The 57671-nt window shown below is 58.2% G+C and carries 53 protein-coding genes, 1 other RNA gene and 1 riboswitch (1 of these 55 running past the window's edge); of the genes, 34 read left to right on the top strand and 20 right to left on the bottom strand.

Annotated elements, in window-relative coordinates; all coding sequences use genetic code 11:
* Positions 1–264 carry the 5' portion of a hypothetical protein gene (locus tag AC2FNR_RS13170; RefSeq protein WP_480866414.1) on the bottom strand. Its footprint begins 129 nt before the window's first position, so 264 of the gene's 393 nt are visible here — the first part of the coding sequence; the start codon lies at positions 262–264; its stop codon lies off the left edge, out of view.
* A 53-nt stretch (positions 265–317) separates the two neighbouring features.
* Complete coding sequence (locus AC2FNR_RS13165; RefSeq protein WP_170724540.1) at positions 318–1079, bottom strand: DUF1013 domain-containing protein; 762 nt, start codon at positions 1077–1079, stop codon at positions 318–320.
* Between the two features lie 130 nt (positions 1080–1209).
* On the opposite strand from AC2FNR_RS13165, the gene AC2FNR_RS13160 reads away from it, so the two are divergent.
* A complete protein-coding gene (locus tag AC2FNR_RS13160) occupies positions 1210–1851 on the top strand; it encodes a ribonuclease T2 family protein (protein WP_170754489.1) in 642 nt (213 codons plus the stop codon).
* Here the strand turns inward: AC2FNR_RS13160 and AC2FNR_RS13155 are convergent.
* On the bottom strand, positions 1848–2336 hold the full coding sequence (locus tag AC2FNR_RS13155) for a hypothetical protein (RefSeq protein ID WP_480866412.1): 489 nt from the start codon (positions 2334–2336) through the stop codon (positions 1848–1850). The two genes, AC2FNR_RS13160 and AC2FNR_RS13155, sit on opposite strands and share 4 nt — an antisense overlap.
* A gap of 212 nt (positions 2337–2548) precedes the next feature.
* Between AC2FNR_RS13155 and AC2FNR_RS13150 the strand changes: the two genes are divergently transcribed.
* Positions 2549–3394: an FkbM family methyltransferase gene (locus tag AC2FNR_RS13150; RefSeq protein ID WP_496849407.1), complete on the top strand. Its 846-nt coding sequence runs from the start codon at positions 2549–2551 to the stop codon at positions 3392–3394.
* 35 nt (positions 3395–3429) lie between these two features.
* Here the strand turns inward: AC2FNR_RS13150 and recR are convergent, their stop codons facing one another.
* The 3 genes from recR to AC2FNR_RS13135 form a co-directional block, all read right to left on the bottom strand.
* Entirely contained in the window at positions 3430–4023 is a 594-nt protein-coding gene (gene recR, locus AC2FNR_RS13145) for a recombination mediator RecR (RefSeq protein WP_496849405.1), read from the bottom strand.
* 64 nt (positions 4024–4087) lie between these two features.
* Entirely contained in the window at positions 4088–4432 is a 345-nt protein-coding gene (locus AC2FNR_RS13140) for a YbaB/EbfC family nucleoid-associated protein (RefSeq protein ID WP_496849403.1), read from the bottom strand.
* Between the two features lie 215 nt (positions 4433–4647).
* On the bottom strand, positions 4648–6399 hold the full coding sequence (locus AC2FNR_RS13135; RefSeq protein ID WP_496849401.1) for a DNA polymerase III subunit gamma/tau: 1752 nt from the start codon (positions 6397–6399) through the stop codon (positions 4648–4650).
* A 133-nt stretch (positions 6400–6532) separates the two neighbouring features.
* Here AC2FNR_RS13135 and AC2FNR_RS13130 point away from each other — a divergent pair, with 133 nt between their 5' ends.
* Positions 6533–7021 (top strand): protein-tyrosine phosphatase family protein, encoded by a 489-nt coding sequence (locus AC2FNR_RS13130; RefSeq protein WP_496849399.1) that lies wholly within the window; start codon positions 6533–6535, stop codon positions 7019–7021.
* 1 nt (position 7022) lies between these two features.
* Here the strand turns inward: AC2FNR_RS13130 and AC2FNR_RS13125 are convergent, their stop codons facing one another.
* Positions 7023–7430 carry a hypothetical protein gene (locus AC2FNR_RS13125; RefSeq protein WP_496849398.1) on the bottom strand — a complete coding sequence of 136 codons (408 nt, stop codon included), beginning with the start codon at positions 7428–7430 and terminating at the stop codon, positions 7023–7025.
* 82 nt (positions 7431–7512) lie between these two features.
* Positions 7513–7732, bottom strand: a riboswitch (cobalamin riboswitch).
* Positions 7733–7868: 136 nt separating this feature from the next.
* Between AC2FNR_RS13125 and AC2FNR_RS13120 the strand changes: the two genes are divergently transcribed.
* The gene (locus tag AC2FNR_RS13120; RefSeq protein WP_496849396.1) at positions 7869–8726 is read left to right on the top strand and encodes an alpha/beta hydrolase family protein; all 858 of its coding nucleotides are present in this window, start codon (positions 7869–7871) and stop codon (positions 8724–8726) included.
* A 38-nt stretch (positions 8727–8764) separates the two neighbouring features.
* Here the strand turns inward: AC2FNR_RS13120 and ffs are convergent.
* Both ffs and AC2FNR_RS13110 read right to left on the bottom strand, forming a co-directional pair.
* An RNA gene (ffs, locus tag AC2FNR_RS13115) (signal recognition particle sRNA small type) lies at positions 8765–8863 on the bottom strand.
* Positions 8864–8902: 39 nt separating this feature from the next.
* Positions 8903–10762, bottom strand: coding sequence for a bifunctional 2',3'-cyclic-nucleotide 2'-phosphodiesterase/3'-nucleotidase (locus AC2FNR_RS13110; protein ID WP_496849394.1), 1860 nt, complete (start codon positions 10760–10762; stop codon positions 8903–8905).
* 178 nt (positions 10763–10940) lie between these two features.
* Between AC2FNR_RS13110 and nudC the strand changes: the two genes are divergently transcribed.
* Positions 10941–11921, top strand: a complete 981-nt coding sequence (gene nudC, locus AC2FNR_RS13105; RefSeq protein ID WP_496849393.1) for an NAD(+) diphosphatase — start codon at positions 10941–10943, stop codon at positions 11919–11921.
* Between the two features lie 39 nt (positions 11922–11960).
* A complete protein-coding gene (locus AC2FNR_RS13100) occupies positions 11961–12425 on the top strand; it encodes an SRPBCC family protein (protein WP_170355327.1) in 465 nt (154 codons plus the stop codon).
* A 30-nt stretch (positions 12426–12455) separates the two neighbouring features.
* Here AC2FNR_RS13100 and AC2FNR_RS13095 read toward each other — a convergent pair whose 3' ends face one another.
* Positions 12456–13289, bottom strand: coding sequence for a prephenate dehydratase (locus AC2FNR_RS13095; protein WP_480866395.1), 834 nt, complete (start codon positions 13287–13289; stop codon positions 12456–12458).
* A gap of 118 nt (positions 13290–13407) precedes the next feature.
* Between AC2FNR_RS13095 and AC2FNR_RS13090 the strand changes: the two genes are divergently transcribed.
* The 5 genes from AC2FNR_RS13090 to AC2FNR_RS13070 all read left to right on the top strand — a co-directional run bounded on the left by AC2FNR_RS13090 (position 13408) and on the right by AC2FNR_RS13070 (position 19772).
* Entirely contained in the window at positions 13408–13917 is a 510-nt protein-coding gene (locus AC2FNR_RS13090) for a c-type cytochrome (RefSeq protein ID WP_170355522.1), read from the top strand.
* Between the two features lie 173 nt (positions 13918–14090).
* Positions 14091–15995: an extracellular solute-binding protein gene (locus AC2FNR_RS13085; protein WP_496849391.1), complete on the top strand. Its 1905-nt coding sequence runs from the start codon at positions 14091–14093 to the stop codon at positions 15993–15995.
* A 1-nt stretch (position 15996) separates the two neighbouring features.
* Complete coding sequence (locus tag AC2FNR_RS13080; protein WP_496849390.1) at positions 15997–17091, top strand: microcin C ABC transporter permease YejB; 1095 nt, start codon at positions 15997–15999, stop codon at positions 17089–17091.
* A complete protein-coding gene (locus AC2FNR_RS13075; RefSeq protein ID WP_209196734.1) occupies positions 17092–18198 on the top strand; it encodes an ABC transporter permease in 1107 nt (368 codons plus the stop codon). It begins immediately after the preceding gene.
* Entirely contained in the window at positions 18195–19772 is a 1578-nt protein-coding gene (locus AC2FNR_RS13070) for an ABC transporter ATP-binding protein (protein WP_170754460.1), read from the top strand. Before AC2FNR_RS13075 ends, AC2FNR_RS13070 begins: the two co-directional genes overlap by 4 nt.
* Positions 19773–19790: 18 nt before the next feature.
* Here AC2FNR_RS13070 and AC2FNR_RS13065 read toward each other — a convergent pair whose 3' ends face one another.
* Entirely contained in the window at positions 19791–21719 is a 1929-nt protein-coding gene (locus AC2FNR_RS13065; protein ID WP_496849387.1) for an elongation factor G, read from the bottom strand.
* Between the two features lie 203 nt (positions 21720–21922).
* Positions 21923–23278, bottom strand: a complete 1356-nt coding sequence (gene hemN, locus AC2FNR_RS13060; RefSeq protein ID WP_480866388.1) for an oxygen-independent coproporphyrinogen III oxidase — start codon at positions 23276–23278, stop codon at positions 21923–21925.
* Between the two features lie 61 nt (positions 23279–23339).
* Here hemN and fnrL point away from each other — a divergent pair, with 61 nt between their 5' ends.
* Positions 23340–24077, top strand: coding sequence for a transcriptional regulator FnrL (gene fnrL / locus AC2FNR_RS13055; protein WP_480866387.1), 738 nt, complete (start codon positions 23340–23342; stop codon positions 24075–24077).
* A gap of 6 nt (positions 24078–24083) precedes the next feature.
* Here fnrL and AC2FNR_RS13050 read toward each other — a convergent pair whose 3' ends face one another.
* The gene (locus AC2FNR_RS13050) at positions 24084–24923 is read right to left on the bottom strand and encodes a universal stress protein (RefSeq protein WP_480866660.1); all 840 of its coding nucleotides are present in this window, start codon (positions 24921–24923) and stop codon (positions 24084–24086) included.
* A 193-nt stretch (positions 24924–25116) separates the two neighbouring features.
* On the opposite strand from AC2FNR_RS13050, the gene ccoN reads away from it, so the two are divergent.
* From ccoN to ccoP, 4 genes are read left to right on the top strand one after another with little or no spacing between them, the layout of a single operon-like run.
* Positions 25117–26724, top strand: coding sequence for a cytochrome-c oxidase, cbb3-type subunit I (ccoN, locus tag AC2FNR_RS13045; RefSeq protein ID WP_496849384.1), 1608 nt, complete (start codon positions 25117–25119; stop codon positions 26722–26724).
* Positions 26725–26738: 14 nt separating this feature from the next.
* A complete protein-coding gene (gene ccoO / locus AC2FNR_RS13040) occupies positions 26739–27467 on the top strand; it encodes a cytochrome-c oxidase, cbb3-type subunit II (RefSeq protein ID WP_170355316.1) in 729 nt (242 codons plus the stop codon).
* A 10-nt stretch (positions 27468–27477) separates the two neighbouring features.
* Positions 27478–27663, top strand: a complete 186-nt coding sequence (locus AC2FNR_RS13035) for a cbb3-type cytochrome c oxidase subunit 3 (RefSeq protein ID WP_170355315.1) — start codon at positions 27478–27480, stop codon at positions 27661–27663.
* Entirely contained in the window at positions 27660–28523 is an 864-nt protein-coding gene (gene ccoP, locus AC2FNR_RS13030; RefSeq protein ID WP_170754450.1) for a cytochrome-c oxidase, cbb3-type subunit III, read from the top strand. The genes AC2FNR_RS13035 and ccoP overlap by 4 nt, the downstream gene beginning before the upstream one ends.
* A gap of 102 nt (positions 28524–28625) precedes the next feature.
* Here ccoP and AC2FNR_RS13025 read toward each other — a convergent pair whose 3' ends face one another.
* Entirely contained in the window at positions 28626–28793 is a 168-nt protein-coding gene (locus tag AC2FNR_RS13025) for a hypothetical protein (protein ID WP_496849382.1), read from the bottom strand.
* A gap of 99 nt (positions 28794–28892) precedes the next feature.
* Here AC2FNR_RS13025 and AC2FNR_RS13020 point away from each other — a divergent pair, with 99 nt between their 5' ends.
* The 7 genes from AC2FNR_RS13020 (at position 28893) to nusG (ending at position 35095) form a co-directional block, all read left to right on the top strand.
* Entirely contained in the window at positions 28893–29768 is an 876-nt protein-coding gene (locus tag AC2FNR_RS13020; RefSeq protein ID WP_496849381.1) for a LysR family transcriptional regulator, read from the top strand.
* Between the two features lie 101 nt (positions 29769–29869).
* Positions 29870–31297, top strand: a complete 1428-nt coding sequence (gene ccoG, locus AC2FNR_RS13015) for a cytochrome c oxidase accessory protein CcoG (protein ID WP_170355312.1) — start codon at positions 29870–29872, stop codon at positions 31295–31297.
* Between the two features lies 1 nt (position 31298).
* Positions 31299–31757: a FixH family protein gene (locus tag AC2FNR_RS13010; protein ID WP_170754444.1), complete on the top strand. Its 459-nt coding sequence runs from the start codon at positions 31299–31301 to the stop codon at positions 31755–31757.
* Positions 31758–31772: 15 nt separating this feature from the next.
* Entirely contained in the window at positions 31773–33938 is a 2166-nt protein-coding gene (locus AC2FNR_RS13005) for a heavy metal translocating P-type ATPase (protein WP_496849378.1), read from the top strand.
* A 4-nt stretch (positions 33939–33942) separates the two neighbouring features.
* On the top strand, positions 33943–34101 hold the full coding sequence (gene ccoS / locus AC2FNR_RS13000; RefSeq protein WP_170355309.1) for a cbb3-type cytochrome oxidase assembly protein CcoS: 159 nt from the start codon (positions 33943–33945) through the stop codon (positions 34099–34101).
* A gap of 68 nt (positions 34102–34169) precedes the next feature.
* The gene (gene secE / locus AC2FNR_RS12995) at positions 34170–34367 is read left to right on the top strand and encodes a preprotein translocase subunit SecE (RefSeq protein ID WP_170355308.1); all 198 of its coding nucleotides are present in this window, start codon (positions 34170–34172) and stop codon (positions 34365–34367) included.
* Between the two features lie 194 nt (positions 34368–34561).
* The gene (nusG, locus tag AC2FNR_RS12990) at positions 34562–35095 is read left to right on the top strand and encodes a transcription termination/antitermination protein NusG (protein WP_480866378.1); all 534 of its coding nucleotides are present in this window, start codon (positions 34562–34564) and stop codon (positions 35093–35095) included.
* Positions 35096–35223: 128 nt separating this feature from the next.
* Here the strand turns inward: nusG and AC2FNR_RS12985 are convergent, their stop codons facing one another.
* A complete protein-coding gene (locus AC2FNR_RS12985) occupies positions 35224–35916 on the bottom strand; it encodes a hypothetical protein (protein WP_496849375.1) in 693 nt (230 codons plus the stop codon).
* Positions 35917–35984: 68 nt separating this feature from the next.
* The gene (locus tag AC2FNR_RS12980; RefSeq protein ID WP_496849373.1) at positions 35985–36845 is read right to left on the bottom strand and encodes a hypothetical protein; all 861 of its coding nucleotides are present in this window, start codon (positions 36843–36845) and stop codon (positions 35985–35987) included.
* Between the two features lie 310 nt (positions 36846–37155).
* Here AC2FNR_RS12980 and rplK point away from each other — a divergent pair, with 310 nt between their 5' ends.
* Positions 37156–37605, top strand: coding sequence for a 50S ribosomal protein L11 (rplK, locus tag AC2FNR_RS12975; protein WP_010440985.1), 450 nt, complete (start codon positions 37156–37158; stop codon positions 37603–37605).
* Between the two features lies 1 nt (position 37606).
* Positions 37607–38305, top strand: a complete 699-nt coding sequence (gene rplA / locus AC2FNR_RS12970) for a 50S ribosomal protein L1 (RefSeq protein ID WP_170355304.1) — start codon at positions 37607–37609, stop codon at positions 38303–38305.
* A gap of 63 nt (positions 38306–38368) precedes the next feature.
* Here rplA and AC2FNR_RS12965 read toward each other — a convergent pair whose 3' ends face one another.
* The 3 genes from AC2FNR_RS12965 to AC2FNR_RS12955 form a co-directional block, all read right to left on the bottom strand.
* Complete coding sequence (locus AC2FNR_RS12965) at positions 38369–39382, bottom strand: phosphotransferase (RefSeq protein WP_496849371.1); 1014 nt, start codon at positions 39380–39382, stop codon at positions 38369–38371.
* 111 nt (positions 39383–39493) lie between these two features.
* Entirely contained in the window at positions 39494–40519 is a 1026-nt protein-coding gene (locus AC2FNR_RS12960) for a Hint domain-containing protein (RefSeq protein WP_496849369.1), read from the bottom strand.
* 164 nt (positions 40520–40683) lie between these two features.
* On the bottom strand, positions 40684–41655 hold the full coding sequence (locus AC2FNR_RS12955; protein ID WP_496849368.1) for a phosphotransferase family protein: 972 nt from the start codon (positions 41653–41655) through the stop codon (positions 40684–40686).
* Positions 41656–42056: 401 nt separating this feature from the next.
* Here AC2FNR_RS12955 and rplJ point away from each other — a divergent pair, with 401 nt between their 5' ends.
* The 5 genes from rplJ to AC2FNR_RS12930 all read left to right on the top strand — a co-directional run bounded on the left by rplJ (position 42057) and on the right by AC2FNR_RS12930 (position 53282).
* Entirely contained in the window at positions 42057–42575 is a 519-nt protein-coding gene (gene rplJ / locus AC2FNR_RS12950; RefSeq protein ID WP_170355300.1) for a 50S ribosomal protein L10, read from the top strand.
* Positions 42576–42654: 79 nt separating this feature from the next.
* Positions 42655–43029, top strand: coding sequence for a 50S ribosomal protein L7/L12 (gene rplL / locus AC2FNR_RS12945; RefSeq protein WP_008755409.1), 375 nt, complete (start codon positions 42655–42657; stop codon positions 43027–43029).
* Between the two features lie 249 nt (positions 43030–43278).
* Positions 43279–47415, top strand: coding sequence for a DNA-directed RNA polymerase subunit beta (gene rpoB, locus AC2FNR_RS12940; protein ID WP_480866368.1), 4137 nt, complete (start codon positions 43279–43281; stop codon positions 47413–47415).
* Between the two features lie 50 nt (positions 47416–47465).
* Positions 47466–51707, top strand: coding sequence for a DNA-directed RNA polymerase subunit beta' (rpoC, locus tag AC2FNR_RS12935; RefSeq protein WP_496849365.1), 4242 nt, complete (start codon positions 47466–47468; stop codon positions 51705–51707).
* Positions 51708–52412: 705 nt separating this feature from the next.
* Entirely contained in the window at positions 52413–53282 is an 870-nt protein-coding gene (locus AC2FNR_RS12930; protein WP_496849363.1) for a DMT family transporter, read from the top strand.
* On the opposite strand, the gene AC2FNR_RS12925 is transcribed toward AC2FNR_RS12930, so the two are convergent.
* Positions 53267–54073 (bottom strand): putative rhamnosyl transferase, encoded by an 807-nt coding sequence (locus AC2FNR_RS12925; protein WP_480866364.1) that lies wholly within the window; start codon positions 54071–54073, stop codon positions 53267–53269. The genes AC2FNR_RS12930 and AC2FNR_RS12925 overlap by 16 nt on opposite strands.
* Before the next feature lie 398 nt (positions 54074–54471).
* Between AC2FNR_RS12925 and rpsL the strand changes: the two genes are divergently transcribed.
* The 4 genes from rpsL to AC2FNR_RS12905 form a co-directional block, all read left to right on the top strand.
* Positions 54472–54843 carry a 30S ribosomal protein S12 gene (gene rpsL, locus AC2FNR_RS12920; protein ID WP_005621086.1) on the top strand — a complete coding sequence of 124 codons (372 nt, stop codon included), beginning with the start codon at positions 54472–54474 and terminating at the stop codon, positions 54841–54843.
* A 15-nt stretch (positions 54844–54858) separates the two neighbouring features.
* The gene (gene rpsG, locus AC2FNR_RS12915) at positions 54859–55329 is read left to right on the top strand and encodes a 30S ribosomal protein S7 (RefSeq protein ID WP_039529242.1); all 471 of its coding nucleotides are present in this window, start codon (positions 54859–54861) and stop codon (positions 55327–55329) included.
* Between the two features lie 18 nt (positions 55330–55347).
* On the top strand, positions 55348–57465 hold the full coding sequence (gene fusA, locus AC2FNR_RS12910) for an elongation factor G (RefSeq protein WP_170754422.1): 2118 nt from the start codon (positions 55348–55350) through the stop codon (positions 57463–57465).
* A gap of 60 nt (positions 57466–57525) precedes the next feature.
* On the top strand, positions 57526–57671 hold a 146-nt coding region (locus tag AC2FNR_RS12905), incomplete at its 3' end, for a GTP-binding protein (RefSeq protein WP_480637420.1).

The raw sequence follows: 57671 nt of genomic DNA, 5'->3' as shown, positions 1-57671 counted from the left end.
GATCGAGATGGTGGACCCGTCGGGCAGCTTAACCGACGCGATAACGCCGTGTTTCAAGTCCCCGTTCAATGGGGTCGCCGTCAGAACCGCAACCGTCAGGTACGAGTCGTGTTCATGCGCGCCATCATCGTTGAGTACCAGCAGCGCTGCCGCGACCGAGACTGTGCCGACGATCGCCACCATCAGCAGGCCCCATGTTTTCAGAAATGCATAGATCGACACCGCACGGTGCGGGCCGAAAACAGAGGACAAAGCATTCAGCATAGGTATCTCGTGCAAAAAAGCCCCGGCCCTTTCGGACCAGGGCTGATTAAGTATCAGAAGCGCGGATCTTCGTCTTCTTCCTCGTCGCCGCCACCTTTGGGCAGGTTGAAGAAGCTATCGGCGTCGATGACCGGCTCATCGTCTTTTTCCTCGACCGGATCATCGGACAGCGAGAAGGTTTCGAGCCCCTCGATGGCCGTCGGGATTTTCGGTGCGGCGTCCATTTCCAGCGACTGCTCGGTCGAGACCAGCTTGCGGCGCTCATCATCGCTCATGACGCCACCTTCGGCGGCTTTCTTCGCGGCGGCTTTTTGGACAATCGCGTCCAGCTCGGACTGTTTGCACAGGCCCAGCGCAACCGGGTCGATCGGCTGCATGTTGGCGATGTTCCAATGGGTACGCTCACGGATCGACTGGATGGTGGGCTTGGTGGTGCCGACCAGCTTGGCGATCTGGCCGTCGCTGAGTTCGGGGTGGAATTTGACCAGCCACAGGATCGAGTTCGGACGGTCCTGACGCTTGGACAGAGGGGTATAGCGCGGGCCACGGCGCTTTTCCTCGCCTGCCGCAGCGGCGTTGAACTTGAGCTTCAGCTTGTGCAGCGGGTTGTTCTGCGCTGAGTCAATTTCTTCCTGGGTCAGCTGGTTGTTGGCGATGGGGTCAAAGCCTTTGACGCCAGCGGCCACGTCACCATCGGCGATACCCTGCACTTCAAGCTCGTGCATTCCTACGAAATCCGCGATCTGCTTGAAGCTGATCGTGGTGTTGTCCACCAGCCAAACGGCGGTTGCTTTGGCCATAAGCGGTTTTGCCATCAGCCCGTCTCCTGTAAATACATCTGTCCCGTCGCCGGAATTCGGCGGCCCCGTGATCTTGGGGCAGGTTTCCGTTGTCGGGGAACTTCGGGCCTATATAGTCGCGCAAAGGCAAGAAGGGAAGAGGCGAATGCGTCACGGGATTCTAGCGCTGGTCATGTGGGCGTTCAGCGGGCTGGTCGCACTGGCCGATGGAGAGAAGGCGGGCGTTTTCGACTATTACGTCCTGTCGCTGAGCTGGTCGCCCAACTGGTGTGCCCGCGAAGGTGATGCGCGCGGTTCTGATCAATGCGATGCGCGGCATGATCATGGGTGGATCCTGCACGGGCTTTGGCCGCAATATCATCAAGGCTGGCCGTCTTATTGCCCGACGGTCAAGGCGCCGCCGTCGCGCGCGATGACGCGCGAGATGGCGGATATTCAAGGCACCTCTGGGCTGGCGTGGCACCAGTGGAAGAAGCACGGAACCTGTTCGGGCCTGTCTGCAGCGGACTACTACGCTTTGTCGCGCGCGGCCTATGAGGGCGTCACCCGCCCGCCTGTGTTCCGCAAGCTGGACGGGGCGGTCAAACTGCCCGCCTCGGTGGTGGAAGAGGCGTTTCTAAAGGAAAACCCTGCGCTAGAGCGCGACATGATCACCGTCACCTGCAAACAGGGCTATATCGAAGAGGTACGCCTTTGCCTGTCGCGCGACCTGAAACCGGTGCCATGCGGCCGAGATGTGATCCGCGACTGCACGGCCAAGGATGCTCTGTTCGATCCGATTCGTTAAAGCTCGCGGTTCTGGCACTCCCGCGCATAGCCCAACGCCTTGGCGGTGCCTTTCAGATCAATGGCCATCACGGTTTCACCTTGCGTGTTGTAGATGGTCAAGGTCTTGTTCTGTGCAATCGCATCAACGAATTTGGGGTCAGTGAAAAACACCGTTGCACCGGGCACATCGCGTTCGTTGAATCCGATTGCGGTGCCATCGTAGCTTTTGCCATCCAGTTCAAAACGGATCGGATAGCTCTCGCCCTGTTCGATCTCGCCCCAGGCCTTGTTGTAGACGGCGAAATAACCGCGTTTGTCCAACGCGTCATACCCGATACGCACGACCGAGAGATCCTGATAAATCGTCTGGATCAGGCACCCATTCCCAAGCGCAGGGTCCATCATGATGTTCCAACCCTCGACGAAACCCTTGTCGATAAGGTCTTGTGCAAACGCTGTTGTTGTTGTGACTGCCGTTAGCAAAAGAGCAAGAAGACGAGGCATTGGTTAAGCTCCTGAAATATGTCGAATAACGGACGCTCGCATTCGGAATCGAGTTGATACCAAAGTCCGGCGCATCTAAAGCGCCAAATGTGCCGAACGTTTCTATCAAATCTTGAGAAGCAGGCGCAATTGTTCCATTTTGTGCGCGATCGGGTAATGCCGGTGGTGGCCGTTGTTCGAGATTAGATGTTTTCACTATTCAGGATCACATGATGAACCGTCAACAGATACGTTTTCTTCGACGTACCTGCACCTCGGTGCAAATGCGGCTATCCGAGGAAAGCCCTCTTCGTGGAACGTTTGAGCGGGGGGACGAGATCTCGCTTCTGACCGATGGCTCGATCTTTCCTCATGTCGCGCAGCAGTACGAGTGGAATTTCAACGAAACACGCTTTATTGGTCAGGTTTGCGATGCAGCCTCTTACCATCTTATTGATATAGGGGCGAATGTCGGGCTCTATACGCGGCAGGTGCTGCTCAACTACCAGAACGTGCATTCCGCTTCCTGTTTCGAACCCAGCCCGGACAATGTCGAGCATCTTGAGCGAAATATCGGCGGGATGCCAACTGCGACGGTCCATAGCTTCGGTCTGGGAACGACAGATGGTGAGTTGACCTTTTTTACTGACGATGTGAACGGAGGAAATTTTTCGTTCAATGAGAATGCAGTAGCGGGCAGAAACCATCACGTGATCAAAGCCCCGATCCGCAAGATATCGGAGCAGTTGCTTGACGATTGCATGGGGGATGAGGCCCGAAAGCGACGGTTGATTTGGAAATCTGATACCCAAGGTTTGGATGAGGTGCTGATGAGCGAACTTCCACTCGGATTCTGGCAGCGCGTTGATTTGGCGGTGTTCGAAGGGTGGCGGATACCAAAGCCTGAATTCGACGCCCAGGCCTTTGCCGCGGTCCTGAAGGCGTTTGACTTTGTTTATATCATGGGTAGCAGGAACAAAAGACTGCAGCGGACAGACGCGGAACAATGCATGCATTATCTATCCGGTACAGACCGCAGATGGGCCGATGTTTTCCTGTCGAGGCGCGAGCTGTCCTGACCTCTTAACCTGCAATTTAGGCCTGATATCGTTCGCTAGATCTCCTTGCGCGCCCGCAGCGCTGCCGTGATCGTTCCGTCATCCAGATAATCCAACTCGCCACCAATCGGCACACCCTGAGCGAGTGAGGTCAGGCGCACCTGACCGTCTAGCTGGTCGGCGATGTAATGGGCTGTGGTCTGGCCATCGACTGTGGCGTTCAGGGCGAGGATGACCTCGGTGATCCCTTCTGCAGTGACTCGATCTTTGAGGCGCGGGATGCGCAGTTCGTCCGGGCCGACGCCGTCCAGTGCCGAGAGTGTCCCACCCAGCACGTGATAGCGGCCTTTGAACACGCCTGCGCGTTCCATCGCCCAGAGGTCGGCGACGTCTTCTACTACGCACAGCTCTCCGGTGGCGCGGGCCTCGGCGTTGCAGATGTCACAGATGTCCGTGGTGCCCACGTTGCCGCAGTTCAAGCATTCGCGGGCGGTGATGGCGACCTGCTGCATGGCGTCCGACAGGGGTGTCAGCAGCAGCGCACGTTTGCGGATCAGGTGCAGCACCGCGCGACGGGCCGAGCGGGGCCCAAGCCCCGGCAGTTTGGCCATCAGGTCGATCAGATTGTCGATGTCGCTGTTCGAACTCAACGCATGTGCTCCTGCAAGAGGGCCGGGTTTGCGGGCCCGGCCTTTGGATCGTCAGGAGTGTGTATCAGAACGGCAGCTTGATGTCTGCGGGCAGACCCATGCTTTCGGTCAGCTTGGCCATCTCGGCCTGCGCGCGTTCGGCGGCTTTGGTCTGCGCGTCCTTGATAGCGGCGAGGATCAGGTCTTCTACGACCTCTTTGTCGTCGCCGTTGAAGATCGAGGGGTCGATGTCCAGACCTTTGAGTTCTCCCTTGGCGGTGGCAGTGGCTTTGACCAGTCCAGCACCGGATTCGCCGACAACCATCAGAATGTTGAGTTCTTCCTGCATGTCGGTCATCTTGGTCTGCAGATCCTGCGCGGATTTCATCATCTTGGCCATATCGCCCAGACCGCCGAGTCCTTTAAGCATTACGTTTTCTCCTGCTAATCGGTTTGTCGCCTAGATACGGACAGCGCCCGTGCGGCACAAGGGGGCAGTGCCCTCCCGCCCGTCGTCGTGGTCTTTTGCTAGACCTCTCCTCCCGTTGGGCCCGGCAGAGCGCGGGCAACGCCCGCGCTCTGCCGGGCCCAAGGTCGCTCAGGGGTATCGGCGTCAGCCGATGGCCCGTGGCGGGCGCGGGAGGGTTAGTCCTCCTCGAACGGGTCCCATTCGTCTTCGACCTCGGGCAGGGCTTCGGTTTCGACCTTGGCGGCGCGTTCTTCGGGGGTTTCGATGCGTTTGATCTTGGCTTTGGGGAATTGAGCCAGCACCGCCTGCACCAGCGGGTGCTGTTCGGCCTCGGCCTTTAACGCCAGATCGGCGGCATCTCGGATTTCGGCGATGGTTGCCGCCTCACCGTTGGCCACAATGGTCACCGCCCAGCGGTTGCCGGTCCAGCGTTGTAGTGCGGTACCCATGCGGGCGGCCAGATCGGTTGGGGCTGAATCTGTTGGCGTGAACTCGATCCGACCGGGTTGGTAAGACACCAACCGGACGCCGTTTTCGACCTCAACCAGCAGTTTCACATCCCGGTTGGTACGGATCAGTTCGACCACATGTTCAAAACTCGGGTAGCGGGCCAATGCCGTTTGCACATCCTGCGCCAGTGCGGCCGTGGGCGCTCCGGCCCCGCCGCGTATGGGCGGCGCATAAGTGGAGGCCACCGGGGCCTGCGCGGCGTGTGATGATGCGGTCATTCCGCCGCCGGGCCCGCCGTTTGGCGGTGGGGGAGGCGCGTCTTGCAACCGTTTGATCAGTTCTTCTGGGCTGGGCAGGTCAGACACATGGGTCAGGCGGATCACGGCCATCTCGGCGGCCATCATGGCGTTGGGCGCGGCTGAGACTTCCTCGAGCGCTTTCAACAACATCTGCCACATGCGGGTCAGGACCCGCATCGGCAGGGCCTCGGCCATTTCCTGACCCCGCGCGCGTTCATCTGGGGGCACAGTCGGGTCTTCAGCGGCATCCGGCGTGATCTTTACCACCGACACCCAATGAGTGATCTCGGCCAGATCGCGCAGCACGGCCAGCGGGTCGGCGCCTTCGGCATATTGTGCGCCAAGTTCGGTCAGCGCCCCGGCGGCATCGCCACGCAGGATCATGTCCATCAGGTCCAGCACTCGGCCCCGGTCGGCCAGACCCAGCATCGCACGCACCTGATCGGCGCTGGTTTCCCCGGCGCCGTGTGAAATCGCCTGATCCAGAAGAGAGGTCGCATCGCGGGCTGAACCCTCGGCGGCGCGGGTGATTAGTGCCATCGCGTCTTCGGCGATCTGTGCGCCTTCGGCATCGGCGATCTTGCGCAGCAGGCCGATCATGTCCTCGGGCTCGATCCGTCGCAGGTCAAAGCGCTGACATCGGGACAGGACCGTCACCGGCACTTTGCGAATCTCGGTGGTGGCAAAGATAAACTTCACATGCTCGGGCGGTTCCTCAAGCGTCTTGAGCAGCGCGTTGAAGGCGCTGGTCGACAGCATGTGGACCTCGTCGATGATGTAAATCTTGTAGCGGGCCGAGGCCGCGCGATAGCGGACGCTGTCGATGATCTCGCGAATATCGTTCACACCGGTCCGGCTGGCGGCGTCCATCTCCATCACGTCCACATGGCGACCTTCCATGATCGCCACACAATGTTCGCACTGGCCGCAGGGTTCGGTCGTCGGTTTGCCCTCGCCATCGGGGCCGATGCAGTTCATGCCTTTGGCGATGATCCGGGCCGTGGTGGTTTTGCCGGTGCCGCGAATGCCGGTCATGATAAAGGCTTGCGCGATCCGATCCGCCTCGAACGCGTTTTTCAGCGTGCGTACCATGGCCTCCTGCCCGACCAGATCGGCAAAGGTTTCAGGGCGGTATTTACGGGCAAGAACCTGATAGGCGGGGCTGGGCGTGTCGGTCATATCTGCTCTGTCGGATTCGGGTTCCGACGCAGCCTAGAGACCCCCGCCGCCCGCGTCCACCGCCGCCTTGGGGGAAATTCGGTTTGCAGGTCAGTTTGCACAGCATAGAAGCTATGTGAAAAGGAGGCCGGGGATGGAGCCATTTGCAATTCACGTGGTCGAGGTCGGGGCCGGTCATTTCGCGCTGTCGCCGCTGCCGGGGCGCGCGGGGGAGTATGCGCGGGATTTGGATATCATTCGCCGCTGGCGGCCCGATCTTGTGATTTCGATGACCACAAGCTCCGAGATGGAGCAGACCGGAGCGGGAAAACTGGGAGATGACCTGCACGCCGAGGGCATAACCTGGACGCACCTGCCGATTGAAGATTTTGGCGCGCCGTCGCCGGACACCGAGGCCGCGTGGCCCCGGATCAGCCAGTCTGCCGCGCATATTCTGGCGCGTGGAGGGCGGGTGCTGGTGCATTGCCGGGGCGGGTGCGGGCGGTCGGGCATGATCGCCCTGCGGCTTATGGTCGAACAGGGCATCGCGTCCGACGCGGCGTTGCGCCGCCTGCGCGCCGTGCGGCCCTGTGCGGTTGAAACCGACGGGCAGATGCGTTGGGCAACCTGCGCGCCGGACTGAGTTACAACGCCAGATGCTGCTGGGGCTGTGCTGGTTGCGCCGGGGCCAGCTCTGACACTTCAAGCATGGCACAGGGCGGCACTTGTAACTGGCCGGCCGGACGGGCCGCAGCATCGGGGCCGAACAGCATATCCGCATAACCATCCAACGCGTCGAGCGAGGCGTCCGTGCTGGTGCCGCAGAAGATGCGAATCTGATCTTTCTGGGCGCGGAATCGGGCGATGCAGCCCTGTGGGCAATGGCCCAGCTCTCCGCTGCCGTCCAACGCGAAGTCATCCGACGTGGCAGGCACTGCGGATTCCATCGCCTGCACAATAGCCCGTGCCATCTGCGCCAGAGCCGGGCAGGTCTTGCCGGTTTTCTGACATAGGGTTGCACTGAATTGGTGCGTTTTTGTCTTCCAGATCATAATGCGCCCTCCGCGCGGGGAACGGGGCGTAGATCAGGTGTGACAGCGCGCTGACAATCCCGCCCGGACACCCCGCCCGAGTTACAGTTTTGCTTTGATGGCAGGTCTCCTGACTTGCGGGTCATAGCGTTGCCGACCTTCCCAGCCTTGCGGGCCAGTGGTATTTCGGCATTGCTCACCGCTTACAGTTGCGGGGGCAGTCGCGGCATTGGATCGTTCCGGCATGACCGGGCAGAACCGCACCGTGTTCCCTTTTCATCTTGTCCCGACACGGGACAAGAACCATCACGCCATCGCTAGCGGTTGAGCGGGCTTTGAGTCAAGCGGGCGCGCGCGCAAAGTGGACGTTTGGTCATCTTGATGCGCCCTTGACTCAGCCCGGCCAAAAAAGTGGGGATAAGGGGTGAACCGAACAGTTCAGATCAGGTGAGCAACGCTATGCTGGATGATACACCCCCCGTCCTGACTGAGGATTTTCGGTTTTCTGCCGGTTCGGCAATGCTGTCGGCGCGCCTGTACCGGCCCGTGACCGATCCCAAAGTCGCTGTGGTTGTACATGGTGCGACCGGTGTCCCGAGGGATTACTATCAGCATTTCGCGCATTGGCTGGCAGCGGATCAGGGGATCGCTTGCCTGACCTACGACTATCGTGACTTTGGCCACTCACTGACCGGACTACTGCAGGAATCGCGGGTAAAGATGGCGGATTGGGCGCTGACCGACATGCCTGCCGCCAGAGCGGAAATGCGCCAACGTTACCCACACGCAGAACACTGGAGCATAGGGCACTCGGTCGGAGGGATGTTGGGGCCAATACAACCTGATATCGACCATATAGATCGCATGATCTGTGTGTGTTCGGGGCTGGTGACAATCAGTGATCACCCTTGGCCTTATCGCGCGCTGGCGTCCTTGTTCTGGTATGGACATGTTCCGCTGGCGGTAAAAACTGTTGGATACCTGCCAGGCAAAGCAGTGGGATTTGGGGCCGACCTGCCTGCATCGGTTTACTGGCAGTGGCGCAAGTGGTGCACGGCACCCCAAAATTATCTGCCAGAAATCGGAAAAACGCTACCTGCCGCAACCTGGGCAGAGAAAGGCAAACCGGTCGATCTGTTCACTTTCGAGGACGACCAGATGGTTCCGCCCGAAGCCGTTTGGCGGTTGGCAGATCTGTACGGCTCCAGCGCTCGGCGTCATGTACTGTCACCGCAGGAATTCGGACTTAAGGACATTGGCCATATCGGCGCGTTCGCGCGTCGTAACGCGTCCCTATGGCCGCGCTTGATCGCATAAGTGCTGCGTGCCTAAACCGGTCAAAACTGTCGGGGATGAAGTGAGAGGTTGGACATCGACCCAAGCGGGGCTCGTTGTGGCTGCTTCCTTCCGGACCTGACCAGGTTGGCGAGGCGCTCGCCCGCGCCAACCTCTCAACGGTGGATATAGGCATTTGGTTCATGCTTGGCAACCCGTCAGAGGGAGAGCTGAATATTCAGAAAACCTTTCGCATCCGGACCGATGACTTTGGCGCGGTAGCGTGCCAGTTCTTCCAGGTGTTGGTCAGCGGCCGCTCCGGTTTTCACAAGCGCATGGGCACCGGGTATGGGTGACAACCGAAAAGGCTGGAGTGCCTCTTCCAAAGGGTCCATCGGTAAGACGCCCGACAGGTAATCCCGTACAATAGGTTGAATCGGAAGGACCGGCAGAGGAATTCGGGTCGCGTTTTCGGCAAACGGGAAATTCCCGCCTCCGTTGGCGCGATAGTTGTTCAACGCGACAACAAAGCGCTGATCTGCGTCGATAGGGCGGCCGTTGAATCGCAATTCGCGAACCCGATGGCTGTTGGGATGAAGTATTGCGCCACCTGCGTCGAACCGCGCCGGAGATGCTAGATCTAGTGCGTAAGTTAGCCCGTGCAGCACGTCAAAATTATGTCCGGCGCGATTCGTATCCACAAGGTCCGATTGTTCACCCGGGCGCATCTGGTTCAGCACGCCAGCGGACATTTCCAGCCAATCCTTGATTTCAGTGCCCGAGACAATGACGGCCTGCATCTCGTTCGGAAACACGTTCAGGTCGGCAACATGGCGCGTACATATCTGCCCGGGTGGGATATCGGTGAAAAACCGAGGTCCTGCACGACCGCCGAATTTTGACGGTGCAACTGCCGACAAAACGGGTAGCCCTGCATAGGCAGTTCCCTGCATATGCTGCCGCAATGCTGCAGCTTGCGCGGCAGCCACAAGCGCCAGACCGCGATCCCAGGCGCAAAAGCTGAAATAGCTGTGCAGATGATGCGACGTGTGTCCAACGGGCGTGTTGCACTGCGCGCGAGTTTCGCGGTGCGCCTTGGCAAAAATCCGCGACAGTTCGGGGTCTTCCGGAACCTCAGCGCCAACAAAGTCGGGTGCGATTGCCTTCAGGTGTGAACGGTGCGTTTCTACCTGCCATTTTCCGTCGTCACCAAGTTTCATCGTCAGGTCAATCACACCAAGATGCGACCCAGCGCTGCCCGGCATGACAGCCGGCTTGCCGTGCACTTGACCTTTGGCACTGTCCACGAACGCAAACCTTTCATGCGACGCGCCCGGCAAAGTCAGATGTGAATGTCCCGCTATGATCGCATCGATCGGTCCGATGGCCGCAAGGGGAATCACGGCGTTTTCCAAATTCGGCTCCGGTTGGGCGGTGCCGATCCCGGAATGCGCCAGCGCGATTACAAGATCGCACCCAGCGGCCTTCAGCTCTTGCGAAACGTGTCGTGCCGTGGACAGGATATCGTCGATGCGGACCTTTTGCTCTAGACGGTGCGCTTCCCAGTTCGCAGTTTGCGGCGGCAGGGCTGAAAAAACGCCGATTTTGATCGGATATTCGCGGCCTCCGGCTTTCATGGTTCGGCTTAGCACTGCCTGCCTGCTCCAAGCACCGGGGCGGTCCAACCGGTGCGCGTTGCTGCATAAGACAGGGCAGGGGGATTGGCGCAAGATACGGTCCAGAACCTGCAACCCGAAGCCGAAATCATGGTTTCCCAATCCGATGGCATCGTAATCCAGCGCTTCGAAAGCCTCCATCAGAGGATGACGGGTTTTGGTTTGTGTTACGGCCCATTCCCCAATAGGCGTTCCCTGTAGTGAATCCCCGTTATCCAGCAAGATGGTCAGGGCATCTTTGACCTCGGTTCGAGCTTGGCGGATCAGTGTGGCTGTGCGGGTAAACCCAATCATGGGTTCCGGCGCATCCCGATAATAGTCAAACCCGGTCACATTCATATGCAGATCCGAGGTTCCCAAAATCCTGATCGTTGCGCTTAGAGAGGAAGGGGGATGTTGCAATACTCTACTTTTAGACGTTTTTGGTTAACCTATTTCAACAAAAAGAGTATTTGACGCAAGTTTCAAGGCAGAGTTTGAGTTGATCACATTATCTCCTCAATTTCCCACGAGGGAGAAATGTCGTTGCAACGATCCGGCGCTCGTGGCAGCCCTGTGCCGACAACCTGAAGGGATTGCAATGAAATACGCGGAAACCGTGACGTTTGGCGGGTCGGGACTGGATCGCGCAGCACATCTGCGCAACGATCCCGGGGGGCTTGCGCAAGTCGCAAACGACCCGGAGGCAAGGTGCCTTTTGTTGTGGCGCGGTAAGGTGCTGGTCGAGGGCGAAGCTCTGGATCGGCTGGCGTTGCTGCCGCTGACGCACGATCTGTTGCGCAATGGACCGGGCGGAATTGTTGAAGAACCAGTCTTTCTAGGTATTTCGGATCACGTTCCGCTGTTCGCTTTGGACATCTCGGGGTGGGACGCCGAGGGGCTGGACCTGTCCGAGGTTGGGGCATTCTTCGACCGTTCCGAGCAACAGCACCCCGCGTTGTCCACCGGGCATGTTTTTGTCGAATTGCGCCGGATCATGACCCGTCTGAACCCTCGGGATGCGGAGCTGGCGGCAACAGCCAAGGCGGTGATCGGCTGGCACGAGACGCACCGTTTCTGCGCCCGCTGCGGTGCCGCCAGTGATTTGGCGCAGGCGGGATGGCAGCGCAGCTGTCCGTCTTGCGGGGGTCAGCATTTCCCGCGCACGGACCCGGTTGTCATCATGTTGATCACGCATGGAGATTCGGTGCTGATGGGGCGGTCTCCGGGTTGGCCGGACGGGATGTATTCCCTGCTTGCGGGCTTTGTCGAACCCGGTGAAACGCTCGAAGCCGCCGTGCGCCGCGAAGTGATGGAAGAGGCCGGAGTACCTGTCGGAGCAGTCACTTATCTGTCCAGCCAACCCTGGCCCTTTCCCGCGTCGTTGATGTTTGGGTGTGCAGGTCTGGCGCTGTCACGCGATATTACAATCGACCCGATTGAAATCGAAGATGCCATCTGGGTCAGCAAGTCGGAAATGATGCAGGCCTTTGCTGGTGAACATCCGACATTGATGCCTGCGCGGAAGGGTGCCATCGCGCATTTTCTTTTGCAGCACTGGCTGGCGGATACGCTGGATTGACAGAATATTGGGGAATCAAAGGTAAGAGCCTCGGACACCATGCAATTCACAGCACATGAAGATATCGACGCACCCATCAACGCAGTGTTTGAAATGGTCGCTGATTTTGAACGTTTCGAGCGTATGGCAATGCGTCGCGGGATCGAAGTCAGACGCCTTTCGGGCCACATGGGTGTTGTGCCGGGTACCACATGGCAGGCGGATTTCAAGCTTCGGGGCAAGCCGCGTCGCGTCTCTATCGAGATGGCCGAGTGTGATCCGCCAGCAAGGATGCAGTTCAACGCGGCAGGAAAGGGCGTAAGTGGTACGACGACTGTTGACTTCCTGGCCTTATCGCAACGCCGAACCCGGTTGAGTGTGGACCTGAGCCTGGCTGCAAAATCATTGCCTGCACGCCTGTTCCTGCAGTCTATCAGACTGGGAAAGTCACGCTTCAAGCGACGCTTCCAATCACGGCTCAGCGAGTTCTCGAGAGAGATAGAAGAACGATATCATCACGGCTGAAATACCAGTAACAAACGTTCATCTGCCTGACTAACCGCGCGGTTGCGCTGCCGGGTAAACGCCCAGAACTTCGACATTGGTGGTAAAGTGCTGTAGCTCGTCCATCGCCAGTTGCACGTTGCGGTCATCTGGATGGCCCACGATATCAGCGTAGAACTGGGTCGCCGTAAAGGATCCGTCGACCATATAGCTTTCCAGTTTGGTCATGTTGATACCATTAGTCGCAAATCCGCCCATCGCCTTGTAAAGCGCCGCCGGAATATTCCGGACCTGAAAGACGAAGCTGGTGATCATCCCGTTTTCGCCGCGCCGAGCGCGGTCTGCTTCGCGTGACATCACCAGAAAACGAGTGGTGTTGTCGTCGTTATCCTCGATATGGCGGGCCAGAACGTCCAAGCCGTAGATCTCTCCGGCCAATTCGCTGGCCAACGCCGCCGAGTGAACCTCGCCCTGTTCGGACACTTCGCGCGCGGCGCGGGCATTGTCTGGGCTGACGCGGCCACGGATGCCGTGTTTTTTCAGGAAGCCTGCGCATTGTGGTAGCAAGACCAGATGGGAATGCGCCTCGGTAACATCCTCCAGCGTCGCACCCGGAACGGCCAACAAGTTGATATGCACTCGCACGAAGGCCTCGTCGATAATGTGCAGCCCGCTATGGGGCAGCAAGCGGTGAATATCGGCCACTCGGCCGTAGGTCGTATTCTCAACCGGCAACATCGCAAGTTCGGCTTCACCTGACCGAACCGATTCGATCACATCCTCGAAGGTACGGCAGGGCAGGGCCTCCATATCGGGGCGCGCGTTGCGGCAAGCCTCGTGGCTATAGGCGCCGGGTTCCCCCTGAAATGCGATACGTTTGGTCATTTGGTCGATTCCGTGCAACAAGTTCCAAGATTGGGCGTTTAGTCGCGGTGTCTATACCTTGCCTCTTGTCAGGGGAAGCCTTAGACACCCCCAAGACAGCTAAATGGACTCGCGATCAATGTTCGACACGATGACAGTTACCAAGGCCGCCGCAGGCCTGTTTGGCACCTTCCTGGTGCTGCTTCTGGCCAAATGGGCCGCCGAAGGCCTGTACCATGCCGATGGTCATGGCGAGACGGCCTCTTACATCATTGAAACCGAAAGCTCTGGTGAAAGCGCCAACGCCGAAGAAGTGGTGTTCGAAGACCTGCTGGCCGCCGCCGATCCGGAAAAAGGTGCACGCGTTTTCCGCAAATGCACCGCTTGCCACAAACTGGAAGACGGAGCCAACGGAACCGGACCCTACCTTTACGCCGTTGTTGACCGCCCTGTTGCATCGGCCAAGGGTTTCACCGGCTATTCGGCTTCGATGCAAGCGCATGGTGGCAACTGGACACCAGAAGCACTGGATGCATTCCTCGAGCGCCCAAGTGCTTACATCTCGGGCACTTCGATGAGCTTTGCTGGTTTGAAAAAACCGCAAGAGCGCGCTGACCTGATTGCCTATCTGCAGACAATCGGCAACTGATCCAGTTCTTGGATATTCCAAAAATTGAAAGCCGCTGCTTTGTGCAGCGGCTTTTTTTGTCTAAACAGAACTTCACAAAGCGCTCACGCATTCTAAACTTGAATCTGTCAGCGCTGGTCTTTTAGCCTTCGCGTACGAAAATAAAGACGACAACGATCCAGAGGATGAGCCACATGACACCCCTCCTGCCTGCACTGCGCGTTTCGAATATGCGACCTTGGGCGGCAGCATTGGGAATAGCGCTTGTTATGGGGGCAAGCAGCGCCGTCAGGGCCGCAGAAGAAAACGTGACGCGCAGCCATGGGTACTCTTATTTTGGTAATCTGGACTACCCGGCGGATTATCCGCATCTGGGTTATGTGAACCCCGAAGCCCCAAAGGGTGGCGAGCTGTCGCTGGCTGGATCAGGCACGTTCGACTCTCTGAACCCGTATTCGCGCAAAGGGCGTGCCGGTGCATTGACGACCCTGCAGTACGACTCGTTGATCGACAGCACCTCGGATAGTGTGGGTCAATACTATGGCCTGCTTGCGGAAAGCATGGAATATGACGAAGGCCGCAACTATGTGATCTTTCACATCCGGCCCGAAGCGACATTCTGGGACGGATCGCCAGTAACTGCCGAAGATGTGGTCTATAGCCACAGACTGTTTATCGAACAGGGTCTTCCATCTTATGCGCAGGCCGTTGGCCGGATGGTCACCGGTGCCGAAGCATTGGATGATCATACGGTCAAGTTTACGTTTAGTCCCGAAGTGACACGGCGTGGGTTGATCGAAACGGTTGGCTCGACACCGGTGTTTTCAAAAGCGTGGTTCGAGGCCGATGAGAGCCGCCGCCTGGACGAACCGCGGCTTGAAGTTGCAGTTGGGTCGGGGCCGTACAAGCTGGATAGCTATGACATTAACCGCCGCATCGTTTACAAGCGGCGCGACGATTATTGGGGGCAGGATTTGCCGATCAATGTCGGGCGCAACAACTACGACACCATTCGGGTCGAGTATTTCGCCGACCAGACCGCCGCGTTCGAAGGGTTCAAGGCCGGGGAATACACAATGCGCATTGAAAGCGACCCCAAGCTTTGGGCTTCGGGGTATGACTTTCCGAAGTTGACCCAAGGGTCGGTCGTTCGTGATGAGATTACGGATGGCAGCCCGCCGACGCCATCGGGTTTCGTGTTCAATCTGGGAAAGCCGCAGTTCGAGGATAAGAATGTCCGCAAAGCCATAGCGCTGGCCTTCAATTTCGAATGGGCCAATGAATCGCTGATGTTCGGTCTCAATTCACCGCGCAGCTCGTTTGTGCAGGGTACTCATCTCGAAGCGACAGGCGCACCAGAAGGGGCTGAGCTTGCCTTCCTCGAGGCGCTGGGCGACGTTGTGCCGGCCGAAGTCCTGAGCGAACCTGCCTTGGTTACTCATGAATCCAATTCGGCGCGCCTGAATGATCGTCGAAATCTGCGCAAGGCTTCGAAGTTGCTGGATGACGCCGGTTGGCCGGTTGGTGACGGCAATCTGCGGCGCAACGCTGAAGGGCAGACGCTGAAGGTTAACATCCCTTACGCCTCAAGCATTCCCACATCAACGGCCACGATGATCGAGACTTTCGTTCAGAACCTGCAGGCGATTGGCGTGGATGCCTCGGCCGAGAAGGTTGATCCATCACAGTTCACACTGCGCCGTCGTGAACGCGACTACGACATGGTTTATTCGAACCGGTATGGATCGTTTTTGTCGACGGGCGGCGGTCTTAGCCAGATGTACGGTTCGGAAGAAGCCGCCTTTAGCCTGTTCAACCCTGCGGGTTTGGCCAGCCCTTTGGTTGACGCGGTCATCGAATCCTCATTCGATACGACAAATCAGGAAGAACAAGACGCAGCACTTATGGCATTGGACCGTGTCCTGAGGTATGAGTTCTTTATCATCCCTGACGGTTATGTCGCGGACTACTGGACGGCTTACTACGACATGTACGAATACCCTGAAAACCTGCCGCCTTTCACGCTCGGCTATCTGGATCTTTGGTGGGTAAACCCTGAAAAAGAGGCTGACCTGAAGGCAAAAGGCGCGCTGCGTTAACATGGGCGCCTATATTCTAAGACGCCTGTTGCTGGTTATTCCGACCCTTCTGGGCATCATGATTGTCAACTTCACGCTGGTTCAGTTCGTGCCCGGTGGACCGATCGAACAGATCATTGCTCAAATCGAAGGGCAGGGTGACGTCTTTGCCGGTTTTGCAGGCAGCGGTGACGCCGGAGCGGCCGCTGAACCCGCCGGAGGGGCCTTTGACGACAAATACGTTGGCGCCCGCGGCCTTCCGCCTGAATTCATCGCCGAGCTTGAGAAAGAGTTTGGGTTCGACAAACCGCCGGTCGAGCGGTTTCTGACTATGATGGGCAACTACCTGACATTAGATTTTGGCGAGAGCTATTTCCGGTCGATCAGTGTGATCGATCTGGTGTTGGAAAAGATGCCCGTGTCGATCTCGCTGGGTCTTTGGTCGACCCTGATTGCCTATCTGGTCTCGATCCCGCTGGGCATTCGCAAGGCCGTCAAGGACGGATCGCGGTTTGATACCGTGACCAGCGGGGCGATCATTGTTGCCTATGCCATACCCGGTTTCCTGTTCGCGATCCTGTTGCTGGTGCTTTTTGCAGGTGGGTCCTACTGGCAGATATTCCCGCTGCGGGGGCTGACCTCGGACAATTGGGATAGCCTTAGCCTGTTCGGCAAGATTACGGACTATTTCTGGCACATCGCTTTGCCGATCATAGCCCTTACGATTTCGGCTTTTGCGACGCTGACGCTGCTGACCAAGAACTCGTTTCTGGACGAGATCAAAAAGCAATACGTCATGACGGCCCGCGCCAAGGGACTGAGCGAGCGGAAGGTGCTGTATGGCCATGTGTTCCGTAACGCGATGCTGATCGTGATCGCCGGTTTTCCAGCCGTGTTCATTGGTGTGTTCTTTGGTGGCTCGATCATTATCGAGACGATCTTCTCGCTGGATGGTCTGGGCAGACTTGGCTTTGAGGCCGCCGTGGCCCGCGACTATCCGGTGATCTTTGGCACCTTGTTTATCTTTGGCCTGATGGGTCTGGTTGTGGGCATCATCAGTGACCTGATGTATGTGCTGGTCGACCCGCGTATCGACTTTGAAAAGCGCGAGGGGTAAATGGCTCTTTCTCCGCTCAATCAGCGCCGCTGGCGCAACTTCCGCCGCAATGGCCGGGCCTTCTGGTCACTGATCATCTTTTCGATCCTTTTCGGCCTGTCTTTGTTTGCCGAGTTCATCGCCAATGACAAGCCGATCCTTTTGAAGTACCGGGGCGAATTCTACACGCCGATCTTCAATTTCTACGCCGAAACGGAGTTCGGAGGAGATTTCCAGACCGAGGCGATCTATCGCGACCCCGAGGTCATGTGCCTGATCGACAGCGGCGGGATTGAAGACTGTTTCGACGACCCCGAAGGCATCATCGAACAGATCGAGGCCGGCACCTATGAAGCTGACGGGTTCGAACGCGGCTGGGCAATCTGGCCGCTGATCCCCTATTCCTTCAACACCAGCGTGGATCGCCCAGGTGCCGCGCCGCTGCCGCCCAATGGGCAGAACCTGCTGGGTACCGATGATACCAAGCGCGATGTGCTGGCGCGGGTGATTTATGGTTTCCGTTTATCCATTCTATTCACACTGATGGTGACTGGCGCTGCCAGTATTGTCGGTATCTTTGCGGGGGCCATTCAGGGCTTCTTTGGCGGTTGGCTGGACCTGATATTTCAGCGTGTGATTGAGATCTGGTCAGCGACGCCCTCGCTCTATGTCATCATCATCATGTTTGCGGTGTTGGGGCGAAGTTTCTGGCTGCTGGTGATCCTGATGATCCTGTTCAGTTGGACGGGCTTGGTCGGTGTCGTCCGGGCTGAATTCCTGCGGGCGCGAAACCTTGAATACGTGCGCGCCGCACGGGCGCTGGGCGTGGGCAACATGACGATCATGTTCCGTCATATGCTGCCCAATGCCATGGTGGCGACGCTGACCTTTATGCCGTTCATCGTGACGGGTACAATTGGCGGTTTGGCCTCGCTGGATTTCCTTGGCTTCGGCCTGCCGTCCTCGGCCCCATCACTGGGTGAGCTGACCTTGCAGGCAAAACAGAACCTGCAGGCCCCGTGGTTGGCCTTTACCGCGTTCTTCACCTTTGCCATCATGCTTTCGCTTCTGGTCTTCATTTTCGAAGGCGTCCGCGATGCGTTTGATCCCAGAAAGACCTTCTCATGAGCCTTTTGGATGTGAACAATCTGAAGGTCTCGTTCAAGCAGGACGGTCAGGTCTCGGCGGCGGTCAAGGGCGTGTCCTTTACCGTTGATCGTGGGGAAACCGTGGCTTTGGTGGGCGAATCCGGGTCGGGCAAATCGGTGACGGCGCTGTCCACGGTGTCGTTGCTGGGCGACAGTGCGATCGTTGAAGGTTCGGTCAAGTATGACGGCGATGAAATGATCGGAGCGTCAGAGGACAAGTTGATGGATGTGCGTGGAAACGACATCAGCTTTATCTTCCAGGAACCGATGACCTCGCTGAACCCGCTGCATACGATTCAGAAACAGATGGCGGAATCGCTGGCGCTGCATCAGGGCGTTACTGGGGATGCTGCACGAGACCGGATTGTGGAACTGCTGACCAAGGTAGGCATCCGTGATCCGCGTGACCGGCTGGACAGCTATCCGCATCAGTTGTCAGGCGGACAGCGGCAACGTGTGATGATCGCCATGGCGCTGGCCAACAAGCCCGATATTCTGATCGCGGATGAACCCACAACGGCTCTGGACGTGACCATTCAGGCGCAAATCCTTGAACTGCTGGCCGAGCTGCAGAAATCCGAAGACATGGGGATGCTGTTCATCACCCATGACCTTGGCATCGTGCGCCGCATAGCCGACCGGGTCTGCGTGATGAAAGACGGTGAGATTGTCGAGACCGGCGTCACGACCGAGATTTTTGACAACCCCCAACACCCCTATACGCGCAAACTGCTGGGCGCCGAGCCCTCGGGCCAGCCTGATCCGGTGGCGTCGGATGCCGAAGAGGTCGCGCGGACAGATCACCTCAAGGTGTGGTTCCCGATCCAGCGCGGGTTTCTGAAACGCACCGTTGGGCATGTGAAGGCGGTGAATGACGCCACGCTCAGCGTGCGCGCGGGTGAGACGCTGGGCATCGTGGGCGAAAGCGGCTCGGGCAAGACGACGCTGGCGCTGGCGATCATGCGGTTGATCGCGTCCGAGGGCGGGATCACCTTCCGCGATCAGGATGTGCGCCGCTGGTCCACGCGTGAGCTGCGACGGCTGCGCAAGGATATGCAGATCGTGTTTCAAGACCCGTTCGGTAGCCTCAGCCCGCGTATGACCTGTATGCAGATCATTGCCGAGGGGCTGGCCATTCATAAGGTCGACCCACACCGCGCACCGCGCGATCTGGTGGCCGAAGTGATGACCGAAGTGGGCCTCGACCCCGCTGCAATGGACCGATATCCCCACGAATTTTCGGGCGGGCAGCGTCAACGGATCGCCATCGCGCGCGCCATGGTGCTGCGGCCCAAGCTATTGGTTCTGGACGAACCGACCAGCGCGCTGGACATGACGGTTCAAGTTCAGATTGTTGATCTGTTGCGCGATCTGCAGCGGAAATACGGGCTGGCCTATCTGTTCATCAGCCACGACCTGAAAGTCGTACGCGCCATGTCCCACAACGTGATCGTCATGCGCAACGGCGATGTTGTCGAGATGGGCACGGCTAAGGATTTGTTCGAGAACGCGCAGACGGACTATACCCGCGAGCTGATTGCGGCGGCGGGCTGATCCCAACCCGCTCCTTGTTTATGCGCTGGCTTTCTCCTTGGCGGTCGGTTTTGGCACCGGGCCGCGCAGTTCCTCATAGTGATCAAAGCTCAGCTTGACCCAGCCGGTGCCGCGCGTGGCGCTGGCCAGGGTGCGGTGCAGCTCATCCTGCGCTACGGCGGGAAGCTGGGCATTGAATATTTCCCAACCCGAGGCGTTTGGATTGCCCTCAAACCCAAGAACTTGCCCCTGTAGTGAACTGATTGTGGGCACCAGATCGCCCACGAAATCCGAGGGCAGGTGAATCTCCGCACTCAGGATTGGTTGCAGCACCACGGGCTTGGCTTGGGGAAGCGCCTCGCGCACTGCGTTCTTGCCTGCCGTGCGGAAGGCATAGTCGGAACTGTCGACGTTGTGGTGCTTGCCGTCGCTCAGCGTGACTTTGACATCAACCACGGGAAAGCCTTCGGGCCCTTGTTCCAGCGCGTCTTTGGCCCCATGTTCGACCGAGGGGATATAGTTACGCGGCACCGCGCCGCCTTTGACCACCTCTTCGAACTGGAACCCCGCCCCGCGTGGCATTGGCGCGACTGAGATCACCACGTCGGCAAACTGCCCCGCGCCGCCCGATTGCTTGCGGTGACGGTGGCGATGTTCGACGGGTGCGCGGATCGTCTCGCGATAGGCTGTTTCGACGGTGTCGGTGGCGATCTCGATCCCGAAATCCTCAGCCAGCTTCGCCGTCACGCGGCGCATATGCTGCGGACCTTGCGAGCCTAGAACGGCGTGGCCGCTCAGGTCGTCTTGTCCCAGATGCAGGCCGGGGTCGATCTCGACCAGACGCGACAGGGCGTTGGACAGGCGCACGTCGTCGCGCTCATGCGCGGGTGAGACGACCTGACGGTGCCCCGCCGGGTGTGACGAGGCCCATTCGGGCAGCGGTGTCGCGCCTTTGCTGTCATAGATGTTGCCGGGCTTCAGGTGATCGGATTTCACCGCCAGACCGATTTGCCCGGCGGGCAAGTCAGTGATCTGGGTCTTGGCGTCCAGCGTGGTCAGATTGCCGACGGTCTCACCGCCCAATGCTTCATGCGCTTTGACGCCGTCACCCAGGCCCCGCAGGACTACAATCTTGCCGATATGCTTTTTCACATCCGCAAAGCCTGCGATGGCGCGTGCATTCTCGGCGGCCTCGTCCCGGTCGGCAGCGATGTCGAATTCGGGTGCTTCGTGCCGCAGGGCTTTCATCAGGCGGGTCAGCCCGTTGCCATGGCTGGCCGCGCCCAGACAGGCCGGGATCAGCTGGTGGTTCTGTAGGACCTGCGCGGCCAGATCGTAAATCTCACCGCTGGGGGGCTGTTTGTCTTCGATCAATTGTTCCAGCAGGTGATCGTCGAAATCCGACAGCGTTTCCAGCAGTTCAGTGCGGGCCTCTTGCTCGCGATCCTCAACCGATTGCGGCAGTTCGATCAGGGCCGAGGGCTGGCCCTCTTGGTATTTCCACGCCCGTTCCGAAATCAGATCGACCGCACCAACAATCGTGTCACCTTCGCGGATTGGCACCTGTCGCAAGGCGATGTGATGGGTGCAATAGGTTTGCAGCGCCGAGATGATGTCGCGGATGCGGCCATTGGGGCTGTCCATGCGGTTGATGAACAGGAAACAGGGGATACCGGCCTCTTCCACCAAACGCAAATAGGGCGCACACAGGACGGCCGCGTTGGGATCAGGTGGAACGACCACGACCGCCGCGTCCGAGATCGCCATGGCTGGCCCAACAAAGGCCAGGTTATCGCCGCCCCCGTCGACGTCGATGGCGCACCAGGGTTCATCCAGGTAAGAAAAACCGTGCAAATGCACGGTCCCGGACACGTCGAATGTGGTGGGCCGCCCGTCGAGGCGGCTGATGGCCTCGACCAGAGTGGTTTTGCCCGATTGGCTGGGGCCGAGGACGGTGAAAACGCGCATGGGTGCTGTCCCTCTTTCAGGTTGCAGATATACCTGCACGAAAAGGGCTGTCCGGCGCGGTTGCGTCGGTAAAAGCTGTCTGCGAATTCGCCTGCCTCGGGGTGCGATTGCACCCCTGAGTGTGGAGAAAACCAGAGGCCTGCGTCAAGCCCCTGTGCGGGTTGGGGGTCGGCAGACCGTGAACCCGGCCCGCCGGAAAGAGGTCAGATCGCCGAACTGTGGCCTGCCTTGCTCAGGTCATAGGCGTCAAAGCTGCGCGCGATCATGCGGGTCAGGGCGCGGGCCTCGTGCGGGATGAAAAGACCATCCTCGGTGATGCGCAGCAGCCCGTCAAAGGCGGTATTGGCATCCGCATACATGCCCTGCAATTCGGCGACAGTGATACCATGGTCACGCAGAATCTCGGCCGTGTTGATCTGAAAATCGCACATCAGCGCCTCGATCAAGCGCGCGCGCAGTACGTCCTGACCTTTGAACAGGTGTCCGCGCGAGGTTGAGAATCGCCCCTCTCGGACGGCCTTAGTATGAGCCGACGTGGCGGGCGCGTTCTGCGCATAGCCCTGCGGAAAGCGCGAGATCGAGCTGGCCCCGACACCAATCAGAACCTCGGCCTGATCGTCGGTATAGCCCTGGAAATTGCGCTTGAGCTTACCGGCGTTCAACGCGCGGGTCAGGCCGTCTTCCTGCGTGGCGAAGTGGTCGATGCCGATCTCGGCGTAATTGTCCCACATGAACAGACGGCGGGCGGTGTCGAACAGATCCAGACGCTGTTCCGGAGTAGGCAGCGCGTCCGAGGGGATCATCTGCTGCCGTTTGGCCATCCACGGCACATGCGCATAGCCGTACAGCGCCACGCGATCGGGGTTGAGCGACAGCAGTTTTTGCACGCTTTCCGTCATCCGGGTCTTGGTCTGATGCGGCAGACCATAGAGGATATCGGCGTTCAAGCTGGTGATGCCGCGTTCGCGGATCATGTCCACGGCCTTGCGCGTGGTGTCATAGCTTTGGATGCGGCCGATGGTCTTCTGTATCTCGTCGTCGAAATCCTGCACCCCGATTGAGGCGCGGTTCATCCCGGCCTCGGCCAAGGCATCCAAACGTGCCTCGTCAATCTCGTTGGGGTCGATCTCGACCGAGAATTCGGCGTTCGGCCCCAAAGGCACCACGTCCAGAATTCGCGCCGCCAGTTCGCGCATCAGATCCGCGTTCAGCAAGGTCGGCGTACCACCGCCCCAATGCAGGCGAGACAGGGTCACGCCCTGGGGCAAGCGCGCAGCCAGCAAGTCCAGCTCGGCTTTGAGGACATCCACATAGGCGATGACCGGATTGTCCGTTTGGGTGCCTTGCGTCCGGCATGCGCAGAACCAGCATAGCCTGCGGCAGAAAGGAACGTGGATATACAACGAGATCTCGCTTCCGGGTGTGATGCCGGAAATCCAGTCTCCAAAAAGCTCTGACCCTACGTCATTGCTGAAGTGGGGGGCGGTGGGATAGCTTGTGTAACGCGGAACTTTCGCGTCAAATAGTCCAAGCCGTGCCAGTTGTGGTTTTACTATCATAACGGTACGGTTAGAGGACGCCACGAACAGATGCTTTGATAGAGATCAAGTGGAAGCGCGCATGACACCCACATTCAAGATCGACCATACGAACTGTGCAGACTGCCCGATCCGACATCGGGCCGTGTGTGCCCATTGTGATGTCGATGAGCTGGAAGAGCTTGAAAGCATTAAGTATTACCGCAGTTTCGAGGCCGGTCAGACTGTCATTTGGTCCGGCGATCAGATGAATTTTGTTGGCTCGGTCGTGTCGGGGATTGCGTCTTTGACGCAGACGATGGAAGACGGGCGCACTCAGATGGTCGGACTTTTGCTGCCAAGCGATTTCGTCGGGCGCCCGGGGCGCGAATCGGCGCCTTACGATGTGCAGGCGACCACAGATGTTGTCATGTGTTGCTTCCGGAAAAAGCCTTTCGAAGAACTGATGAACACCACGCCGCACATCGCACATCGGTTGCTGCAGATGACGCTTGACGAACTGGACGCGGCCCGCGAATGGATGCTGGTGCTGGGGCGCAAGACCGCGCGCGAGAAGATCGCGAGCCTGCTGTCGATCATCGCGCGCCGCGATGCCTCAATCAACCAAAAAGGGGGGCCCATCGTCTTCGACCTGCCGCTGACCCGCGAGGCGATGGCCGATTACCTTGGCCTGACGCTGGAAACGGTCAGCCGCCAGATCTCGGCGCTCAAAAAGGATGAGGTCATCCTGTTGGAAGGCAAGCGCCACGTGACGATCCCCGATATGGGCCGCCTTATGGAAGAGGCGGGTGACGACTCGGATGGTGGCTTTCTGGTCTGACGCCTTTCAGTGCGCCAGAAAGACCGGAACGGAGGATTGTTCCAACATGTTGCGAGTTGCGCCGCCAAGAATGGCTTCGCGGAAGCGCGAGTGGCCGTAAGCCCCCATGACGATCATGTCAGCCTGAGTATCCACAGCGTGACGGTTCAGGATATCTGATACCCGTGGCATGGTTTTGCTGAGAACATCGATTTCACACTTGACCCCATGGCGCGACAGCATCTGTGACAGCATCCCGCCGGGGTCCGAACGATCCGGGCCATGCCGAGGCGGGTCAATTACAACGATACGCACTTGGGTTGCCGCAATAAGGAAAGGCAAAGCCCGGCGAATGGCGCGCATGGCCTCGACACTTTCGTTCCAGCCGATCAAAATGGTGCCGGGCTTGCTGAAGATTTTAGCCGAGTCCGGAACAATTAACACAGGGGTATGCCCTTCGAACATCGCGGCTTCGACAATGGGTTCCGCTTCGACGCCGCGGTTTTCACCGTAGGGCTGCGGCAAAACGACAAGGTCGGAAAACCGGGCGCGATGCGCAACATGTCGCCCCAAATCGGCGATTTGCGCAACACCGGATTCGGCAGACCATCGCACTCCTGACTTGGTAAAGAAGTCTTTTGCGAATGCCAGAATCTCTTCGGCTTCAGCATTGGCCCGGTTTAGGGTTTCCTGAAGAATCAAAGCGTTAGCGCCCGCATAATAATACCCTGTCTGGCTGCGATCGACGCCAAGGCACAGTGTTTCAGCATGCGCGTCCTGAGCTGCAGCCAGCGCCACGACTTGTGCAAGTGCCGAGTCAGATTGCGTGGTTTCTGTCATAACAGTGAGGAGAGATTTGTAAGCCATGTTGACCTCGTGCTTACGGGCCGGTTCCCTGCGACGTTCCAGCCCATTCGTTTCCTAAGCATTGTCATAGTACGCGGAGCTCTGTCTTGACACAGATCAAAGCAGTTTGAGCAGCTGTCGTAGAAAACAGCAGCCAGTCAAATGGGTCTCGCGACACCAAAGAATCGCGCGGGGCATGGCAAAGGGACGCAATATGTCAAATTATATCAAGCTGATCGTGCTTGGTGTGATTGCGGTATTCGCCGCGATCGCAACCAATTATGCACGCGATTTGGCGTATCAGGTGCATGCAATTCTGGTGATGTTGATCGCCGGCGGTTTGTTCATCTGGACGCTGAGAAACACGGATGAGCCAGAGACTTTCGTGGATCATTCCGGTGAGTACATGGATGGGGTGATCCGCTATGGCGTGATCGCAACCGCCTTTTGGGGGGTGATCGGTTTCGTCGCAGGAACCTTTATCGCGTTCCAGTTGGCCTTTCCGGCGCTGAACTTTGAATGGGCGCAGGGTTATCTGAACTTTGGCCGTTTGCGTCCGCTGCACACCTCGGCAGTGATTTTTGCATTTGGTGGTAACGCACTGATTGCGACCTCATTCTACGTGGTGCAACGCACCAGCGCCGCGCGCTTGTGGGGTGGTAATCTGGCGTGGTTCGTGTTCTGGGGCTATCAGCTGTTCATCGTTTTGGCTGCAACCGGCTATGTTCTGGGTGGCACGCAGTCCAAGGAATATGCCGAACCCGAATGGTATGTTGACCTGTGGCTGACCATCGTCTGGGTCGCCTATCTGGCCGTGTATCTGGGCACCGTGATCAAGCGGAAAGAGCCGCATATCTACGTGGCCAACTGGTTCTACCTGGCCTTTATCGTGACCGTTGCAATGCTGCACGTGGTGAACAACATCACCATCCCGGTCAGCATCTGGGGTTCGAAATCGGTCATCGTCTGGTCGGGCGTGCAAGACGCCATGATCCAGTGGTGGTACGGCCACAACGCTGTGGGCTTCTTCCTGACTGCAGGTTTCCTGGGCATGATGTATTACTTCATCCCGAAACAGGCCGAGCGTCCGGTTTTCAGCTACAAGCTGTCGATCATCCACTTCTGGGCACTGATCTTCCTGTATATCTGGGCCGGTCCGCACCACCTGCACTATACCGCGCTGCCTGACTGGGCTTCGACGCTGGGCATGGTGTTCTCGGTCGTGCTGTGGATGCCGTCCTGGGGTGGTATGATCAACGGTCTGATGACCCTGTCGGGCGCATGGGACAAGCTGCGCACCGACCCTGTGATCCGTATGATGGTGATCTCGGTCGGCTTCTACGGCATGTCCACGTTTGAGGGTCCGATGATGTCGATCCGCGCTGTGAACTCGCTGTCTCACTACACCGACTGGACCATTGGTCACGTGCACTCGGGCGCGCTGGGCTGGAACGGCATGATCACCTTTGGTGCGCTGTACTTCCTGGTTCCCGTCCTGTGGAAGCGCGAGCGTCTGTATTCGCTGCAGATGGTCAGCTGGCACTTCTGGCTCGCCACGATCGGCATCGTTCTGTACGCCGCGTCGATGTGGGTCACTGGTATCATGGAAGGTCTGATGTGGCGCGAAGTGGATGCCAACGGCTTCCTGGTGAACTCGTTCGCTGACACCGTGGCCGCTAAGTTCCCGATGTATGTGGTGCGTGCTCTGGGTGGCGTGATGTTCGTCGCTGGTGCCGTGATCATGTGCTACAACCTGTGGATGACTGTGCGGAAAGCGCCGGCCAAAGAGGCCAGCCTGTCCGTCGCGGTCCCGGCTGAATAAGGAGGGCCGGAGCAATGGCAATTCTCGACAAACATAAGATCCTCGAGACCAACGCGACCCTCCTGCTGGTATTCAGCTTTTTGGTCGTGACCATCGGTGGCATCGTGCAGATCACCCCGCTGTTCTATCTTGAGAACACCATCGAGAAGGTGGAGGGCATGCGCCCTTACACCCCTCTCGAAATGGCAGGGCGTGAAATCTACATTCGCGAAGGCTGCTATGTCTGCCACAGCCAGATGATCCGCCCCATGCGGGACGAGGTCGAACGCTATGGCCACTACTCATTGGCGGCTGAATCGATGTATGATCACCCGTTCCAGTGGGGTTCCAAGCGGACCGGTCCTGATCTGGCCCGTGTGGGAGGCCGCTATTCGGACCAGTGGCATGTGGACCACCTGCGTGATCCGCAGTCGGTTGTGCCAGAATCGGTGATGCCGAAATACGGCTTCCTCGAAAACCGCAAGCTGGACGGCAAGTATATCGGTGACATCATGCAGGCGAACGCGGTTGTCGGCACGCCTTACACCGAAGACATGCTGGCCAATGCCGAGGCTGACTTCCGCGCGCAGGCCGATCCCGACAGCGACTATGACGGGCTGCTTGAGCGCTATGGCGACAAGGTCAGCGTGCGCAACTTCGACGGTCAGCCAGAACTGACCGAAGCGGATGCGTTGGTGGCTTATCTTCAGATGCTGGGCACGCTGGTCGATTTCTCGACCTTCACCCCGGACGCAAGCCGCTAAGGAGGGCGTTATGGAAGAATACACACTCCTCAGACAGTTCGCGGATAGCTGGATGCTGCTGCTGTTGTTCACTTTCTTCATTGGCATCGTGGTGTGGGTTTTCCGCCCCGGTTCCAGCAAGGAATACAACGACACCGCCAACATCCCCTTCCGGCATCAAGACAAACCCGCCGAATCCAAGGAGGCGCGGCCATGAGCAAGACACCTGATAAACAGCCGGGAGATCCGAATACCACGGGTCACAGCTGGGACGGTATCGAAGAATTCGACAATCCGATGCCTCGCTGGTGGCTGTGGACTTTTTACGCCTGTATCTTCTGGGGCGTGATCTACACCATCATGTATCCGGCATGGCCGCTGGTTCAATCGGCAACCGCTGGTGTTGTTGGCTGGTCCTCGCGCGGGGAAGTGCAGCAGGATATAGTGTCCTTCGAAGAAGCCAACGCGCCTTGGAATGCGCGGCTGGTGGAAACGCCGCTTGAGGAAATCTCGGCGGACGCCGAATTGCAGCAATACGCTGTGAACTCGGGTGGTGCCGTATTCCGCACCTGGTGTGCGCAGTGCCACGGCTCGGGCGCGCAGGGGGCCACCGGCTTCCCGAACCTTCTGGATGACGCCTGGCTTTGGGGCGGTTCGCTTGAGGATATCGAATATACCGTTGCCTATGGTATCCGGAATGAAGAAAGCGACGATGCGCGCTATTCCGAGATGCCGGCCTTTGGCGAGCTTCTTGAAAAGGATGAGATCACTCAGGTCGTTCAGTACGTGATGTCCCTGACCAACGCCCAGTCGGATGACGCAGCGGCTGAAGCCGGTAAGGTTGTCTTCGAAGACAATTGCGCAGCCTGCCACGGCGAAGACGGCAAAGGCGATGTCTTCCAGGGCGCGCCGAACCTGACCGACGCGATCTGGTTGTACGGTGGCAGTGAAGAGGCTTTGACCGAGACGGTCACCTACAGCCGCTTCGGCGTTATGCCTCCGTGGGAAAACCGCCTGACTCAGGCGCAGATCCGCGCCGTGACCGCTTATGTCCACCAGCTGGGTGGCGGTCAGTAAGGCGAAAAGAATACCTCCGGACGGTTCGCCGTCCGAAGGTTGAAGCACCGGCTGTTCCATCTGTTCGCGCGTTTCCAGAACAGCCGGTGCTGACTGTTTAGACTACCGACGAAAAAAGGTGTGGTCCAGACTCACCTTTTCGCGCGCATCGCTTTTTAGTTTCCACCAATGCGCGTCCGGCAGCCAATTCTGACGGTGTTGCTTTTCTTGCTGATTGCGGTCCACGCTTTGGGTCGCGGTCATGAAGCTGCGCGCTAGGATCGAAAGCATTTTTGCACTCCTTTGCTGTTTGTAGCTTATTTGAGGATTGCCCTGTGGGCCCTAAAATGCGACTCAATTACCTTGTCAGTGTGTAAGTAAGGCTTACAAATGGATTGGATGAAAATGCCGCCCCTTGCGGCGCTCAGGGCTTTTTCTGCCTTTGCGGAAACGGGCAATGTGGTGCAGGCGGGTTCGATGTTGAATGTCAGCCACGCTGCAATCAGCCAGCAGCTGCGGGCGTTGGAAAAGCACTTAGGTACCAGCCTTCTGGACCGGTCGGGCAAGTCAATGGTTCTAACTCCCGAGGGTGAGCACCTGGCCCAAGCTTTACACCTTGGGTTTCGTGCAATTGGCGCGGCAGTGACCGATCTGGTGCAATCGGGCCTTGATCGACCGGTTCATGTTTCTCTAACCCCGTCTTTCGCTGCATCGTGGCTGATGCCAAGGCTGCCGGCTTTTCAGGCGGAACATCCGGATATTGATTTAGCGTTGGACCCTACCCCAAAGCTTGTGACTCTCGGGCCCGGCGGGGTGGATGTGGCTCTTCGTTATGGAGCGGGAGGTTGGCCCGGAGTGCCATCCGAGCTTTTACTGCCAAGCCCGATTACCATAGTGGCCGCGCCCTCATTGCTGGGGGACAAGACGGACTGGACTGCTGCCGAGTTAAGTCAACTGCCTTGGCTGGAAGAGTTCGGGACCACTGAAGCAACGACATGGCTTGCTGGACAAGGAGTAGAGCACGGCCCCCGTGCCGGGCGAATTGCATTGCCCGGAAACCTGCTGCTTGACGGGCTCCGCGCGGGTCAGGGCGTCACGGTGACGGCGCGGCATTTTGTCGAATCCGATATCGCCGACGGACGGCTGGTAGAACTGTTCTGCCAGCCGGGCAACAGCGGATATCATATTGTAACCACTGAAAACTCTATGCGTCCGGCCGTCAGAACCTTCGTGTCCTGGCTGCGGCGGCAATCCGGTCGCATGTGACAAAAGGTGTCTGCACGATGCGCTTTTGACCCATGTCAAAGAGCTTATCTGTGTGATCTGGGACAAGACACAAAAAATAAAGCCAAATCTGGAGCCAGCTCGTGAGCGATTCCGACCCCGCCCCCAGCCTATATGCTGCAAGGGAGCCTATTTTCCCCCGTCGTGTATCCGGCCCGTTCAGAAATCTGAAATGGATCATCCTCGCGGTTACTCTGGGGATCTACTACGTCACTCCGTGGATCAGATGGGACCGTGGCCCCAGCCTGCCGGATCAGGCGGTGCTGCTGGATCTGGCAAACCGCCGGTTCTATTTCTTCTGGATTGAGATCTGGCCGCACGAGTTCTATTTCGTGGCCGGTCTGTTGATCATGGCCGGTTTGGGCCTTTTCCTTTTCACCTCGGCTTTAGGGCGCGTGTGGTGCGGTTATGCCTGTCCACAGACGGTGTGGACCGACCTCTACATTCTGGTCGAACGCTGGATCGAAGGCGACCGCAACGCGCGTCTGCGTCTGCACCGGCAGGAAAAGATGGATTTGCGCAAGGCGCGTCTGCGAGTCACGAAGTGGGCGGTTTGGCTCCTGATTGGTCTCGCGACCGGCGGGGCATGGGTGTTTTACTTTGCCGATGCGCCCACATTGCTGCGCGATCTGGTGACTGGGAATGCGCATCCCGTGGCCTATACGACCGTGTTGATTCTGACCGGCACCACCTTTTTGTTTGGCGGCTTCGCGCGCGAACAGATTTGTATCTATGCCTGCCCGTGGCCGCGCATTCAGGCCGCAATGATGGACGAGGATACTCTGGTCGTGGGCTACCGCGAATGGCGGGGCGAGCCGCGCGGCAAAGGCAAGCGCACGGCGGATTCCGAGCTTGGCGATTGCATCGACTGTATGGCCTGCGTCAATGTCTGCCCGGTGGGGATCGACATCCGTGATGGCCAGCAGTTGGAATGCATCACCTGCGCGCTTTGCATTGACGCCTGTGACGACATGATGGCCAAGATCGGCAAACCGCGCGGTCTGATCGATTATATGGCGCTGAGCGACGAGACCCGCGAACGCGCTGGTCAGCCGCCCAAGAACATCTGGAAGCACATTCTGCGCCCGCGAACCATCATGTATACGGCCATGTGGTCGGCGGTGGGCTTTGCGCTGCTGTTCGCGTTGTTCATCCGCTCGGAAATCGACCTGACCGTCGCGCCTGTGCGGAACCCGACCTTTGTGACCCTGTCTGACGGGACGATCCGCAACACCTACGACGTGCGGCTGCGCAATAAGCATGGCGAGGATCGCTTGTTCAAATTGTCGCTGACCGGCGATCCGGCCATGCGGATCGTGATTGAGGGTACGAATCTTGATACAGTGAACGTCACAGCCGATACTGCCCAGCTTGAGCGCGTCTATATCGTTGCGCGTAAAGAGACTGGTCCAGCGGCAGAGGATGTGACGCCTGTGCGCATATGGGTCGAAGACCTGCAAAGCGGCGAGCGCGCTTATAAAGACACGACCTTCAACGGACGAGGGCAGTAAGATGGCAGAACGTCAATTCACCGGAAAACACGCGCTGGCCGTGTTTGTTGGGGCCTTCAGCGTGATCATCGCCGTCAATCTGGTGCTGGCCTACAGTGCTGTGAAGACCTTTCCGGGGCTTGAGGTTAAAAACTCCTACGTGGCCAGTCAGGAGTTCAACGAACGCCTGCAGGAACAGCAGGCTCTGGGTTGGGAGATCCGGGCCGAGGTTTCCGGCGGATTGCTGATCCTGCATATCATCGACAAGACCGGTGCGCCGGTTCAGGTGGCCGAGCTGCAGGCCGTCGTGGGTCGGGCCACGCATGTCAAAGAGGATTTCGCTCCCGATTTCACCTTTGACGGCATCGCCTATGCAACGCCCGCGTCGCTGGGCAAGGGCAACTGGAACATCCGTCTGGTTGCCAAAGACCATAGCGGAGCGGAATTCGCGCAGCGCGTACCGCTCTATGTGAAGGGGTAGGGGACTGTGGCGCAGATGAGTTCCGGTACGGCGGCTTGTCCGGGTTGTATCGCAGCCCCGGCAGAACCGGCACGGCCGATCCCTCAGGACGTACAGATTGCGCTGTCGTTGCCAGGTATCCATTGCTCGGCCTGTATCGCGACGGTCGAGCGCGCGCTGAACGCCACGCCCGGCGTCGAGGATGCGCGCGTCAACCTGACCCTGAAACGCGCCATGATCAAAGCCGCGCCCGATCTGCGTGCTGCCGATCTGATCCCGGTGCTGGAAAACGCGGGTTTTGAGGCGCATGAGTTGGACCCCGGCGCCCTGTCCGCCACGCAGGCTGACAAGGCGGGGCGTGATCTGCTTATGCGGCTGGCGGTGGCCGGGTTTGCCTCGATGAACGTGATGCTGCTGTCGGTCTCGGTCTGGTCCGGGGCAGCGGATGCAACGCGGGACATGTTCCACTGGATTTCGGCGGCGATTGCGCTGCCTGCGATTGCTTTCTCTGCGCAGCCCTTCTTTGCGAATGCGTGGTCGGCCTTGCGCGTGCGTCGTCTGAATATGGACGTGCCAATCGTACTGGCGATCCTGTTGGCGCTGGTCACATCGCTGTGGGAAACTGCGCTGAGCGGTGAACATGCCTATTTCGACGCCGCCCTGACGCTGACCTTCTTCCTGCTGGCTGGACGCTATCTGGATTACCGTACTCGCGCTGCTGCCCGATCTGCGGCCGAGGAGCTGACCGCGCTGGAAGTCCCCCGCGCCATTCGGGTCGTGGATGGCATCGAGGAAGAGGTCGCCGTTGCCACGCTGAGTGTGGGCGACCTGATCTTGATCCGCCCCGGCGGGCGGATGCCCGTGGATGGCGAGATTGTCTCGGGTCAATCGGAGCTCGACCGGTCGCTGCTGACCGGAGAAACCCTGCCGGTCTTTGCCGAAGCAGGTACGACTGTCAGCGCCGGCGAGGTCAACCTGACCGGCCCTCTGACCATCCGCGCGACGGCGGTGGGTGAGGACACTTCTCTGCACCGTATGGCCGATCTGGTGGCCATCGCTGAATCGGGGCGCTCGCGCTATACTTCGCTGGCCGACAAGGCCGCCAAGCTTTATGCGCCGGGGGTTCATATCCTGTCGGCGCTCAGCTTTGTAGGGTGGTATATCTATTCCGGCGATATCCGCACGGCGCTGAACATCGCGGCCGCCGTGCTGATCATCACCTGCCCATGTGCGCTGGGGCTGGCGGTTCCTGCGGTGACCACGGCGGCCTCGGGGCGGTTGTTTCGCAAAGGGATGCTGATCAAACACTCCACCGCGCTGGAACGTCTGGCCGAGGTTGATACGGTTGTTTTCGACAAGACCGGCACGCTGACCTCTGGCACTCCGGAACTGACCAATCTGGGCGATCATTCGAGATCTGACCTTGAGGTCGCGCTGGCACTGGCCGAAGCGTCCTCGCACCCGTTGTCGGTTGCTTTGACCAAGGCCGCTCGCGAGGCAGGGATCAAGCCCGCCACGCTGAAAGAGGTCACGGAGGTTCCGGGCTACGGTACCGAGGGTACCTATCGTGGCCAACGCGTGCGTTTGGGCCGGGCGGCATGGACCGGTGCAGACGAAGGCGATCAGACCGCCGCATGGCTGGCCATCGCCGGGCAAGCGCCGTCGGCATTCCTGTTCTCGGACGCTTTGCGCCCCGGCGCGGCGGAGGCGGTGCAGGCGCTGCGCGAGGCGGGAAAAGAGGTCATCCTGATCTCAGGCGATACGCAGGGCGCGGTTCAGGCACTGGCGGCCAAGCTGGGGATTGAAAACTGGATTGCGCAGGCCCTGCCGCAGGACAAGGCCAAGCATGTTGAGGTTCTGCGCGATAAGGGCCATCACGTGCTTATGGTCGGTGACGGGCTGAACGACACGGCGGCGCTGGCGGCGGCGCATGTGTCGATCTCACCGGCCTCGGCACTGGATGCGGCGCGGGTGGCGTCAGATATCGTGCTGCTGGGCAATGACCTGTCACCTATCGCCGATGCCTGCGACACCGCAGTCAAAGCAACCAAACGGATTCGCGAAAACTTTCGCATCGCCACCGTCTATAATATCATTGCGGTGCCGCTGGCGGTGGTTGGTCTGGCTACGCCGCTGATTGCGGCACTGGCGATGTCGACATCGTCTATCACCGTGTCTTTGAACGCATTGCGGGTAAGGTAAAGCGATGGAAGTTCTGGCCTATCTGATACCGATTTCCCTGTTTCTGGGCGGGGTTGGGCTGGTGGCCTTTGTCTATACCGTCCGCTCAAACCAATATGACGACCCTGAAGGGGACGCGCGGCGCATCCTCAGCGATGAATGGGACGACAAACCCAAGCCCTGACAGCCCTTGAAATTGCCGCAATGCCCGGTTATGTCCGGCCCATCCGCTAGCAGAGAGAACACCGCCAAATGGCTACCATGAATCCGATCCAGTTCATTCAGCAAGTCCGCGCCGAAGTTGCAAAGGTCGTCTGGCCGACGCGCCGCGAGGTTCTGCTGACCACGGTCATGGTGTTCATCATGGCGGCCCTGACTGCTGTGTTCTTTGCACTGGTCGATCTGGGCATTCGCGGTGGTCTGCAACTGATCCTGGGCATGTTCGGCTAAACCCGCGCGGGCAGGGTGGAAACACCGCTTCCCCCTTGCACAGCACGCGATGTCCTTGTAGGTCACGCGGAACTATTCGGAATGGGCGTGCGGCGATTCGGACCGCGCGCCGCTTTTTATTCCGGGTAACGTAATGGAATTTCAATCACGGGCACGCGTTGCCGCTGCCTGAGAAAAACAAGGACGACAGGTTCATGGCGAAACGGTGGTACTCGGTCAGCGTTCTTTCGAATTTCGAAAAGAAGATCGCAGAACAGATCCGCACGTCGGTAGCAGAGCACGGCCTTGAGGACGATATCGACGAAGTGCTGGTGCCCACCGAAGAGGTGATCGAAGTGCGCCGGGGCAAAAAGGTCACCACCGAACGCCGTTTCATGCCCGGCTATGTGCTGGTGCATATGGAGATGTCGGATCAGGGCTACCACCTTGTGAACTCGATCAACCGCGTCACCGGCTTCCTGGGCCCGCAAGGCCGTCCGATGCCTATGCGCGATGCCGAGGTGAACCAGATCCTCAACCGCGTTCAGGAAGGCGAAGAAGCGCCCAAGCTGATGATCTCCTTCGAGGTCGGTGAGAAGGTCAAGGTCAACGATGGCCCGTTCGAGGATTTCGACGGCATGGTCGAAGGCGTGGACGACGAGAACCAGAAGCTGAAGGTTTCGGTTTCGATCTTCGGTCGCGAAACGCCAGTCGAGCTGGACTTTACGCAGGTGACCAAGCAGACCTGAGTTAACCTGCTGCGAGATTCGAAGCGCCGCGATGCCTTGAGCAACGCGGCGTTTTTTTGTTTCAAACCAGTTCTAGCGGCCGGAGGCAAGGGGCAGGCTACTTCGGTGGCAGGGAAAGAACTGTGTAGCTATGGCGGTCCTGGGATCAGTTCATTTTGTTGAAGGGCTGTCAGAATGTCGAGGATTGTCGACGGGCTGAAATCCACCGATCCGTCAAGAAAGACACCCAGCCCGCCTTCTCCGATTTCTTTCGGGCCGCCATTGTCGTAAACCGGATCGAGTGAAGCGAGTTCTGCTGGCAATTCCGGACACAATGGGGTTTCGTTCAAAACAAGGTCCACAGCGGCCAGCATCAATTCCTTAACAGAGTCCAGAGTGTCGTCCTTCAGAAGTTGCTCGCGCTGTTCTTCAGGGGCCGTAAGTGTAAAATCAATGAGTTTGAAATAAGCACAATTGTCGCGCAGCTCGACGGTCGCCGCGGTGGACATATTCGCCAGGATGGCTCTTTTTTGTTCGCCCCGCTGAAAGTCGCGCTCGCTGGTTCGACTGCATTCGAAGATTGTGATGGTTACATTTCCATTCAAGTCAATCGCGTCGTCTTGGGCTTTGAGGCTTAAGTCATCCAGCCGGGCCTGCAGGCCGCAATTGTCGATGATCGCGTTGTCAGCCAACTGCTCTGGCACTGTTTTTTGTATCTCTCGGAGATCGAGAAGGGCGTTTACCCCGATCCGTGTAGGGGCAGCGGCAGTGATGTTCAGGTCCAGCGTGTAGGGGAGCTTTGTTTCGCGCACCGGCAAGGTAGCGTCGATCAGAAAGTTCACCTGCTGAGCGCTAGGAGCGCGAACGCCGGGAACTGCTGCCGCCAAGACCAAGATCATGAACCAATGTCTCATTCAGCAAACTCCAAAACACCAAGCGCCTTTAGGCCCGCAAGGACTTTGATGATTGTCTCGGCGCTTACATCAGCCGATCCGACAACTGCGGCTCCCATCCCGCCCGGAGCAATTTCGCGTGTGCCGCCGGATTCGTAGATCGGGTCGAGAACTGCGAATTCTTCGGGCAGTGGCGGGCAGACCGGGTTGGCGGCCAAAAACTCTCCACCCTTTTCTAGCACGGCTTCGTTGATGCGGTTGGTCAAACCAAAAAGATTGCTGACGGCGCCGATAAAGCCACGCGGGTTGAGGTCAACATTTTCGATACTGAATGTCAGGCACTGGCCTTTAACTTCCGCCTTGGCGACAGCAACGGCATCGACTGTAGCCCCAAAATAACGAATGCCAGCTTCTTCACGCCGGTTGCACCTGGTAAATTGAGCGCGGGCCGAACCCTCGACCTTTACAGTATCCCCTATGGCAGTGACATCGCGGACCTCAAGATAGATCTGACGTTTGCAGCTTTCTTCCAGAGGGCCAGTCAGAATCTGCGGCGCCTTTTCCTGCAGTCCGCGCAGGTCCATGAACGCCCTTATTTGCAACCGTGTGGGGCTGGCTTCTTCAAGGCCGCTGTAAACCGTGAAGGGAACGGGAATGTCGCGTAGGGGAACTTCCTTGGTCAGTTTTATCTGAAACCGACCGGCATAGTTGGCAGGATCAATCCCCGTCGTGGCGGTTGATACGGGACTGTTGGACCCGTTGGATTGGCCGGTTGTCTCGGACGCGGCGTCCTGATCCTGAGCCTTGCTGCCACATCCCGGCAGCATCGCTAGGAAAACGCAGATCAGTAGCCCCTTGTTCAGCCGAGATGATGCCATCCCCGATCACCTCTTTTGCAATCAAGCAGTTCCAAGATACCCGTCTTGTTCTCTGGCGCAACTTATGTATTCAAGTAAATTATTCTGTTTGGTTTTTCTAACTGACACTGAGGTCGGACCAAGACAAAAAGGGTCACTTGGGAATAAGGTGACATCTACTTGCCAACCCCATCGTTCCCCTGTAAATGCCGCCTCTATCGTCTTCGGGCGAGATTCTCTCGTGGGAGGTTGCTGGGATCGCGATCCCGGATCGGACCACGCAACATAAACCGGGTGGAACGCGTTTCACCTACGTTGAAAGGAAAACCAAATGGCCAAGAAGCTTGCTGGTACAATGAAACTGCAGGTTCCTGCAGGTCAGGCGAACCCGTCGCCGCCAGTTGGTCCGGCGCTGGGTCAGCGCGGCATCAACATCATGGAATTCTGCAAGGCGTTCAATGCCAAGACTGCAGACATGGAGCCCGGCGCCCCATGCCCCACCGTGATCACCTACTATCAGGACAAGTCCTTCACCATGGACATCAAGACGCCGCCCGCGTCTTATTACCTGAAAAAAGCAGCTGGTCTGAAGCCGGTTGGTAAGCGTAACCGCCCCCGTGGCGCGGAAAACCCAGGTCGTGAGACCGTGGCAACCGTGACCTCGAAGCAGGTTCGTGAAATCGCCGAAGCCAAAATGAAAGATCTGAACGCCAACGACGTCGAAGGCGCAATGCAGATCATCCTGGGCTCGGCCCGCTCTATGGGCATCGAGGTGAAGTAAGATGGCAAAACTTGGTAAACGCACCCGCGCTGCGCGCGAAGCTGTCGCCGGCAAGGAAAATCTGTCGATCGAAGACGCAGTTGCCCTGGTCAAAGCCAACGCAACCTCGAAATTCGACGAGACCATCGAAATCGCGATGAACCTGGGCGTTGACACCCGTCACGCTGACCAGATGGTTCGCGGCGTTGTTGGCCTGCCCAACGGCACCGGTAAAGCGATGCGCGTTGCTGTTTTCGCTCGTGGCCCCAAGGCTGACGAAGCGAAAGAAGCAGGCGCGGATATCGTTGGCGCAGAGGACCTGATGGAAACCATTCAGGGCGGCACCATCGAATTCGATCGCTGCATTGCCACCCCGGACATGATGCCCATCGTTGGCCGTCTGGGTAAGGTTCTGGGCCCCCGCAACCTGATGCCGAACCCCAAGGTTGGCACTGTGACCATGGACGTCAAAGCAGCCGTGGAAGCAGCCAAGGGCGGTGAAGTTCAGTTCAAGGCGGAAAAAGGCGGCGTTGTGCACGCTGGCGTTGGCAAAGCGTCGTTCGACGAAGCCAAGCTGGCCGAAAACGTGCGCGCATTCGTTTCGGCTGTGGCCAAGGCCAAGCCGTCGGGCGCAAAAGGCACCTACATGAAGAAAATCGCGCTGAGCTCGACTATGGGCCCAGGCGTGACTCTGGATGTGGCGGCTGCGGCGGGCGAATAAGCCCTGACGCACGACTACAAAGAATTGGTCCCGGGTGGTGAGAACTGCCCGGGATTTTTTGTGTCAATTGGTAAAGTGATCCGGCTGAAAAGCCCTTTTCGCAAAGGGTCGTAGCCGCCGCAGAGTTCTTTGTTTAGCCGCAGTGCGCAGCGCCTTTTTCTGTGGCACGCGGGCCAAAGTCGACAAGACGCGTGGATAAAGAAGAAAAGCCAGGCTGGGATCATTTGGGCCGACCAGTTTATACCCTTCGAAAAAAGCTGAGGTGACATCGTCGGGGACGACTCGGCCGGGCGCTACCTCGTTTGCAGAACGGGTCAGGGTGGTGAAATCCAGCAAGATCTTGGAAATGTCATGTCCGACCGGCGCCATTTGATCGCTGGAAAAGTCAAGCCCGAGTGTCCGCTGGTCGTCTCGTATAAGATTGGATAAGTGAAAGTCGCCGTGCTGAATTGCCGAAATCGTTTGCTGGCCTTCGAACCGTGGCGCCAGCTCGATGATCCGTCGGATACCGGCGAGAAACAGTTGCCGTGCGGGTACGGTTGCAGTGCCTGCGGTGATCTGTTTTTCCAGCTCCTGATAGTAGCAGACCGTGTATTTGGGCTGAAAGATGCGCCGCTCTTCGATCTGTGTGCGGTGATAGGTATCCAGCCAGACCCCGGCTTGTTTTAAAAGGTCCAATTGTTGGACAGGCCGACCCTCAGCCTTGCGGACGAGTTCAGCGAAGGTGTGACCCCTTATGTATTCAAAGAGGCTTGTTTGAGCGTCCTGTGACACCTGGATAGGTTTGGGCGCGGTCAGGGTGGCGTCTTCCCCCAGAGCATGAAACGCTCGTTCCTGGAGCATGTGGTGGGCGACAAACCCCTGTTGCGACTCGGGTTTAAGCTGGAACTTGTAGGCGTAAGACAAACCCGACCTGTGTTTTGCGCGAAGAACAATCCGAGAGTTTTCCGGATCGTCTCGGCGGGACAGTTTGGTCAGCGTCCAGCCATGGCGCGACAACCCCGCCTGGGCGGCGAAACCTGGCCAAAGTTTCAAGGCTGTTTTGTCGAGGGTCGTGTCCTGAAAGTTCCACCACATGCCAAGGTTTTTCTCTTCGCATTAATCGTCCGCATTCGTATCTGCAGACAATGCAGCGTTCGGGTGCGTTGCGCAAATGCCGGGATTGGCGGCATCCCGCATCCTGTCAGGTCACATATACGCGCTTAGAACTGCTGCTTCACGGGCGTTGATCGTCGCGGCTGCAGTGTGACGGAAGGCGTCCCTTGCGTGGTCAAGCGAGGGGAACAGGGCCAAAATCTCGGCTCGCTGCGCCGAGGACAAGGCATGTTTCGCGCTTTCGCCAAAGAAATAGCTTTCTGTCAACGCTCCGTTCGACCGAACGATGTGATGCTGGTCGAACATGAAATGCGTGTAGGTGATCCTGTCCATCTCGCAGATTTCAACACCCGGCAGGCTGCAAAGATGCTTGGCCGCAACGAAAACCTCAGAAGACCCGAACAGCATGCTTATCGCGGGCGAAGCGACGAGAACCCGATGTTGCTGTGACAGAATAAGTTTTTTGGTGTTTCCGATGGCCCCCTGTTCAATCACAACAGGTGCAAAGGCGCCGCGCCCGGGGACTGTGGTCGTGTCGATCCACATGAATGGCTGAAAACCGGCATCGCGGGTCCAGATGTTCTGACCACGGCTGAGTTGCGCGATATCGACATCCCCTTCAGATGTTGCGATCAGAGTGCCTGGGCCAAAACAGGGGATATAGTCGTCATAAGCCGAACTGCCTGCGTTGGATCCTGAAACCTTGATATAGGATGTTCCGGGGTCCAGTGGTGCAGACGTTGCAAATCCCCAAACGTCCGAGGTGACGCCGTTTTGCGAAAAAACGTAGACCTCGATTTCGGGTCCGACCGGGTTGCCATCACCGTCCAGGGCGCGCAGGACGATAATGGATTCTGACTCGACCGGCGTACCGTCGGCGACAATCCCGCCGCCATCCGTGATGATATGTCCGCCCGCCTGGTCGTCGTTGAAAATATCCGGGCTGCCGCTGGTGTCGTCCAGCGTGACGGTCGTCCCGCCGCCGCCAGAAAAGGAAAAGATGGTCCCGTCCGGAGTATCCGAGTTGTTGATAATCGAGTTGCCTACGATACCGCCAGAAGAACTGGAGGTCACAATCAGGCTGGAGCTGTCCTGAGCGAAAAAACTGCGAAGTACCATGTGCTCGACTAAACCTTACAGAAACTTGTTAACCAGGCGGAGGCTTTAGGTTGGAAACCGGCAAAACCTATATCCAGTACGCAATTTAATTTGCTTGGGTCTGATTTTGCCAGCCATTTCTTCAGCTCCGATCACACAATTTTGTTAGCAGCGCGAAAGTTGCGTTAATCAAAACGGTCCTGAAATGCGATGCGCAGTCGGTTGCCCAGCCTGTGCCGTTTGTCTTCCTCGTACGGGCTGCAGCGATGGTTTAAGTGCCACAGTGCCAACCAGTCCAAAATCAACCGTCCTCGGATGCAGGTGTCCAGAATGTCCACATGGATGGGGTGTTCGTAACGCCGGAAAAACATCTCTTTGTTTGTTTTCAAAATGCCACTGCGATCCACTTCCTGAGGGGGAGCGTCGCGAAACACATCGGACTTCAGGAAGTCCACGATGTCATAGGGGGCCAGTTTCACCCTGACCTCGGTGAAATCCAAGCCGATCATATGCCCTCGGCCGACGATCAGGTTCTGTGCATGGAAATCACCGTGTGAAAACACCTGCGTTTCCAAAGTGCCCCTGAGGCTCCATGCTTCGTTTGTCAGCAGATCCAGCATTGCCGCGCTTTCGCGTTGAATCTCTTGTGGGACATGCGCCGCTGCGGCCTGAATGTTGTCGAGCATCCATTTCGGTCGAAATCCGTATTTCTGTAGCGGGCGATACGCGTGCAAATGGTGCAGCCATTCTCCGGCGCGTCGATAAATCTGGGCGACCTGATCCGCATCAGGGCTTCTGTGAATAATATCCGCTGCGGTTGGACGGTCGATATACTCTGTCACGAAGAACGTCTGCGAGGGTGAGATGTAGACAGGGCGAACAACTCGCACAGTCTGCGTGTCTTCGAAATAAGCCGACAGGGTCGTCAGAAGGTCATATTCCTTCTGCAACCGACCCGTTTCCGGAGAGGTTGTATCAATCTTTAGGGCGTACTCCCCTGAACCGGTTCTCAGGCGCAATAGGTACCGGGTGTCAGCAAAATCATGCGATCGGTAGACGCATTCAAACCCGGATAAGCTTAGGTTCCTGCCATGTGCAGAGAATTCTTTGACGCAACCTGTCGCAAATTGGTGTTCTTGCGGGGAGAGTTTCGGCATTTGCAGCGTGTTATCCGGGGTTTGGGTGCGCGAGACAGGACCTTAGCGTGCATGACATGTCAATGCCGCACAATACAGTTTGGACAGGGTGCCTCGCTGGGCAGGGATTGCAGCGATTTGATGTGATTTACCTCTTGGAAACCCCGCCTATCTGCCCTAAAGAGACTTGCGGAGTAAAGCGTGCGATTCGTCGTGCGCTTTATTTCGTTTCGTCCAAGACGGTGGGTGGCCTTGCGAAAGGTCTTAATTCCCTGCCTGAGACGGGTAAGACCAAAGAATTCTGAGGGTCGCATTCCTCGGGCGCATTTTGGCCAATCCCGTAACAACGGACCTGAACGCTGGGGTTTCGGCCTCGGCAAATATGAGCCGGGATGTCCAACATCCCAAACTTGGAGAGAACTGTGGATAGAGCCCAGAAAGAGAAAGTGGTCGAGGAACTCGGCCAAATCTTCGAAAGCTCTGGCGTCGTAGTGGTTGCCCATTACGCCGGTCTGACAGTTGCCGAGATGCAGGACCTTCGCGCACGTGCTCGTGACGCGGGTGGCGCCGTGCGTGTTGCCAAGAACAGGCTCGCCAAAATCGCCCTCGACGGAAAGCCATGTGAAAGCATTGGTGACCTGCTGACGGGTATGACCGTTCTGACCTATTCCGAGGATCCCGTGGCAGCAGCCAAGGTGGCCGAGGACTTCGCCAAAGAGAACCAAAAGTTCGAAATCCTTGGCGGTGCAATGGGCGAGAACGCTCTGGACCGGGCTGGTGTTACAGCCGTGTCGAAAATGCCGTCGCGTGAAGAGCTTATTGCTACTATCGCGGGTATGCTTGGCGCGCCTGCTTCGAACATCGCCGGTGCAATTGGCGCACCTGCAAGCAACATCGCAAGCATCCTTTCCACCATCGAAGAGAAGGCGGAAGCTGCGTAAGCGGTTGGCACTGAATGATCTGCGTAGGGTGAACACCCTGACGTTGGAACACACACTGTAAACGGAAAGAGCTGATAAAATGGCTGATCTGAAAGCACTCGCAGAAAGCATCGTGGGTCTGACCCTGCTGGAAGCACAAGAACTGAAAACCATCCTCAAAGACGAATACGGCATCGAGCCCGCAGCAGGCGGCGCAGTTGTCATGGCAGCTGGTGGCGACGCCGGCGGCGCAGCTGAGGAAGAAAAAACCGAATTCGACGTCGTTCTGAAGAACGCCGGCGCTTCGAAAATCAACGTGATCAAAGAAGTTCGCGGCATCACCGGTCTGGGCCTGAAAGAAGCCAAAGAGCTGGTTGAAGCTGGCGGCAAGATCAAAGAAGGCGTTGACAAGGCAGAAGCCGAAGAAGTCAAAGCCAAGCTGGAAGCAGCTGGCGCCGAAGTCGAGCTGGCCTAAGCCAACTGACAGGTGCATCGCTGATGTGCCGAAAATTCAGGCTGGGCCCGGAGAAATCCGGGTCCAGCCGAACCTGTCTTAGCAAGGGCCTCATATGTTGGGGCGTTTTCTAAGACGCGGTTCTTGGATCGGGAGGCTGCCTTCGGGACGGTGGCCACGAATTGATCCGGACGTGTCGTCTCGAATGTGCAGGATGCCGGGGCCCGACGGTGTCTTTGCCCGCTGAGAACTTGAAAGGTGACATCTGACATGGCTCAAACGTTCCTTGGCCAGAAACGTCTTCGTAAATACTACGGCAAAATCCGCGAAGTGTTGGAAATGCCGAACCTCATTGAGGTACAGAAATCTTCTTATGATCTTTTCCTGCGCTCCGGCGATGCAGAACAGCCCACTGACGGCGAAGGCATCAAAGGCGTGTTCCAGTCGGTTTTCCCGATCAAGGATTTCAACGAGACCTCCGTTCTGGAGTTCGTGAAATACGATTTGGAAAAACCCAAATACGACGTCGAAGAGTGCATGCAGCGTGACATGACCTACAGCGCGCCGCTGAAGGTCACTCTGCGTCTGATCGTGTTTGATGTCGATGAAGATACCGGCGCGAAGTCGGTCAAAGACATCAAAGAACAGGACGTGTTCATGGGCGACATGCCCCTGATGACGCCGAACGGTACGTTCATCGTGAACGGCACCGAGCGTGTGATCGTCAGCCAGATGCACCGCTCGCCCGGTGTGTTCTTTGACCACGACAAGGGCAAGACCCACTCGTCCGGTAAACTGCTGTTCGCCTGCCGCATCATCCCGTATCGCGGCAGCTGGCTGGACTTTGAGTTCGACGCCAAAGACATCGTTTTTGCCCGTATCGACCGTCGCCGCAAACTGCCTGTGACGACCCTGCTTTATGCGCTGGGTCTGGATCAGGAAGCGATCATGGACGCGTATTACAACACCGTCTCCTACAAGCTGGATGGAAAGAAAGGCTGGGTCACGCCGTTCTTTCCCGAGCGTGTCCGCGGCACTCGTCCGACATACGACCTGATCGACGCGAAATCGGGTGAAGTGATTGCCGAAGCGGGCAAGAAAGTCACTCCGCGCGCGGTCAAAAAGCTGATAGACGAAGGCAGCGTTACCGAATTGCTGGTTCCCTTCGACAACATCGTTGGGAAGTACGTCGCCAAGGACATCATCAACGAAGAAAACGGCGCGATCTACGTCGAAGCCGGTGATGAACTGACCCTGGAATACGACAAGGACGGCGACCTAATTGGTGGCACTGTCAAGGATCTGATGGATGCGGGCATCACCGACATCCCGGTTCTGGACATCGACAACGTCAATGTCGGCCCCTACATGCGCAACACCATGGCTCAGGACAAGAACATGAGCCGCGACACCGCGCTGATGGACATCTACCGCGTCATGCGTCCGGGTGAGCCGCCCACCGTTGAGGCTGCGTCGGCCCTGTTCGACACGCTGTTTTTCGACAGCGAGCGCTATGACCTGTCCGCTGTTGGCCGCGTGAAGATGAACATGCGTCTGGCTCTGGACGCGCCGGACACCCTGCGTACCCTGCGTCGCGAAGACATCGTGGCCTGCATCAAAGCGCTGGTGGAACTGCGTGACGGCAAGGGCGACATCGACGATATCGACCACTTGGGCAACCGTCGTGTGCGCTCGGTCGGCGAACTGATGGAAAACCAGTACCGCGTTGGCCTGCTGCGCATGGAGCGCGCGATCAAAGAGCGTATGTCGTCGGTTGAGATCGACACCGTCATGCCGCAGGACCTGATCAACGCGAAACCGGCTGCGGCTGCTGTTCGTGAATTCTTCGGCTCGTCGCAGCTGTCGCAGTTCATGGACCAGACCAACCCGCTGTCGGAAGTCACCCACAAACGCCGTCTCTCGGCGCTTGGCCCCGGTGGTTTGACGCGCGAGCGTGCGGGCTTTGAGGTGCGCGACGTACACCCGACCCACTATGGCCGGATGTGCCCGATTGAAACGCCCGAAGGTCCGAACATCGGTCTGATCAACTCGCTGGCCACCTTTGCCCGCGTGAACAAGTACGGCTTCATCGAAACACCCTATCGCGTTGTCAAAGACGCCGAGGTGACCGATGAGGTTCACTACATGTCCGCGACCGAAGAAATGCGTCACACCGTGGCGCAGGCGAACGCGACGCTGGACGCTGATGGTAAGTTCATCAACGATCTGGTGTCGACCCGTCAGGCCGGTGACTACACTCTTGCCCCGCGCGAGAATGTTGACCTGATCGACGTAAGCCCAAAACAGCTGGTTTCGGTCGCTGCATCGCTGATCCCGTTCCTTGAAAATGACGACGCCAACCGCGCTCTGATGGGCTCGAACATGCAACGTCAGGCGGTTCCGCTGCTGCGCGCCGAGGCACCGCTGGTCGGTACCGGGATCGAGGAAAAGGTTGCGATCGACTCAGGCGCTGCGATTCAGGCGAAACGCGCCGGTATCATCGACCAGGTCGATGCCCAGCGTATCGTTATCCGCGCCACCGAAGATCTGGAACTGGGCGACGCTGGCGTTGACATCTATCGTCTGCGTAAATTCCAGCGTTCGAACCAGAACACCTGCATCAACCAGCGTCCGCTGATCAAGGTGGGTGACACCGTCCAGAAGGGCGAAGTCATTGCCGACGGTCCGTCGACCGACATGGGCGAACTGGCCCTTGGTAAGAACGTGGTCGTCGCGTTCATGCCGTGGAACGGTTACAACTACGAAGACTCGATCCTGATCTCGGAACGTATCGCGCGTGACGACGTCTTTACCTCGGTCCATATCGAGGAATTCGAAGTCGCCGCTCGTGACACCAAGCTGGGTCCGGAAGAGATCACCCGCGACATCCCGAACGTCGGTGAAGAAGCGCTGCGCAACCTCGACGAGGCGGGCATCGTTTACATCGGTGCGGATGTTGAGCCGGGCGATATTCTGGTCGGCAAGATCACTCCGAAGGGCGAAAGCCCGATGACCCCGGAAGAAAAGCTGCTGCGCGCCATCTTTGGTGAAAAAGCATCTGACGTGCGCGACACCTCGTTGCGTGTAAAGCCGGGCGATTACGGTACGGTCGTTGAGGTTCGCGTTTTCAACCGTCACGGCGTCGAAAAAGACGAGCGTGCGCTGCAGATCGAGCGTGAGGAAGTCGAACGTCTGGCCCGTGACCGGGACGACGAGCTGGCGATCCTGGACCGCAACATCTATGCGCGTCTGCAAGGTCTGATCCTGGGCAAAACCGCTGTGAAAGGCCCGAAAGGCGTCAAGCCGGGCTCGGTGATCACCGAAGAGCTGCTGGAAACCCTGACCCGTGGTCAGTGGTGGCAGCTGGCGCTGGAAGGTGAGCAAGACGCACAGATCGTTGAGGCTCTGAACGAGCAGTACGAAGTGCAGAAACGCGCTCTGGACGCCCGTTTCGAGGACAAGGTCGAGAAAGTCCGCCGTGGCGACGACCTGCCGCCGGGCGTGATGAAGATGGTCAAAGTCTTCATCGCCGTGAAGCGTAAGCTGCAGCCGGGCGACAAAATGGCCGGTCGTCACGGGAACAAAGGTGTGATCTCCAAGGTTGTTCCGATGGAAGACATGCCGTTCTTGGCCGATGGTACGCCGGTTGACTTCTGTCTGAACCCGCTGGGTGTGCCTTCGCGTATGAACGTTGGTCAGATCCTTGAAACCCATATGGGTTGGGCCGCGCGCGGTCTGGGTCTGAACATCGACGAAGCTCTGGGTGAATACCGCCGGTCCGGCGATCTGACCCCGGTGCGCGAAGCGATGAAGCTGGCCTATGGCGAGAATGTCTACGAAGAAGGCATCACCGGTCTGGACGAGGATGGCCTGATCGAGGCTGCGGGCAACGTGACCCGTGGTGTTCCGATCGCAACCCCGGTCTTCGACGGCGCCAAAGAGGCTGACGTCAACGACGCGCTGGTGCGTGCGGGCTTCTCGGAAAGCGGTCAGTCGGTTCTGTTCGACGGTCGCACCGGTGAGCAATTTGCACGTCCGGTCACCGTGGGCATCAAGTACTTGCTGAAACTGCACCACCTTGTGGACGACAAAATCCACGCGCGTTCGACCGGGCCGTACAGCCTGGTTACCCAGCAGCCGCTGGGTGGTAAGGCGCAGTTCGGTGGTCAGCGCTTTGGTGAAATGGAGGTCTGGGCTCTGGAAGCTTACGGTGCCGCCTACACCCTGCAGGAGATGCTCACCGTGAAATCGGATGACGTCGCCGGCCGGACCAAGGTCTATGAGTCGATCGTCAAGGGCGAGGATAACTTTGAAGCGGGCGTACCGGAATCGTTCAACGTTCTGGTTAAAGAAGTCCGTGGCCTTGGCCTGAATATGGAACTCCTGGATGCGGAGGTTGAGGAGTAAGGGCGCTGCCCTTTCTCCCGTCCCCCCTTCCGCAAGATTTGAGGTAACAAATGAACCAGGAAATCACCAACAACCCGTTCAACCCGCTGACGCCCCCGAAGGTTTTCGACGAGATCAAGGTCTCGTTGGCGTCGCCCGAGCGGATCCTGTCTTGGTCCTATGGCGAGATCAAGAAACCCGAAACCATCAACTACCGGACGTTCAAGCCTGAACGTGACGGCCTGTTCTGCGCGCGTATTTTTGGCCCGATCAAAGACTACGAATGTCTGTGCGGCAAATATAAGCGGATGAAGTATCGCGGCGTTGTCTGCGAGAAGTGTGGCGTTGAAGTCACTCTGCAAAAAGTCCGCCGCGAGCGTATGGGCCACATCGAACTGGCAGCACCCGTTGCGCACATCTGGTTCCTGAAATCGCTGCCGTCCCGCATCGGTCTGATGCTGGACATGACGCTGCGCGATCTGGAACGCGTTCTGTACTTTGAAAACTACGTCGTCATCGAGCCCGGTCTGACCGACCTGACCTACGGCCAGATGCTGACCGAAGAAGAGTACATGGATGCGCAGGATGCTTATGGCATGGACGCGTTCACCGCGAATATCGGTGCTGAAGCCATCCGTGAGATGCTGGCCCAGATCGACCTGGAAGCCGAAGCCGAGCAGCTGCGCGCTGATCTGGCCGAAGCAACCGGCGAGCTGAAGCCAAAGAAGATCATTAAGCGTCTGAAGGTTGTTGAATCCTTCCTCGAGTCGGGCAACCGCCCCGAGTGGATGGTCATGACCGTGATCCCGGTCATTCCGCCGGAACTGCGTCCGCTGGTTCCGCTGGATGGTGGCCGTTTCGCGACCTCGGATCTGAACGATCTGTATCGCCGCGTCATCAACCGGAACAACCGTCTGAAGCGTCTGATCGAACTGCGCGCGCCTGACATCATCGTCCGCAACGAAAAGCGGATGCTGCAGGAATCCGTGGATGCTCTGTTCGACAACGGCCGTCGCGGCCGCGTTATCACCGGCGCCAACAAGCGTCCGCTGAAATCGCTGTCGGACATGCTGAAAGGTAAGCAAGGTCGCTTCCGTCAGAACCTTCTGGGTAAGCGCGTCGACTTCTCGGGCCGCTCGGTCATTGTGACCGGTCCGGAACTCAAGCTGCACCAGTGTGGTCTGCCCAAGAAGATGGCGCTGGAGCTGTTCAAGCCGTTCATCTACTCGCGCCTCGAAGCCAAAGGTCTGTCTTCGACCGTGAAACAGGCGAAGAAACTGGTCGAAAAAGAGCGTCCCGAAGTGTGGGATATCCTCGACGAGGTGATCCGCGAACACCCTGTCATGCTTAACCGTGCACCGACGCTGCACCGTCTTGGCATTCAGGCGTTCGAGCCCGTTCTGATCGAAGGTAAAGCCATCCAGCTGCACCCGCTGGTCTGTTCGGCCTTTAACGCCGACTTCGACGGTGACCAGATGGCTGTTCACGTCCCGCTGAGCCTTGAGGCCCAGTTGGAAGCGCGTGTTCTGATGATGTCGACGAACAACGTTCTGTCGCCTGCAAACGGCGCGCCGATCATCGTTCCGTCGCAGGATATGATTCTGGGTCTCTACTATGTGACGCTGGAACGGGAAGGCATGCCGGGCGAAGGCAAGGTGTTCGGGTCGATCGACGAAGTTCAGCACGCGCTGGATTCCGGCGAAGTGCACCTGCACTCGAAAATCACCGCGCGGATCACGCAGATCGACGACGAAGGCAACGAGGTTCAGAAGCGTTTTGAAACCACTCCTGGCCGTCTGCGCCTGGGTGCATTGCTGCCGATGAACAACAAAGCACCGTTCGAGCTGGTCAACCGTCTGCTGCGGAAGAAAGAAGTGCAGCAGGTGATCGACACCGTCTACCGCTATTGCGGTCAGAAAGAGTCGGTTATCTTCTGTGACCAGATCATGTCGGTGGGCTTCAAAGAAGCGTTCAAGGCGGGCATCTCGTTCGGTAAGGACGACATGGTCATTCCGGACGACAAGTGGGGCATTGTTGATGACACCCGCGGTCAGGTGAAGGACTTTGAACAGCAGTACATGGACGGCCTGATCACTCAGGGCGAAAAGTACAACAAAGTTGTCGATGCCTGGTCGAAGTGTAACGACCGCGTCACCGAGGCCATGATGTCGACGATTTCGTCGTCGGATCGGGCAGCGGACGGCTCTGAGCAGGAGCCGAACTCGGTCTACATGATGGCCCACTCGGGCGCGCGTGGCTCGGTCACTCAGATGAAACAGCTGGGCGGTATGCGCGGCCTGATGGCTAAGCCGAACGGTGACATCATCGAGACGCCGATCATCTCGAACTTTAAAGAAGGTCTGACCGTTCTCGAGTACTTCAACTCGACCCACGGTGCCCGTAAGGGTCTGTCGGATACCGCTCTGAAGACGGCGAACTCGGGTTACCTGACCCGTCGTCTGGTGGATGTGGCGCAAGACTGTATCGTTCGTGAGATCGACTGTGGCACCGAACGTGCGATCACTGCCGAAGCCGCCGTGAATGACGGTGAGGTTGTTGCTTCGCTGGCCGAGCGCGTGCTGGGCCGTGTATCTGCTGACGACGTTCTGCGTCCGGGTACGGATGAGGTGCTGGTTGCAGCTGGTCAGTTGATCGACGAACGCATGGCCGACACTATCGATGAAGCTGGCGTTGCCTCGATGCGCATCCGCTCACCTCTGACCTGTGAGTCCGAGGAAGGCGTCTGTGCCACCTGCTACGGTCGTGACCTTGCACGCGGTACCATGGTGAACACGGGTGAGGCTGTCGGCATCATCGCCGCGCAGTCGATCGGTGAACCCGGTACACAGCTGACCATGCGGACCTTCCACATCGGTGGCGTTGCGCAAGGTGGTCAGCAGTCGTTCCAGGAAGCGAACCAAGAAGGTGTTGTCGCGTTCGAGAACCCGCAGATTCTGATCAATGCCGCAGGCGAAAGCCTGGTCATGGGCCGGAACATGAAGCTGGTGATCAACGACGAACACGGCGAAGAGCGTGCCAGCTTCAAGCTGGGCTACGGCTCCAAGCTGTTCGTCAAGGATGGCGCCAAGGTTGCTCGCGGCGACAAGCTGTATGAATGGGATCCCTACACTCTGCCGATCATCGCCGAGAAAGCCGGTACCGCGAAATATGTCGACCTTGTTTCGGGCATCGCTGTCCGGGATGAGACCGACGATGCAACCGGTATGACCCAGAAGATCGTGATCGACTGGCGCGCCGCCCCCAAAGGCAGCGACCTCAAGCCCGAGATCATTCTGGTCGGTGAAGATGGCGAACCAGTCCGCAACGATGCGGGCAACCCGGTTCACTATCCGATGTCGGTGGATGCGATCCTGTCGGTCGAAGATGGTCAAACTGTCGAAGCTGGTGACGTTGTCGCGCGTATCCCGCGTGAAGGCGCCAAGACCAAGGACATCACCGGTGGTCTGCCGCGTGTGGCCGAACTGTTCGAAGCCCGTCGTCCGAAAGATCACGCGATCATCGCAGAAGCCGATGGTTACGTGCGCTTTGGCCGCGACTACAAGAACAAGCGCCGCATCAGCATCGAGCCGGCTGACGAGTCCATGGAGACCATTGAATACATGGTGCCCAAGGGCAAGCACATCCCGGTCGCCGAAGGGGACTTCATCCAGAAGGGTGAGTACCTGATGGACGGTAACCCTGCTCCGCATGACATCCTGTCCATCATGGGTGTCGAAGCGCTGGCGGATTACATGATCGACGAGGTGCAGGACGTGTATCGTCTGCAGGGCGTGAAGATCAACGATAAGCACATCGAGGTTATCGTGCGCCAGATGCTGCAGAAGTGGGAGATCTTGGATTCAGGCGACACCACCCTGCTGAAAGGCGAGCATGTCGACAAGCAAGAGTTCGATGCGGCCAACGAGAAGACCATCGCCCGCGGTGGTCGTCCGGCACAGGGCGAGCCGATCCTTCTGGGGATCACCAAAGCCTCGCTGCAAACGCGTTCGTTCATCTCGGCGGCGTCGTTCCAGGAAACCACTCGCGTGCTGACCGAAGCCTCGGTTCAGGGCAAGAAAGACAAGCTGGTTGGCCTGAAAGAGAACGTCATCGTTGGTCGTCTGATCCCCGCTGGTACCGGTGGCGCGACTCAGGCCGTGCGTCAGGTGGCCCAAGGTCGCGACAACGTCGTCATCGAGGCGCGCCGGGAAGAGGCCGAAGCAGCCGCTGCTCTGGCTGCTCCGGTTATTGACGACGACATGGTCGGTGATGAGCTGGACATCGTGGTCGACGCCCCCGAAAGCCGCGAATAAACGCGGTTTCAGAGCAAAGAACAGGCCCTGCGGAAACGCGGGGCCTTTTTTTGTTGTTGTGGTCTTGCCGAACAGAGCGCCGATCGTATCAAAAAAGGCGCGCGGTGGGCTCAGGCAATGCGACAGATGTGCGTTCAAGCGCTCAGATTCAGGAACAGAACGCCAAGCGCAACCTCCACAAACGCGCCCGTCGCAAACCAATTAAGAAGTAGTTTTCCGCTTAGCGCACTTCGATAGACGCCGCGAACAAACAAGACTGGAATGGCGGCGATCCAAACAATGGTCAATATGGCAACAGGCACTCCAAACGCGCCCGGCGTGTCACCGTTTTTCACGGATTCCGGTGCCAGATCAGAAATTGCTTGAAGGTTGAAAAATAGGAAAAACACAACAACGAGCTGAGAGCGCCCCAAAACACTAAGTCAAATCTGATAGGGGTCGGGCCAGGCTGAGATCTGCGGGTTTTCGACTGTGTCACGCGCGCCTTTGGTTGCGGCTGATCACCACGGGTTTGGTAGCGATGTGGTCGCTGATCAAAACCTTGAGAATTCTTCTCAAACACAATGTCTCCAGAAAATTAGCTTTAGAATGGTCAAACCGTTCAACACATTGGTGCGATCTGCAATTCACTTTTCCAGCCACGTCTATTGACTTGCAGCGCGTCATCCCCGCGAATGAGCACGAAAATATCTGAGTTCTGTTTCCATGTCTCCAAACATAAAAGGCGCCCTGCTGATGATGGGCAGCATGGCGGGCTTTACCATCAATGATACGCTGATCAAGCTGGCAGGGGAGCAGGTGCCTTTGTTCCAGATGGTGGCGATGCGCGGGGCTTTGGCGACGGTTCTGGTCTATCTCTTGGCGCGGCATTTGGGGGCTTTGCATCTGAACTTTCCACGCCATGACAAATGGCTGATCGCCGCGCGTTGTCTGGCCGAGTTGTCGGCCACGTTCTTCTTTTTGACTGCGTTGTTGCACATGCCATTGGCCAATGTGACCGCCGTGTTGCAGGCGCTACCACTGACAGTGACTTTAGGCGCGGTGCTGTTCTTTCGGGAGCAAATCGGTTGGCGGCGGATCGTGGCTATCGGGTTGGGCTTTACTGGCATGCTGCTGATCGTCCGGCCGGGCCCCGAAGGTTTCAGCATCTATGCCATCTACGCTCTGATTGCGGTATTGTCCGTCACTGTGAGGGATCTGATCACGCGGCGCATGACCGTTCATGTGCCTTCGCTGACGGTGACGCTGGCGACATCGGTTACTATTACGGTGTCGGCCGGGATCGCCTCTGCGACCACGGGCTGGCAACCTGTCCCATTCGACGCGGGGGTGATGATTGCCTGCGCTGCGGTGTTTGTGCTGATCGGGTATCTGTGCAGCGTCATGGTCATGCGCGAGGGCGATGTGGGTTTCATCGCGCCATTCCGTTATTCAAGTCTGCTGTGGGCGCTGGCATTGGGCTGGGTCGTGTTCGGAGATTGGCCTGATGCCGTCACCATGGCTGGCGCTGTTTTGGTCGTCGGCGCCGGGCTGTTTACTCTATTCCGCGAACGTGCGGTTCATACAGCCGAGTGAACCCGACGCACGGCGTCCTGATCGATGGCAAAGCGGGCGATGAACTCGCCCTCTTGTTCGGGGGTCAGGGGTGCAAGCTGGGTGTTGCTTTTGCGGGCATGGGGTGAATCGTTGAACGAATTCAGCGTGCGCACCCACATCGGCGCGTCTGGATAGCTGATCACCGGCATGTAGTTTCCGATCCTGTGATGCCCAAAATTCATGATTGTCAGATCACTTCCACCCCGCACGTACATGGCAAACCCGATCCCCAGCAGCGGTTGAAACACCTGCGCGGCGTGAATGCCCTCGGGCCCGAACCGCGCCAGGAACCCTTGGTTATAGTCGATGGCGACCGTTTTGTGGTTGCGCATCAGCGCGCCGCCTTCGTCAGCGGCGATACGTAGCCGTTCGACGAAATCCACCGACACGGCGTCGTCATCATCATGCCGGAACTGGATGCAGGGCACGTTGGGATCGTGACGCGCGGCGTTCAGGATCTCTTTCATCACCCGGCGGTGGCGCATGGGACGACGGGCGATGATCTGCACCTGTTTCATGCCTGCGGTCAGGTCGTGCAGCCGATCAAAGGCGGGTTTCGGCAGGCAATCCCCGATCACGATGAGCAATTGGAAATCTTCATCCGTTTGTTCGCGCAGACAGGGCAGGGTGGTGGTTTCGAACAGGCGAAACCTCTCTTCCAGCCGGGTAGGGTGGTAGAGATAGGCGCGCCGTTCCTCGATCGTGTCATGTTCGACCTGAAAGCCGCCATGGGCGGGGTAGGAAAAGCGGCACAGGCCGATGATTTGCATGGGTCATCCGTGGTGCGTGGCGTTGCGCCCGACTATGCCCCTGCGCCCCAGAACCCGCAATGGCTAGCAGCACTGGCGGCCGACAATCGGACCGGGTACATCAGCGCAAAGCGGCCTGTCGTGCGGTGGGTCCGGTGTACTGTTGACACTTGCGCCGACTCCCCCTATTACGCGCCCATCTCGGTACCGGGGGCCGCCCCAAAACCGATCTCAGTAATGGACTGGTCAAGACCCGGACAATTTTGCAGTTCGCGTCCTCTGATAACCAACCGCGACGTTCACCTCGGAATGGGAACGCTCGCGGGTTTTGCGCTTGTGGACGCATGAGTGCAGCAAAGTTTAACCGCACGCAATGCGCGTGCATGTCATGTGTGTTGCAAAACGGGGAAGAAACCGGAATGCCAACTATTCAACAGCTGATCCGCAAGCCGCGGCAGCCCAAAGTAAAACGCTCGAAGTCCATGCACCTGGAGCAGTGCCCGCAGAAACGCGGCGTCTGCACCCGTGTGTACACCACCACACCGAAAAAGCCGAACTCGGCTATGCGTAAGGTTGCCAAAGTGCGCCTGACCAACGGGTTCGAGGTCATCTCGTACATCCCCGGTGAAAGCCACAACTTGCAGGAACACTCGGTTGTTCTGATCCGTGGCGGCCGTGTAAAAGACCTTCCCGGTGTGCGTTACCACATCCTGCGCGGTGTTCTGGATACTCAGGGCGTCAAAGATCGTAAGCAACGTCGTTCGAAATACGGCGCGAAGCGTCCCAAGTAAGAAGGAGAGGCTGATATGTCACGTCGTCACGCCGCCGAAAAACGCGAAGTCCTGCCTGACGCCAAATTTGGCGACAAGGTTCTGACCAAGTTCATGAACAACCTGATGATCGACGGCAAGAAGTCGGTCGCAGAGCGCATCGTTTACAACGCCTTTGACCGCGTTGAGAACAAGATCAAGCGCGCACCTGTCGAAGTGTTCCACGAAGCGCTCGACAACATCAAACCGTCGGTCGAGGTTCGCTCGCGCCGGGTTGGTGGTGCAACCTATCAGGTTCCGGTCGAAGTGCGCCCCGAGCGCCGCGAAGCACTGGCCATCCGCTGGCTGATCACCGCCGCGCGCGGTCGCAACGAAAACACCATGGAAGAACGCCTCGCCGGTGAACTGCTGGACGCTGTACAGTCCCGCGGTACTGCCGTGAAGAAGCGCGAAGACACCCACAAGATGGCCGAGGCGAACAAAGCCTTCAGCCACTACCGTTGGTAATCCAGAGGCTTATCCAAAATGGCACGCGAATATCCGCTCGAACTATACCGTAACTTCGGTATCATGGCGCACATCGACGCAGGTAAGACCACCTGCTCGGAGCGTATCCTGTATTACACTGGTAAATCCCACAACATCGGTGAGGTGCACGATGGTGCAGCCACCATGGACTGGATGGAGCAGGAGCAGGAACGCGGCATCACCATCACTTCGGCTGCGACCACCACTTTCTGGGAGCGCACCGAGGACGGTCAGACCGCCGATACCCCCAAGCACCGCCTGAACATCATCGACACCCCCGGCCACGTTGACTTCACCATCGAAGTTGAACGCTCGCTGGCGGTTCTCGACGGTGCCGTCTGCGTTCTGGACGCAAACGCCGGTGTTGAGCCCCAGACCGAAACCGTGTGGCGTCAGGCTGACCGCTACAAGGTTCCGCGTATGGTTTTCGTCAACAAGATGGACAAGATCGGCGCAGACTTCTTCAACTGCGTTCGCATGATCGAAGACCGCACCGGCGCACGCGCTGTTCCGGTTGGTATTCCGATCGGCGCCGAGTCTGAGCTGGAAGGTCTGATCGACCTGGTCACCATGGAAGAATGGCTGTGGCAGGGCGAAGATCTGGGCGCAAGCTGGATCAAAGCTCCGATCCGCGACAGCCTGAAAGACATGGCTGACGAATGGCGCGGCAAGATGATCGAAGCGGCCGTCGAAATGGACGACGACGCGATGATGGAATACCTGGAAGGCAATGAGCCCGACGTTCCGACCCTGCGCGCCCTGCTGCGCAAAGGTACTTTGGACATCGCGTTCGTTCCGGTTCTGGGTGGTTCGGCGTTCAAGAACAAAGGTGTTCAGCCTCTGCTCAACGCTGTGATCGACTATCTGCCCAGCCCGCTGGACGTTGTTGATTACATGGGCTTCAAACCCGGCGACGAGGAAGAAGTTCGTGACATCGCCCGTCGTGCAGACGACGACATGGCCTTCTCGGGTCTGGCGTTCAAAATCATGAACGACCCCTTCGTTGGCTCGCTGACCTTCACCCGGATCTACTCGGGCACCATGAACAAGGGTGACTCGATCCTGAACTCGACCAAAGGTAAGAAAGAGCGCATCGGTCGTATGATGATGATGCACTCGAACAACCGGGAAGAGATCGAAGAAGCGTTTGCAGGCGACATCATCGCGCTGGCGGGTCTGAAAGACACCACCACCGGTGACACCCTGTGTGACGCGAAAGAGCCGGTCGTTCTGGAAACCATGACCTTCCCCGATCCGGTTATCGAGATCGCGGTTGAGCCCAAAACCAAGGGCGACCAAGAGAAGATGTCCCAGGGTCTGGCCCGTCTGGCCGCCGAAGACCCGTCCTTCCGTGTGGAAACTGACCTGGAATCCGGTCAGACCATCATGAAGGGCATGGGCGAACTTCACCTGGACATCCTGGTTGACCGTCTGAAGCGCGAGTTCAAGGTTGAAGCGAACATTGGTGCACCGCAGGTGGCCTATCGTGAAACCATCTCGATGCCGGTCGAGCACACCTACACCCACAAGAAACAGTCGGGTGGTTCGGGTCAGTTCGGTGAAGTTAAGCTGGAAATCCAGCCGACCGAGCCAGGCGAAGGTTATTCGTTCGAAAGCCGCATCGTTGGTGGTGCCGTTCCGAAGGAATACATCCCGGGTGTTGAAAAAGGCATCAACTCGGTCATGGATAGCGGCCCGCTGGCTGGCTTCCCCGTGATCGACTTCAAGGTTGCCCTGCTGGACGGTAAGTTCCACGACGTTGACTCGAGCGTTCTGGCGTTCGAAATCGCGGCCCGTATGTGTATGCGTGAAGGCATGCGCAAAGCTGGCGCGAAACTGCTGGAACCGATCATGAAGGTCGAAGTGATCACCCCGGAAGAATATACCGGCGGTATTATCGGCGACCTGACCTCGCGTCGTGGCCAGGTGTCTGGTCAGGAACCGCGCGGCAACGCGATCGCGATCGATGCGTTCGTTCCGCTGGCGAACATGTTCGGCTACATCAACACTCTGCGTTCGATGTCGTCGGGCCGTGCCCAGTTCACCATGCAGTTCGATCACTACGATCCGGTTCCGCAGAACATCTCGGACGAGATCCAGGCGAAATACGCATAACCAAAGATTTGAGGGGGTCCGGTTCACGGGCTCCCTTCATTACCGAAAAAGGAGGCCATCATGGCAAAGGAAAAGTTTGAGCGTACAAAACCGCACGTCAACATCGGCACGATTGGCCACGTTGACCACGGTAAAACCACGCTGACCGCAGCGATCACCAAGTATTTCGGTGACTTCAAAGCGTATGACCAGATTGACGGTGCGCC

Source organism: Ruegeria sp. SATB045 (assembly GCF_059613525.1).
This window is presented reverse-complemented; position numbering and strand designations above follow the sequence as displayed.

Excerpts from the sequence above, each read along its gene's own strand:
- AC2FNR_RS13165 (WP_170724540.1), bottom strand. The coding sequence starts at position 1,079 with ATGGCAAAACCGCTTATGGCCAAAGCAACCGCCGTTTGGCTGGTGGAC.
- AC2FNR_RS13160 (WP_170754489.1), top strand. The coding sequence starts at position 1,210 with ATGCGTCACGGGATTCTAGCGCTGGTCATGTGGGCGTTCAGCGGGCTG.
- AC2FNR_RS13155 (WP_480866412.1), bottom strand. The coding sequence starts at position 2,336 with ATGCCTCGTCTTCTTGCTCTTTTGCTAACGGCAGTCACAACAACAACA.
- AC2FNR_RS13150 (WP_496849407.1), top strand. The coding sequence starts at position 2,549 with ATGAACCGTCAACAGATACGTTTTCTTCGACGTACCTGCACCTCGGTG.
- AC2FNR_RS13140 (WP_496849403.1), bottom strand. The coding sequence starts at position 4,432 with ATGCTTAAAGGACTCGGCGGTCTGGGCGATATGGCCAAGATGATGAAA.
- AC2FNR_RS13135 (WP_496849401.1), bottom strand. The coding sequence starts at position 6,399 with ATGACCGACACGCCCAGCCCCGCCTATCAGGTTCTTGCCCGTAAATAC.
- AC2FNR_RS13130 (WP_496849399.1), top strand. The coding sequence starts at position 6,533 with ATGGAGCCATTTGCAATTCACGTGGTCGAGGTCGGGGCCGGTCATTTC.
- AC2FNR_RS13125 (WP_496849398.1), bottom strand. The coding sequence starts at position 7,430 with ATGATCTGGAAGACAAAAACGCACCAATTCAGTGCAACCCTATGTCAG.
- AC2FNR_RS13120 (WP_496849396.1), top strand. The coding sequence starts at position 7,869 with ATGCTGGATGATACACCCCCCGTCCTGACTGAGGATTTTCGGTTTTCT.
- nudC (WP_496849393.1), top strand. The coding sequence starts at position 10,941 with ATGAAATACGCGGAAACCGTGACGTTTGGCGGGTCGGGACTGGATCGC.
- AC2FNR_RS13100 (WP_170355327.1), top strand. The coding sequence starts at position 11,961 with ATGCAATTCACAGCACATGAAGATATCGACGCACCCATCAACGCAGTG.
- AC2FNR_RS13095 (WP_480866395.1), bottom strand. The coding sequence starts at position 13,289 with ATGACCAAACGTATCGCATTTCAGGGGGAACCCGGCGCCTATAGCCAC.
- AC2FNR_RS13090 (WP_170355522.1), top strand. The coding sequence starts at position 13,408 with ATGTTCGACACGATGACAGTTACCAAGGCCGCCGCAGGCCTGTTTGGC.
- AC2FNR_RS13085 (WP_496849391.1), top strand. The coding sequence starts at position 14,091 with ATGACACCCCTCCTGCCTGCACTGCGCGTTTCGAATATGCGACCTTGG.
- AC2FNR_RS13080 (WP_496849390.1), top strand. The coding sequence starts at position 15,997 with ATGGGCGCCTATATTCTAAGACGCCTGTTGCTGGTTATTCCGACCCTT.
- AC2FNR_RS13075 (WP_209196734.1), top strand. The coding sequence starts at position 17,092 with ATGGCTCTTTCTCCGCTCAATCAGCGCCGCTGGCGCAACTTCCGCCGC.
- AC2FNR_RS13070 (WP_170754460.1), top strand. The coding sequence starts at position 18,195 with ATGAGCCTTTTGGATGTGAACAATCTGAAGGTCTCGTTCAAGCAGGAC.
- AC2FNR_RS13065 (WP_496849387.1), bottom strand. The coding sequence starts at position 21,719 with ATGCGCGTTTTCACCGTCCTCGGCCCCAGCCAATCGGGCAAAACCACT.
- hemN (WP_480866388.1), bottom strand. The coding sequence starts at position 23,278 with ATGATAGTAAAACCACAACTGGCACGGCTTGGACTATTTGACGCGAAA.
- fnrL (WP_480866387.1), top strand. The coding sequence starts at position 23,340 with ATGACACCCACATTCAAGATCGACCATACGAACTGTGCAGACTGCCCG.
- AC2FNR_RS13050 (WP_480866660.1), bottom strand. The coding sequence starts at position 24,923 with ATGGCTTACAAATCTCTCCTCACTGTTATGACAGAAACCACGCAATCT.
- ccoN (WP_496849384.1), top strand. The coding sequence starts at position 25,117 with ATGTCAAATTATATCAAGCTGATCGTGCTTGGTGTGATTGCGGTATTC.
- ccoO (WP_170355316.1), top strand. The coding sequence starts at position 26,739 with ATGGCAATTCTCGACAAACATAAGATCCTCGAGACCAACGCGACCCTC.
- AC2FNR_RS13035 (WP_170355315.1), top strand. The coding sequence starts at position 27,478 with ATGGAAGAATACACACTCCTCAGACAGTTCGCGGATAGCTGGATGCTG.
- ccoP (WP_170754450.1), top strand. The coding sequence starts at position 27,660 with ATGAGCAAGACACCTGATAAACAGCCGGGAGATCCGAATACCACGGGT.
- AC2FNR_RS13025 (WP_496849382.1), bottom strand. The coding sequence starts at position 28,793 with ATGCTTTCGATCCTAGCGCGCAGCTTCATGACCGCGACCCAAAGCGTG.
- AC2FNR_RS13020 (WP_496849381.1), top strand. The coding sequence starts at position 28,893 with ATGGATTGGATGAAAATGCCGCCCCTTGCGGCGCTCAGGGCTTTTTCT.
- AC2FNR_RS13010 (WP_170754444.1), top strand. The coding sequence starts at position 31,299 with ATGGCAGAACGTCAATTCACCGGAAAACACGCGCTGGCCGTGTTTGTT.
- AC2FNR_RS13005 (WP_496849378.1), top strand. The coding sequence starts at position 31,773 with ATGAGTTCCGGTACGGCGGCTTGTCCGGGTTGTATCGCAGCCCCGGCA.
- ccoS (WP_170355309.1), top strand. The coding sequence starts at position 33,943 with ATGGAAGTTCTGGCCTATCTGATACCGATTTCCCTGTTTCTGGGCGGG.
- secE (WP_170355308.1), top strand. The coding sequence starts at position 34,170 with ATGGCTACCATGAATCCGATCCAGTTCATTCAGCAAGTCCGCGCCGAA.
- nusG (WP_480866378.1), top strand. The coding sequence starts at position 34,562 with ATGGCGAAACGGTGGTACTCGGTCAGCGTTCTTTCGAATTTCGAAAAG.
- AC2FNR_RS12980 (WP_496849373.1), bottom strand. The coding sequence starts at position 36,845 with ATGGCATCATCTCGGCTGAACAAGGGGCTACTGATCTGCGTTTTCCTA.
- rplK (WP_010440985.1), top strand. The coding sequence starts at position 37,156 with ATGGCCAAGAAGCTTGCTGGTACAATGAAACTGCAGGTTCCTGCAGGT.
- rplA (WP_170355304.1), top strand. The coding sequence starts at position 37,607 with ATGGCAAAACTTGGTAAACGCACCCGCGCTGCGCGCGAAGCTGTCGCC.
- AC2FNR_RS12965 (WP_496849371.1), bottom strand. The coding sequence starts at position 39,382 with ATGTGGTGGAACTTTCAGGACACGACCCTCGACAAAACAGCCTTGAAA.
- AC2FNR_RS12960 (WP_496849369.1), bottom strand. The coding sequence starts at position 40,519 with ATGGTACTTCGCAGTTTTTTCGCTCAGGACAGCTCCAGCCTGATTGTG.
- AC2FNR_RS12955 (WP_496849368.1), bottom strand. The coding sequence starts at position 41,655 with ATGCCGAAACTCTCCCCGCAAGAACACCAATTTGCGACAGGTTGCGTC.
- rplL (WP_008755409.1), top strand. The coding sequence starts at position 42,655 with ATGGCTGATCTGAAAGCACTCGCAGAAAGCATCGTGGGTCTGACCCTG.
- rpoB (WP_480866368.1), top strand. The coding sequence starts at position 43,279 with ATGGCTCAAACGTTCCTTGGCCAGAAACGTCTTCGTAAATACTACGGC.
- rpoC (WP_496849365.1), top strand. The coding sequence starts at position 47,466 with ATGAACCAGGAAATCACCAACAACCCGTTCAACCCGCTGACGCCCCCG.
- AC2FNR_RS12930 (WP_496849363.1), top strand. The coding sequence starts at position 52,413 with ATGTCTCCAAACATAAAAGGCGCCCTGCTGATGATGGGCAGCATGGCG.
- AC2FNR_RS12925 (WP_480866364.1), bottom strand. The coding sequence starts at position 54,073 with ATGCAAATCATCGGCCTGTGCCGCTTTTCCTACCCCGCCCATGGCGGC.
- rpsL (WP_005621086.1), top strand. The coding sequence starts at position 54,472 with ATGCCAACTATTCAACAGCTGATCCGCAAGCCGCGGCAGCCCAAAGTA.
- rpsG (WP_039529242.1), top strand. The coding sequence starts at position 54,859 with ATGTCACGTCGTCACGCCGCCGAAAAACGCGAAGTCCTGCCTGACGCC.
- fusA (WP_170754422.1), top strand. The coding sequence starts at position 55,348 with ATGGCACGCGAATATCCGCTCGAACTATACCGTAACTTCGGTATCATG.